General features: G+C 64.9%; 52 protein-coding genes and 1 tRNA gene. 21 read left to right on the top strand and 32 right to left on the bottom strand.

The genetic code is table 11. The features are described from left to right. Window positions 1-392: 392 nt before the first annotated feature. On the bottom strand, window positions 393-1,316 hold the full coding sequence (locus tag CHB69_RS18650) for a crotonase/enoyl-CoA hydratase family protein (protein WP_089217427.1): 924 nt from the start codon (window positions 1,314-1,316) through the stop codon (window positions 393-395). 444 nt (window positions 1,317-1,760) lie between these two features. Between CHB69_RS18650 and purC the strand changes: the two genes are divergently transcribed. Beyond that, a complete protein-coding gene (purC, locus tag CHB69_RS18645; RefSeq protein ID WP_089217426.1) occupies window positions 1,761-2,540 on the top strand; it encodes a phosphoribosylaminoimidazolesuccinocarboxamide synthase in 780 nt (259 codons plus the stop codon). Between the two features lie 411 nt (window positions 2,541-2,951). Further along, on the top strand, window positions 2,952-5,822 hold the full coding sequence (locus CHB69_RS18640; protein WP_089217425.1) for a M16 family metallopeptidase: 2,871 nt from the start codon (window positions 2,952-2,954) through the stop codon (window positions 5,820-5,822). Between the two features lie 16 nt (window positions 5,823-5,838). Here CHB69_RS18640 and CHB69_RS18635 read toward each other — a convergent pair whose 3' ends face one another. Further along, entirely contained in the window at window positions 5,839-6,918 is a 1,080-nt protein-coding gene (locus CHB69_RS18635) for a DUF2332 domain-containing protein (protein WP_089217424.1), read from the bottom strand. A gap of 39 nt (window positions 6,919-6,957) precedes the next feature. Between CHB69_RS18635 and hisG the strand changes: the two genes are divergently transcribed. The 5 genes from hisG (at window position 6,958) to CHB69_RS18610 (ending at window position 12,930) form a co-directional block, all read left to right on the top strand. Continuing rightward, window positions 6,958-7,620 carry an ATP phosphoribosyltransferase gene (gene hisG, locus CHB69_RS18630; RefSeq protein WP_089217423.1) on the top strand — a complete coding sequence of 221 codons (663 nt, stop codon included), beginning with the start codon at window positions 6,958-6,960 and terminating at the stop codon, window positions 7,618-7,620. Next, a complete protein-coding gene (gene hisD, locus CHB69_RS18625) occupies window positions 7,607-8,911 on the top strand; it encodes a histidinol dehydrogenase (RefSeq protein WP_089217422.1) in 1,305 nt (434 codons plus the stop codon). The genes hisG and hisD overlap by 14 nt, the downstream gene beginning before the upstream one ends. A gap of 110 nt (window positions 8,912-9,021) precedes the next feature. After that, the gene (nusB, locus tag CHB69_RS18620; protein WP_089217421.1) at window positions 9,022-9,468 is read left to right on the top strand and encodes a transcription antitermination factor NusB; all 447 of its coding nucleotides are present in this window, start codon (window positions 9,022-9,024) and stop codon (window positions 9,466-9,468) included. 156 nt (window positions 9,469-9,624) lie between these two features. Further along, on the top strand, window positions 9,625-10,557 hold the full coding sequence (gene thiL / locus CHB69_RS18615) for a thiamine-phosphate kinase (protein WP_089217420.1): 933 nt from the start codon (window positions 9,625-9,627) through the stop codon (window positions 10,555-10,557). Between the two features lie 249 nt (window positions 10,558-10,806). After that, window positions 10,807-12,930, top strand: a complete 2,124-nt coding sequence (locus tag CHB69_RS18610; protein ID WP_089217419.1) for a sodium-translocating pyrophosphatase — start codon at window positions 10,807-10,809, stop codon at window positions 12,928-12,930. A gap of 67 nt (window positions 12,931-12,997) precedes the next feature. Here the strand turns inward: CHB69_RS18610 and CHB69_RS18605 are convergent, their stop codons facing one another. From CHB69_RS18605 to CHB69_RS18595, 3 genes are all read right to left on the bottom strand, one after another. Beyond that, entirely contained in the window at window positions 12,998-13,417 is a 420-nt protein-coding gene (locus tag CHB69_RS18605; protein ID WP_089217418.1) for an addiction module antidote protein, read from the bottom strand. Window positions 13,418-13,740: 323 nt separating this feature from the next. Continuing rightward, a complete protein-coding gene (gene bfr / locus CHB69_RS18600; protein ID WP_089217417.1) occupies window positions 13,741-14,223 on the bottom strand; it encodes a bacterioferritin in 483 nt (160 codons plus the stop codon). A 101-nt stretch (window positions 14,224-14,324) separates the two neighbouring features. After that, on the bottom strand, window positions 14,325-14,498 hold the full coding sequence (locus CHB69_RS18595) for a (2Fe-2S)-binding protein (protein ID WP_089217416.1): 174 nt from the start codon (window positions 14,496-14,498) through the stop codon (window positions 14,325-14,327). A gap of 182 nt (window positions 14,499-14,680) precedes the next feature. On the opposite strand from CHB69_RS18595, the gene purS reads away from it, so the two are divergent. Both purS and purQ read left to right on the top strand, forming a co-directional pair. Beyond that, window positions 14,681-14,911 carry a phosphoribosylformylglycinamidine synthase subunit PurS gene (purS, locus tag CHB69_RS18590; RefSeq protein ID WP_089217415.1) on the top strand — a complete coding sequence of 77 codons (231 nt, stop codon included), beginning with the start codon at window positions 14,681-14,683 and terminating at the stop codon, window positions 14,909-14,911. A gap of 22 nt (window positions 14,912-14,933) precedes the next feature. Then, window positions 14,934-15,599, top strand: coding sequence for a phosphoribosylformylglycinamidine synthase subunit PurQ (gene purQ, locus CHB69_RS18585; RefSeq protein ID WP_089217414.1), 666 nt, complete (start codon window positions 14,934-14,936; stop codon window positions 15,597-15,599). On the opposite strand, the gene CHB69_RS18580 is transcribed toward purQ, so the two are convergent. Further along, window positions 15,561-15,947 (bottom strand): hypothetical protein, encoded by a 387-nt coding sequence (locus CHB69_RS18580; protein WP_089217413.1) that lies wholly within the window; start codon window positions 15,945-15,947, stop codon window positions 15,561-15,563. The two genes, purQ and CHB69_RS18580, sit on opposite strands and share 39 nt — an antisense overlap. Before the next feature lie 5 nt (window positions 15,948-15,952). Beyond that, window positions 15,953-16,711 (bottom strand): queuosine precursor transporter, encoded by a 759-nt coding sequence (locus tag CHB69_RS18575; RefSeq protein ID WP_089217412.1) that lies wholly within the window; start codon window positions 16,709-16,711, stop codon window positions 15,953-15,955. A gap of 72 nt (window positions 16,712-16,783) precedes the next feature. On the opposite strand from CHB69_RS18575, the gene CHB69_RS18570 reads away from it, so the two are divergent. Beyond that, window positions 16,784-16,860: transfer RNA gene (locus CHB69_RS18570), tRNA-Arg, on the top strand. On the opposite strand, the gene CHB69_RS18565 is transcribed toward CHB69_RS18570, so the two are convergent. The 13 genes from CHB69_RS18565 to CHB69_RS19910 all read right to left on the bottom strand — a co-directional run bounded on the left by CHB69_RS18565 (window position 16,819) and on the right by CHB69_RS19910 (window position 26,091). Next, window positions 16,819-18,492 (bottom strand): recombinase family protein, encoded by a 1,674-nt coding sequence (locus CHB69_RS18565; RefSeq protein ID WP_089217432.1) that lies wholly within the window; start codon window positions 18,490-18,492, stop codon window positions 16,819-16,821. The genes CHB69_RS18570 and CHB69_RS18565 overlap by 42 nt on opposite strands. Further along, on the bottom strand, window positions 18,489-18,887 hold the full coding sequence (locus tag CHB69_RS18560; RefSeq protein WP_089217411.1) for an HVO_A0114 family putative DNA-binding protein: 399 nt from the start codon (window positions 18,885-18,887) through the stop codon (window positions 18,489-18,491). The genes CHB69_RS18565 and CHB69_RS18560 overlap by 4 nt, the downstream gene beginning before the upstream one ends. After that, complete coding sequence (locus tag CHB69_RS18555) at window positions 18,884-19,237, bottom strand: toxin-antitoxin system TumE family protein (RefSeq protein ID WP_089217410.1); 354 nt, start codon at window positions 19,235-19,237, stop codon at window positions 18,884-18,886. Before CHB69_RS18555 ends, CHB69_RS18560 begins: the two co-directional genes overlap by 4 nt. After that, entirely contained in the window at window positions 19,234-19,365 is a 132-nt protein-coding gene (locus CHB69_RS20700; RefSeq protein ID WP_281252668.1) for a hypothetical protein, read from the bottom strand. The genes CHB69_RS18555 and CHB69_RS20700 overlap by 4 nt, the downstream gene beginning before the upstream one ends. Then, the gene (locus CHB69_RS18550; RefSeq protein ID WP_212541952.1) at window positions 19,307-19,651 is read right to left on the bottom strand and encodes a LysR family transcriptional regulator; all 345 of its coding nucleotides are present in this window, start codon (window positions 19,649-19,651) and stop codon (window positions 19,307-19,309) included. The genes CHB69_RS20700 and CHB69_RS18550 overlap by 59 nt, the downstream gene beginning before the upstream one ends. A gap of 67 nt (window positions 19,652-19,718) precedes the next feature. Beyond that, window positions 19,719-19,898, bottom strand: coding sequence for a glutathione S-transferase family protein (locus tag CHB69_RS19920; protein ID WP_212541951.1), 180 nt, complete (start codon window positions 19,896-19,898; stop codon window positions 19,719-19,721). A 287-nt stretch (window positions 19,899-20,185) separates the two neighbouring features. After that, complete coding sequence (locus CHB69_RS18540; RefSeq protein WP_089217408.1) at window positions 20,186-21,319, bottom strand: patatin-like phospholipase family protein; 1,134 nt, start codon at window positions 21,317-21,319, stop codon at window positions 20,186-20,188. Window positions 21,320-21,449: 130 nt separating this feature from the next. Further along, window positions 21,450-22,553: an aldo/keto reductase gene (locus tag CHB69_RS18535; protein ID WP_089217407.1), complete on the bottom strand. Its 1,104-nt coding sequence runs from the start codon at window positions 22,551-22,553 to the stop codon at window positions 21,450-21,452. A gap of 85 nt (window positions 22,554-22,638) precedes the next feature. Beyond that, window positions 22,639-23,022 carry a 4Fe-4S dicluster domain-containing protein gene (locus CHB69_RS18530; protein WP_170935638.1) on the bottom strand — a complete coding sequence of 128 codons (384 nt, stop codon included), beginning with the start codon at window positions 23,020-23,022 and terminating at the stop codon, window positions 22,639-22,641. Beyond that, window positions 23,019-23,939 carry an SDR family NAD(P)-dependent oxidoreductase gene (locus CHB69_RS18525; protein ID WP_089217406.1) on the bottom strand — a complete coding sequence of 307 codons (921 nt, stop codon included), beginning with the start codon at window positions 23,937-23,939 and terminating at the stop codon, window positions 23,019-23,021. The genes CHB69_RS18530 and CHB69_RS18525 overlap by 4 nt, the downstream gene beginning before the upstream one ends. Next, on the bottom strand, window positions 23,936-24,544 hold the full coding sequence (locus CHB69_RS18520; RefSeq protein ID WP_170935637.1) for a TetR/AcrR family transcriptional regulator: 609 nt from the start codon (window positions 24,542-24,544) through the stop codon (window positions 23,936-23,938). Before CHB69_RS18520 ends, CHB69_RS18525 begins: the two co-directional genes overlap by 4 nt. Before the next feature lie 90 nt (window positions 24,545-24,634). Next, window positions 24,635-25,654, bottom strand: coding sequence for an MBL fold metallo-hydrolase (locus CHB69_RS18515; protein WP_170935636.1), 1,020 nt, complete (start codon window positions 25,652-25,654; stop codon window positions 24,635-24,637). A gap of 152 nt (window positions 25,655-25,806) precedes the next feature. Beyond that, on the bottom strand, window positions 25,807-26,091 hold the full coding sequence (locus CHB69_RS19910; RefSeq protein ID WP_141134059.1) for a hypothetical protein: 285 nt from the start codon (window positions 26,089-26,091) through the stop codon (window positions 25,807-25,809). A 245-nt stretch (window positions 26,092-26,336) separates the two neighbouring features. On the opposite strand from CHB69_RS19910, the gene CHB69_RS18510 reads away from it, so the two are divergent. Genes CHB69_RS18510 through CHB69_RS20610 form a run of 3 tightly spaced genes read left to right on the top strand, consistent with a single transcriptional unit; the run spans window position 26,337 to window position 28,876 of the window. After that, window positions 26,337-27,308 carry an oxidoreductase gene (locus CHB69_RS18510; protein WP_245836953.1) on the top strand — a complete coding sequence of 324 codons (972 nt, stop codon included), beginning with the start codon at window positions 26,337-26,339 and terminating at the stop codon, window positions 27,306-27,308. A 55-nt stretch (window positions 27,309-27,363) separates the two neighbouring features. Further along, window positions 27,364-28,086: an SDR family NAD(P)-dependent oxidoreductase gene (locus CHB69_RS18505; RefSeq protein WP_089217403.1), complete on the top strand. Its 723-nt coding sequence runs from the start codon at window positions 27,364-27,366 to the stop codon at window positions 28,084-28,086. 28 nt (window positions 28,087-28,114) lie between these two features. After that, on the top strand, window positions 28,115-28,876 hold the full coding sequence (locus CHB69_RS20610) for a TIR domain-containing protein (protein ID WP_245836952.1): 762 nt from the start codon (window positions 28,115-28,117) through the stop codon (window positions 28,874-28,876). A 12-nt stretch (window positions 28,877-28,888) separates the two neighbouring features. Here the strand turns inward: CHB69_RS20610 and CHB69_RS18495 are convergent, their stop codons facing one another. Next, window positions 28,889-29,470, bottom strand: a complete 582-nt coding sequence (locus CHB69_RS18495; RefSeq protein WP_089217402.1) for a TIR domain-containing protein — start codon at window positions 29,468-29,470, stop codon at window positions 28,889-28,891. Window positions 29,471-29,604: 134 nt separating this feature from the next. Between CHB69_RS18495 and CHB69_RS18490 the strand changes: the two genes are divergently transcribed. The 3 genes from CHB69_RS18490 to CHB69_RS18480 are packed head-to-tail and all read left to right on the top strand — an operon-like array spanning window position 29,605 to window position 31,939. Next, window positions 29,605-30,102 (top strand): TIR domain-containing protein, encoded by a 498-nt coding sequence (locus tag CHB69_RS18490; protein ID WP_089217401.1) that lies wholly within the window; start codon window positions 29,605-29,607, stop codon window positions 30,100-30,102. Between the two features lie 29 nt (window positions 30,103-30,131). Further along, entirely contained in the window at window positions 30,132-31,298 is a 1,167-nt protein-coding gene (locus tag CHB69_RS18485; RefSeq protein ID WP_089217400.1) for a Thoeris type III anti-phage system protein ThcB4, read from the top strand. Beyond that, window positions 31,298-31,939, top strand: a complete 642-nt coding sequence (locus tag CHB69_RS18480; RefSeq protein WP_089217399.1) for a Thoeris type III anti-phage system protein ThcA — start codon at window positions 31,298-31,300, stop codon at window positions 31,937-31,939. The genes CHB69_RS18485 and CHB69_RS18480 overlap by 1 nt, the downstream gene beginning before the upstream one ends. 150 nt (window positions 31,940-32,089) lie before the next feature. Here CHB69_RS18480 and CHB69_RS18475 read toward each other — a convergent pair whose 3' ends face one another. The 4 genes from CHB69_RS18475 to CHB69_RS18460 all read right to left on the bottom strand — a co-directional run bounded on the left by CHB69_RS18475 (window position 32,090) and on the right by CHB69_RS18460 (window position 37,320). After that, window positions 32,090-33,433 (bottom strand): PepSY-associated TM helix domain-containing protein, encoded by a 1,344-nt coding sequence (locus tag CHB69_RS18475; protein WP_089217398.1) that lies wholly within the window; start codon window positions 33,431-33,433, stop codon window positions 32,090-32,092. After that, window positions 33,430-34,023 carry a hypothetical protein gene (locus tag CHB69_RS18470; protein WP_089217397.1) on the bottom strand — a complete coding sequence of 198 codons (594 nt, stop codon included), beginning with the start codon at window positions 34,021-34,023 and terminating at the stop codon, window positions 33,430-33,432. The genes CHB69_RS18475 and CHB69_RS18470 overlap by 4 nt, the downstream gene beginning before the upstream one ends. Then, a complete protein-coding gene (locus CHB69_RS18465; protein WP_089217396.1) occupies window positions 34,020-36,071 on the bottom strand; it encodes a TonB-dependent siderophore receptor in 2,052 nt (683 codons plus the stop codon). Before CHB69_RS18465 ends, CHB69_RS18470 begins: the two co-directional genes overlap by 4 nt. 568 nt (window positions 36,072-36,639) lie before the next feature. Next, window positions 36,640-37,320: a Crp/Fnr family transcriptional regulator gene (locus CHB69_RS18460; protein WP_089217395.1), complete on the bottom strand. Its 681-nt coding sequence runs from the start codon at window positions 37,318-37,320 to the stop codon at window positions 36,640-36,642. A 203-nt stretch (window positions 37,321-37,523) separates the two neighbouring features. Between CHB69_RS18460 and CHB69_RS18455 the strand changes: the two genes are divergently transcribed. Next, entirely contained in the window at window positions 37,524-38,792 is a 1,269-nt protein-coding gene (locus CHB69_RS18455) for an MgtC/SapB family protein (protein WP_089217394.1), read from the top strand. Window positions 38,793-38,795: 3 nt separating this feature from the next. Here CHB69_RS18455 and CHB69_RS18450 read toward each other — a convergent pair whose 3' ends face one another. From CHB69_RS18450 to CHB69_RS18425, 6 genes are all read right to left on the bottom strand, one after another. Beyond that, window positions 38,796-39,050: a response regulator transcription factor gene (locus CHB69_RS18450; RefSeq protein WP_089217393.1), complete on the bottom strand. Its 255-nt coding sequence runs from the start codon at window positions 39,048-39,050 to the stop codon at window positions 38,796-38,798. Between the two features lie 48 nt (window positions 39,051-39,098). Continuing rightward, window positions 39,099-39,713, bottom strand: coding sequence for a response regulator transcription factor (locus tag CHB69_RS18445; RefSeq protein WP_089217392.1), 615 nt, complete (start codon window positions 39,711-39,713; stop codon window positions 39,099-39,101). Further along, window positions 39,703-41,223: a PAS domain-containing sensor histidine kinase gene (locus tag CHB69_RS18440; RefSeq protein WP_089217391.1), complete on the bottom strand. Its 1,521-nt coding sequence runs from the start codon at window positions 41,221-41,223 to the stop codon at window positions 39,703-39,705. The genes CHB69_RS18445 and CHB69_RS18440 overlap by 11 nt, the downstream gene beginning before the upstream one ends. A 96-nt stretch (window positions 41,224-41,319) precedes the next feature. Beyond that, on the bottom strand, window positions 41,320-42,909 hold the full coding sequence (locus tag CHB69_RS18435) for a DHA2 family efflux MFS transporter permease subunit (protein ID WP_089217390.1): 1,590 nt from the start codon (window positions 42,907-42,909) through the stop codon (window positions 41,320-41,322). A 10-nt stretch (window positions 42,910-42,919) separates the two neighbouring features. Next, complete coding sequence (locus tag CHB69_RS18430) at window positions 42,920-44,047, bottom strand: HlyD family secretion protein (RefSeq protein ID WP_089217389.1); 1,128 nt, start codon at window positions 44,045-44,047, stop codon at window positions 42,920-42,922. Beyond that, complete coding sequence (locus CHB69_RS18425; protein ID WP_089217388.1) at window positions 44,047-44,505, bottom strand: MarR family winged helix-turn-helix transcriptional regulator; 459 nt, start codon at window positions 44,503-44,505, stop codon at window positions 44,047-44,049. Before CHB69_RS18425 ends, CHB69_RS18430 begins: the two co-directional genes overlap by 1 nt. 122 nt (window positions 44,506-44,627) lie before the next feature. On the opposite strand from CHB69_RS18425, the gene CHB69_RS18420 reads away from it, so the two are divergent. From CHB69_RS18420 to CHB69_RS18405, 4 genes are all read left to right on the top strand, one after another. Continuing rightward, window positions 44,628-45,275 carry a 2-hydroxychromene-2-carboxylate isomerase gene (locus CHB69_RS18420; RefSeq protein ID WP_089217428.1) on the top strand — a complete coding sequence of 216 codons (648 nt, stop codon included), beginning with the start codon at window positions 44,628-44,630 and terminating at the stop codon, window positions 45,273-45,275. Window positions 45,276-45,398: 123 nt separating this feature from the next. Further along, the gene (locus tag CHB69_RS18415; protein WP_089217387.1) at window positions 45,399-47,063 is read left to right on the top strand and encodes a M28 family metallopeptidase; all 1,665 of its coding nucleotides are present in this window, start codon (window positions 45,399-45,401) and stop codon (window positions 47,061-47,063) included. A 61-nt stretch (window positions 47,064-47,124) separates the two neighbouring features. Next, complete coding sequence (locus CHB69_RS18410; RefSeq protein WP_089217386.1) at window positions 47,125-47,877, top strand: alpha/beta fold hydrolase; 753 nt, start codon at window positions 47,125-47,127, stop codon at window positions 47,875-47,877. A gap of 76 nt (window positions 47,878-47,953) precedes the next feature. After that, the gene (locus tag CHB69_RS18405; RefSeq protein ID WP_089217385.1) at window positions 47,954-49,798 is read left to right on the top strand and encodes a M2 family metallopeptidase; all 1,845 of its coding nucleotides are present in this window, start codon (window positions 47,954-47,956) and stop codon (window positions 49,796-49,798) included. A gap of 143 nt (window positions 49,799-49,941) precedes the next feature. Here the strand turns inward: CHB69_RS18405 and CHB69_RS20425 are convergent. Beyond that, window positions 49,942-50,245 (bottom strand): hypothetical protein (locus tag CHB69_RS20425; RefSeq protein WP_212541950.1); only part of this gene is annotated, 304 nt, incomplete at its 5' end.

Here is a 50,245-nt window from a genome sequence, read left to right as displayed (position 1 = left end):
TCGAACAGCGCTCCTCAAGCGATAAATGACGGTATCTCGACATGGCACCACCTGCTTGAGGTGTTGCACTTCGTTTGTGAACTCAGGGGGGTCCATGGGCGCGGCGCTGGTAGAATGGAACCCCGGATCAAGTCCGGGATGACGAAGTGGATGGATGTCCGCTAACCACCACGAAGCGGTCGAGTATGAACGACCGCTTGCGGGCGGGAGCGGACGTTCTTAAGCCCCTCCTCTTCAGAGGAGGGGTTTGGGGTGGTGGCGCGCGACAGCGCGCAAGGCGCCCTTGCACCACCCCGCTGCGACTAGGGCGCGAAGCGCCCAAATCTCGCTGCCCCTCCTCTGAAGAGGAGGGGTTGGTCGAACGTCCGCTAACCACCCCAATGCCGCCGCTCTCAACTATAAGGCGGCGTATCCTCGAACTCGCCGAACCACGGATAGTCGTTCGCGACGCTCGCGGTGAAATGGGGTGCGCGCTTTTCGAGGAAGCTCGTCACCCCTTCGGCGGCGTCGGGGCTGCGTCCGCGGGCAAAGATCGCGCGGCTGTCCCAGCGGTGCGCGCTCATCGGGTGCGGCGCGCCGAGCATTCGCCACAGCATGTGGCGCGTCAGCGCGACCGATACCGGCGCGCTCTGCTCGGTCATTTCGCGCGCCTTGGCGATCGCGGCGTCGATCAGCGCGCCGGGGGCGTGGACCGACTGCACCAGTCCCATGTCCTGCGCTTCCCGCGCCGAAATCAGGCGCCCCGAATAGCAAAGGTCGACCGCATTCGCGATGCCGACAAGGCGCGGCAGGAACCAGCTCGACGCCGCTTCGGGCACGATGCCGCGGCGCGCGAAGACGAAGCCGTAGCGCGCGGTGTCGCTCGCGAGCCGCGCATCCATCGACAGCGTCATCGTCGCGCCGATGCCGACCGCGGCGCCGTTGATCGCGCCCAGCACCGGCTTCTTCGCGTCGAAAATGCGCATCGACACGCGGCCGCCCGAATCGCGGATCAGCGGGTGCGACCAGTCGATCGTCCCATCCTCGCCAACCGGGCTCGCCGACACGCCGTCGGGGAGCGCCGCCGCCTTGTCGGTGCGCTTGTCATAGTCGAAGGTCGCCGCGCCCCCGCCGAGGTCGGCGCCCGCGCAATAGGCGCGGTCGCCCGCGCCGGTGAAGATCACCGCGCGCACCGCGTCGTCGGCGTCGCACTCGTCGAGCGCGGCGACGATCTCGAGCATCATCTGGGTGGTGAAGGCGTTCATCCGGTCGGGCCGGTGCAGCGTCAGCAGCGCGATCCCTTCCTGCTTGTCGAGGCGAATCTGGTCGAAGCTCATCACACACTCTCCCGTCTATATTGCGGTTATCGTCGCAAGCGCGGCACGCGAGCGCAAGCATAAGTTGACGTGGACGTAAGCGTAAGCTGCGTCTCGGGCCATGGACCCTGAAACAAGTTGGCGATTATTCCCTTCGCATCCGTATTCCGGATTTCGTCATTGCGAGCGAAGCGAAGCAATCCAGAGCGGTTTACGCACACTCTGGATTGCTTCGCTTCGCTCGCAATGACGGGGCATATGGATGCAATAGGGATAATCGCCAGACAAGTCAGGGTGACGAGGATTGAAACGGGGCGGGGTCTCAGCTTCCCGCACCCGGCGAAGTGAAGGATGACGCGCCGTGGCTTTGCCGCTATAGGGCGCTCCTTCGCCCCGGCGCCGGCCGCTTCCTGAGTCGCCAGTCGCCGGGGTCATTCTTTTCGTTCCGGCAGAAAGTTGCACGCCATGGCCCGTCGCCGCCAGATCTACGAAGGCAAAGCCAAGATCCTCTACGAAGGCCCCGAACCGGGGACCCTGATCCAGTATTTCAAGGACGATGCGACGGCGTTCAATGCGCAGAAGCGCGGGACGATCAACGGCAAGGGCGTGCTCAACAACCGCATCTCGGAACATGTGTTCACGCTGCTCGGCCAGATCGGCGTGCCGCATCATTTCATCCGCCGCCTCAACATGCGCGAACAGCTGATCCGCCAGGTCGAGATCGTGCCGATCGAGGTCGTCGTGCGCAACGTCGCCGCGGGCTCGCTGTCGAAGCGGCTCGGGATCGAGGAGGGGACGCAGCTTCCCCGCACCCTCATCGAATATTGCTACAAGGACGACGCGCTCGGCGACCCGCTGATCGCCGAGGAGCATATCGCTTGCTTCAACTGGTGCAGCCAGGAAGAGCTGCACGATATTCAGGACATGGCGATCCGCATCAACGATTTCATGTGCGGCCTGTTCGCCGCGGTCGGTATCCGCCTGATCGACTTCAAGCTCGAGTTCGGGCGGCTTTGGGACGGCGATTACAGCCGCATCATCCTCGCCGACGAGATCAGCCCCGACGGCTGCCGCCTGTGGGACATGGTCACGAACGAAAAGCTCGACAAGGACCGTTTCCGCCGCGATCTGGGCGGCGAGGTCGAGGCCTATCAGGAAGTGGCGCGACGGCTGGGCCTGATGCCCGAGGGCGGCGACAATGCGGTGCTCGACCTCGAAACCCACCGCAAGAAAAAGGGCAGCTGAGCATATAAGCCCCTCCTCTTCGGAGGGGTCATATCCTTTGCAAGCACGACCGCTTTCGACAGGAAACGACACCCAAGGCCTTTCGTCGCTCTGAAACAGGTTGGCGATTGACCCGTTCGCATCGCTGATCTCGTCATTGCGAGCCCTTCGACTGCCTTGCAGGCGCTCAGGATAAACTGCGCGAAGCAATCCAGGGCGGTTTACGCCTACTCTGGATTGCTTCGCTTCGCTCGCAATGACGGAGTATGGGGCGTCCACGAATATCTGGGGGATAGTCACCTCTGAACAGGAGGGGGTTTTCCCCGATGTCGCCGGCCGCCGCGAAGCCCGCCGATCGGCTCGAAACGTCGTCCGTCGAAAGCATCGGCGGCGCAGCTTGACCCCCTTGGCGGGGGAAGCCAAACCGCTTGCATGACCATTTTCCCGTTCCGGCGCGTCGCGATCGCGCTGTCGCCGCTGCTTATCCTCGCCACAACCGCAGCAACCCAGCCCGCACCGTCGGCTCCCGTCAATCCGCAGACCCCGGCGGCGCGCGCGTGGAACTATGCCGACAGCGACGTGCCGGTCGATCCGAACATCGTCTTCGGCGTGCTGCCGAACGGCATGAAATATGCGCTGCTCCACAATGAAACGCCCAGGGACAGCGTGATTATCCGGATGCGTTTCGACGTCGGCAGCTTCGACGAGGCCGACGACCAGCGCGGGCTCGCGCATTTCCTGGAGCATATGGCGTTCAACGGCTCGACGCATGTGCCCGAAGGCGAGATGATCAAGCTGCTCGAGCGGAAGGGGCTCGCCTTCGGCGCCGACACCAATGCTTCGACCGGCTTCGACCAGACGCTGTACAAGCTCGACCTGCCCAGCGCGTCGGACGATCTGATCGACACCGGGCTGATGCTGATGCGCGAGACCGCGAGCGAGCTGACGCTCGATCCCGCCGCGATCGACCGCGAGCGCGGGGTGATCCTCTCCGAACGCCGTGCGCGCGATAGCTATCAACTGCGTAACCTTGCCGACCAGTTTGCTTTCGCGATGCCGGGCATGATCGTCGCCGATCGGCTGCCGATCGGCACCGAAGAGGTGATCCGCACCGCACCCGCATCGCGGCTGCGCGACCTCTATGATCGCTATTACCGTCCCGAGCGCGCGACCCTTGTGATGGTCGGCGACTTCGACACCGCGGCGGTCGAGGCGAAAATCAAGGCACGCTTTGCCGACTGGCAGGGGCGCGGCCCTGCGGGGCCGGAGCCCGGCCTCGGCTCGATCGACTATGATCGCGCGTCGGCCGCCGACGATTTCGTCGATCCCGCGATCAACGACGGGGTGACGATCGCGCGCTTCAAGCCGTGGGTCGACGAACCCGATACCAGGGCAAAGCGCATCCGCAACCTCGCCGAAGAAGTCGGCGAGGCGATCGTCGACCGGCGCCTTGCCAGGCTCGCGCTCGCCGAGGATTCGCCGATCCTGTCGGGCTATGTGAACGATCTGGAAGGGTGGAAGACCTTCGACCTTGTCACCGCGGGCGCGGTAGCGAAAGAGGGCGCGTGGAAGGATGCGCTCGCGCTGGTCGAGCAGGAATATCGCCGCGCGGTCGAGCATGGCTTTACCCAGTCCGAAGTCGACGAACAGCTCGCGCGGCGGCGCAATGCGATCAAGACCGCGGTGGCGGGGGCGGCGACGCGGCGCAGCGAGGCGCTCGCCGACGGGCTCGTCAATGCCGCCGATGGCGATTTCGTTTTCGTGCGCCCCGAAACGACCGCGGCGTTGTTCGCGGCGGCCGAACCGACGCTCGACGCCGCGACCGTATCCGACGCCTTCCGCCAGCGCGTTTCGGGGATGAGCCCGCCGCTCGCGCGCGTGACCAGCAAGACGCCGATCGACGGTGGCACCGGCGCGATCCTCGCCGAATTGAAGGCGTCGCAGGCGGTCGCGGTCGCGCCGCCCGCAGCGACTGAAAGTACCGCCTTCGCATACACCGGCTTTGGCACGCCGGGGCGCGTGGTGTCGGACGAGCGCGTCGAGGATCTGGGCATCCGCCGCATCCGCTTTGCCAATAATGTCATGCTCAACATCAAGCGGACCGATTTCCAGAAGGACAAGGTCTGGCTGTCGGTGCGCGTCGATGGCGGCACGCTGCTCGCGACGCGCGACGATCCGACGAAGGTCGCGCTGGCGGGCTCGCTCGGCGTCGGTGGGCTCGAGGCGCACAGCTATGACGATCTGCGAACGATCTTTGCGGGCAAGACCGTCGCGCCGAGCTTCGGGTCCGACATCGACGCCTTCGGGGGGCGGGTCGTGACCTCGCCCGAGGATTTCCGGCTGCAGGCCGATCTGATGGCGGCCTATGTCACCCATCCGGGCTATCGCGCCGACGGGCTCGCACTGATCCGCCGCGTGCTGCCGCAGCGCTATGCAGCGAACGATGCGACCCCCGCGGCGGTGATGGGGCGCGACGTCGGCGGCATCCTCGCCAATGACGATCCGCGGGCACAGACGCCGCCGCTCGCGACGCTGCTCACCCTCGACTGGAGCCAGCTCAAGCCGGTCATCGCCGACAGCCTGGCGCATGGCGCGATCGAGATCGGCGTCGTCGGCGACATCGACGAGGCTGCGGCGATCGACGCGATCGCGGCGACATTCGGCGCGCTGCCCGAACGCCGCGCCGCCTTCGACCCGCGCGCCGCATCGCGCGTGCGCGAATATCAGGCCGACACCAGCGAACGCACGCTGATCCACAAGGGACCGGCCGATCAGGCCGAGCTGCGCGTCTATTGGCCGGCGCGCGACGATAGCGACCTTGGCGAAGCGATGCGGCTCAACCTGCTCGCGCGCGTGATGCAGCTCAAGCTGACCGAGGAATTGCGCGAGCGGCTCGGCGAAAGCTACAGCCCCGGCGCCGCGGCGAGCCTGTCCGACGAGTTTCCGCATTTCGGCCATCTCTTCGCGGCGGCGAATGTCGACTATCAGGATATCGCGACGACGCGTGCGGCGATGTTCGGCATCGCGAAGGACCTGCGTGATCGTCAGGTCGATACCGACCTGCTCGACCGCGCGCGCCGCCCGTTCGTCGAGGCGCTCGTCAAGGCGCGGCGCGAGAACAGCTATTGGATGAACTATGTCGCCGAAGCCTCGACGCGCCCCGATCGCCTCGACCGCAGCCGCCACGCGATCGAGGAGGTCGAGGCCGCGACGCCCGCCGAGTTGCAGGCGCTCGCGGTGCGCTACCTGGTCGACGACAAGGCGCTGGTCATCAAGGCGATCAGCGACAAGGCGGGCGGATAGTGGGGAATCCGCCGCTCTAAACCGTCCACTCCACCCACGCGCCGTGCGGGTGCGAGCGGCCGAGCATCTTCGGTTCGGCGCCGCCGGGCCAGTGACGCACGACCAGTTCGTGAAGATGCAGCGTGCGATTGGCTTCGAGCGCGATCCACGCGAGCGGGCGGTCGGGCGTGGCCCGTGCGCCGACGGCTTCCATTGCCGCGGTGATGCGCGCCTGCTGGTCGGCGGGGACATATTGCCAGACGATCGAGTGCATCAGCACGCGCGTCGTCCCAGCGGCCTGCGGTTTTGCCAGCTCGGCCTCGACGAAATCGGCGGCGCTCATGCGGACGAGGTCGGGCGGGTCGGCCTCGGCGGCGGCAATCGCCGCCTCGATGCGGCCGAAGCGGACATGATGCTCGGGCCAGATATAGGCCTTGAGGCGCAGCGCCTGCGCGGGATCGGTGAGGTCGACCGGCGCGACGTCGCAGCCCTTGACGCCCACGAAGTCGATCTTGTGCTGCGGCGGGTGGCGGCCGCGCCATTCGGGAGCGAAGCCCATCACGCCAGGCTGCGGTCCGACCTGCACGCCGGCGAGGTCATAGTGATAGCGATCGAGCATCAAATTGATCCCCGCACTCGACCCGATTTCGAGGCATTCGAAATGCGGCGGCAAGCCCTGATCGACGAGCCAGAGCATCGCGGCGATGAAATTCGCCGAGCGGCCCGCCTCATTGGTTTGCGGCGGGCCGTCGAGCCATGGCAGCAACGCCGCGTCGTGCCGCCGCACCACGCCGGCGACCACCGCGGCGTCGTTGATGTCTTCGCTGTCGGCATAGATGGGCGCGAGCTCGGGCGCTCCGCCCGACAGGTGCAGCGCGTGGAGCCCGCCAGCGGCGCGCAGCGGCAGCGCGTCGGCGAGCGGCGCGCCCTCCCACGCCGCGATGCGGCGCGCGAATTCGCTGTCGGGGTGCTTCAGCAGCGTGGCGAGAGCGGCGACGATCCGCGCGGTCACGGGGGCCTCGGCGCTGCGGCAATAGGCGACCTGGTTGGCGAAGGCGGTATCGACCGCCGCGCGTCCGGTTTCGGCCATGTCCACAAACTGATACCGGTCGCTCATTGCCCTTTCTCCCGCTGGCGCTTATGTGCGCGCGTGCTTATGCCCGAACCGATCATCTTTGCCATCCCCAAGGGACGCATACTCGACGAGGCGTTGCCGCTGCTCGCGGCGGCCGGGATCGAGCCCGCGGCGGATTTCTTCGACAAAAAGAGCCGCGCGCTGGTGTTCGGGACGAACCAGCCGCATATTTCGCTGATCCGCGTGCGCGCCTTCGACGTCGCCACCTTCGTCGCGCATGGCGCGGCGCAGCTCGGTATCGTCGGATCGGACGTCGTCGACGAGTTCGGCTATTCGGAGCTTTATGCGCCGGTCGACCTCGGCATCGGGCATTGCCGCCTGTCGCTCGCGGGACCGGCGGGCAGCGCGCCGCCGGGGCTCGGTGAAAGCCATATCCGCGTCGCGACCAAATATCCCGCGACGACGCGCCGCTGGTTCGAGGGGCAGGGCATTCAGGCCGAATGCATTAAATTGAACGGCGCGATGGAGATTGCGCCGAAGCTGGGTCTCGCCTCGCACATCGTCGACCTGGTTTCGACCGGGCGCACGCTGATCGAAAATGCGCTCGAAGAGCAGAAAATCATCAGCGAGGTGTCGGCGCGGCTGATCGTCAACCGCGCGGCGTTCAAGCTGCGCTCGGCCGAAGTGCCGGCGCTCGTCGAGCGGTTCCGCGAGATCGTGGGGCAGGGCGATGCGGCGGCTTGACACTTCGGCGCCCGGCTTCGCGGCCGATTTCGACGCGCTGGTGAACGACCGGCGCGAGAGCGCGTCCGACGTGTCGGCCGACGTTGCCGCGATCGTCGCGCGCGTGAAGGCCGAGGGCGACGCGGCGCTTGCCGATTATACTCGGAAGTTCGACCGCTTCGACCTCGATGCGCGCGGCTGGACGATTTCGAAGGCGGAATGCGCCGCGGCCCATGAGGCGCTCGCGCCCGAGCTGCGCGACGCGCTGACCCTCGCTGCGGAGCGTATCCGCGCCTATCATGCCGCGCAATTGCCGGAGGACCGCGACTATCGCGACGCCGCCGGCGCGCGGCTCGGCGCGCGCTGGCGGGCGGTCGATGCGGCGGGCGTCTATGTCCCCGGCGGGCGCGCCGCCTATCCCTCGTCGGTGCTGATGAACATCCTGCCCGCGAAGGTTGCCGGGGTCGAGCGGATCGTGATGGTCACCCCGACGCCGGGCGGTGAGGTCAATCCGGTCGTCATGGCCGCGGCGCATATCGGCGGGGTCGACGAGATCTGGCGCGTCGGCGGCGCGCAGGCGATCGCCGCGCTCGCCCATGGCACCGACAGGATCGCGCCGGTCGACGTCGTCACCGGCCCCGGCAATGCGTGGGTCGCCGAAGCGAAGCGCCAGCTTTATGGCGTCGTCGGTATCGACATGGTTGCCGGGCCGAGCGAGATCGTCGTCGTTGCGGACGCCAGGAACGAACCGCATGTCATCGCAGCCGACCTGTTGAGCCAGGCCGAGCACGACCCGACGAGCCAGTCGATCCTCTTCACCGACGATAGCGACTTCGCCGATGCCGTCGCCGCGGCGGTCGCGCATGTCATCCCGACGCTCGCCACCGCGCCGACGATGCAGGCGAGCTGGGCCGATAATGGCGCGATCATCGTCGTGCCGAAGTTGGCCGACGCGATTCCCCTGTGCGACCGGCTCGCGCCCGAGCATCTCGAATTCGCGGTCGACCCGGTGGAGGCCGACGCGCTGTTCGCGCTGGTCCGCCACGCGGGTTCGGTCTTCCTCGGCCGCCAGACCCCCGAGGCGATCGGCGATTATGTCGCCGGTCCCAACCATGTCCTCCCCACCGGACGCCGCGCGCGCTTTTCGAGCGGCCTGTCGGTCACCGACTTCATGAAGCGCACCAGCTTCCTCGCGCTCGACGAAGCGAGCCTCGCCGCGATCGGACCCGCCGCGGTGGCGCTCGCGGGAGCCGAGGGGCTTCCCGCCCATGCGCTCAGCGTCCGGAACAGATTGAAGCCAAACCATCCTTGATCCCCATGTTCGTCATTCCGGCGCAGGCCGGAATCTCGCCGGTGCCTCATGACGCGAGGTCGAGATCCCGGCCTTCGCCGGGATGACGATTTGAGATAAAAGCAGAAACCATGAACAAACGCGCCCAATCCCGCTCCGCCGCCCGCCTCGCCGCCGTGCAGGCGCTCTATCAGCACGAGATGGAGGGCACGCCGGTCGCGCAGCTGATTCACGAGTTCCACCAGCACCGCATCGGGGCGATCATCGAGGACGCCGAATATGCCGAGGCCGACGTCCCCTTCTTCGACGATATCGTCAAGGGCACGCTCGCGCGGGCGGGCGAGCTCGACGCCGCGATCACCGCGCGGCTCGCAAGCGGCTGGACGATGGACCGGCTCGACCGCACGATGAAGGCGATATTGCGCGCCGGCGCCTATGAACTGATCGCGCGCGGCGACGTGCCGGTGGGCGCGGTGGTGAGCGAATATGTCGATGTGGCCAAGGCCTTCTTCGACGGGCGCGAAGCGGGCTTCGCCAATGGCCTGCTCGACGCGATCGGCAAGGATGTCCGAAAGTAGCGGCCATGAAGAATAAAGCCGTGTGCTCCCGCGCAGGCGGGAGCCCAGAGCGGATGAGCCGGACGGTGGCGCAAATGCGCTCTGGGTCCCCGCCTTCGCCGGGACACGCCGCTACGGCATCTTTCATACCATAGCGCTATCCATTACGATTTCCCAATGAACGAAGCCGATTTCATCGCCCGCCTGCGCGACATCGCGACCGACCCCGCGGCGCGCGGGCTCGCTGACGATGCGGCGCTGTTCGAAGGGCTGGTGCTCACGCACGACATGATCGTCGAGGGCGTCCATTTCCTGCCCGACGAGGCCCCGCAGGACGTCGCGTGGAAGCTCGTCGCGGTGAACCTGTCCGATCTCGCGGCGAAGGGCGCGGCGCCGCTCGGCGTATTGCTCGGCTACAGCCTGACCGGCGACGCGGCGTGGGACGAGGCGTTCGCGTCGGGGCTCGCGGTGGCGCTGCGGCGTTTCGGCGTGCCGCTGCTCGGCGGCGACACGGTGCGCGTGCCGGCGGGTGCGCCGCGCAGCTTCGGGCTGACCGCGATCGGCCGCGCGCCCGATGGCGACGTCCCCTCGCGCGGCGGCGCGCGACCCGGCGACCGGATATGGGTCAGCGGAACGATCGGTGACGCCGGGGTCGGGCTCGCGATGCGGCTCGGCGAGCTCGAGCCTAACGAGACCTGCCTCGCCGCCTATCGCCGCCCGCAGCCGCAGCTGACGCTCGGGCAGGCGCTCGTGCCGCACGTCCACGCGATGATGGACATCTCCGACGGCCTGCTGATCGACGCCGAACGGATGGCGGCGGCGAGCGGCTGCCGGATCGCGCTGGCGATGGAGGTGCTGCCGCTGTCGGCCGCGCTGCTCGCGGTGCGGCCCGACGTGCTCGACACGCGCCTCGCCGCCGCGACCGCGGGCGACGACTATCAACTGCTTTTTGCAGCCGATGCGGGCGAGGCGGACCATATCCGCGAAATCGCCGAAGGGCTGAACGTCGCGATCACGCCGGTCGGCCATGCGGCGGTCGGCGAAGGGATCGTGCTGACCGACCATGCGCGGCGCGTCGCGCTGCCCGACCGGCTCGGTTTCATGCATTGATCGGCCTTGTCGTCACCCCGGCGAAGGCCGGGGTCTCGCCGATGCGCCATGACGGAACGTCGAGATCCCGGCTTTCGCCGGGATGACGGCCATTGCGGGCTTGCCCTCGAAAGCCTTTCTTCCCATAACCCGGCGGTCCAAATTTGGGGCGGTCGCATCAGGGGAGAGGGCGAACCGGCAACAATAGGTCGGACGTGCTCGACTGCTAAGCTGTGGCCATCCCGTTCAATGGGGAAGGAACAGACACGCATGAACGATCCGGTTCTGATCGCGATAGCGTGCGGCCTTTTGGCCGTGCTCTATGGCTTCATTACCTCGCGGCAAGTGCTCGGCGCACCGGCGGGGAATGAGAAGATGCAGGAAATCGCCGCCGCCATCCAGGAAGGGGCGCAGGCCTATCTGAAGCGTCAATATTCGACCATCGCCGTCGTCGGTGTCGTGGTCGCCATCATCATCGCGGCGACGCTCAGCGGCGTGTCCGCGACCGGTTTCGTCATCGGCGCAATTCTTTCCGGCGTCGCCGGGTTCATCGGCATGAATATTTCGGTGCGCTCGAACGTGCGCACCGCCGCGGCCGCGCAAAAGGGGCTGCAATCGGGGCTGACGCTGGCGTTCCGCGCCGGCGCGATCACCGGGCTGCTCGTTGCGGGGCTCGCGCTGCTCGCCATCTCGGTCTTTTACTGGGTGCTGACGACGCAGATGGGCAAGAGCGTCGGCGGCGAGGATCGCACCGTGGTCGACGGGCTCGTCGCACTGGCGTTCGGCGCCTCGCTGATCTCGATCTTCGCGCGTCTCGGCGGCGGCATCTTCACCAAGGCCGCCGACGTCGGCGCCGACCTGGTCGGCAAGGTCGAGGCGGGCATCCCCGAGGACGATCCGCGCAACCCCGCGGTGATCGCCGACAATGTCGGCGACAATGTCGGCGACTGTGCGGGCATGGCCGCCGACCTCTTCGAAACCTATGTCGTCACCGTCGGTGCGACGATGGTGCTGACCGCGCTGCTCCTGAAGGGCGCGGGCGAAATGCTCGGCGTGCTGATGGCGCTGCCGCTGCTGATCGGCGGCGTGTGCATCATCACCTCGATCATCGGCACCTATTTCGTCCGCCTCGGCGGATCGAACAATGTGATGGGCGCGATGTACAAGGGCTTCCTCGTCACCGCGATCACCTCGGTGATCGGCATCTATGGCGCGCTGCACTGGGGGCTTGGGGGCAACCTCGATGCCGCGATCGGCGGCGACGGCGCCAATGGCGGTTTCACCGGCATGGACCTGTTCTGGTGCTCGTTGCTCGGGCTCATCATCACGGGCCTCATCATCTGGATCACCGAATATTATACCGGCACCGGCTTCCGCCCGGTGCGCTCGATCGCCAAGGCGTCGGAAACGGGTCATGGCACCAATGTGATCCAGGGTCTCGCGGTCAGCCTCGAGGCGACCGCGCTGCCGACGCTGGTGATCGTCGCGGGCATCATCATCGCCTATCAGCTCGCGGGGCTGATCGGCATCGCCTATGCGGCGACCGCGATGCTCGCGCTTGCGGGCATGGTCGTCGCGCTCGACGCCTATGGTCCAGTGACCGACAATGCCGGCGGCATCGCCGAAATGGCGGGGCTCGACGACAGCGTGCGCGAAAAGACCGACCTGCTCGACGCCGTGGGCAATACGACCAAGGCGGTGACCAAGGGCTATGCGATCGGTTCGGCGGGGCTCGCCGCGCTGGTGCTCTTTGCGGCCTATACGACCGACCTCAGGGAATTCTTCCCCGACCTGTCGGTCGATTTCAGCCTCGAAAATCCCTATGTCATCGTCGGGTTGCTGCTCGGCGCCCTGCTGCCCTATCTCTTCGGGGCGCTGGGGATGACCGCGGTCGGCCGCGCGGCGGGCGACGTGGTGAAAGACGTGCGCGAGCAGTTCGCGAACGACGCGGGCATCATGGCGGGCACCTCGAAGCCCGACTATGCGCGCACCGTCGACCTGGTGACCAAGGCGGCGATCAAGGAGATGATCGTCCCCTCGCTGCTGCCGGTGCTGGCGCCGATCGTCGTCTATTTCGCGATCAGCTGGGTCGCGGGCGACCGCGCGGCGGGCTTTGCGGCATTGGGCGCGCTGCTGCTCGGCGTGATCGTCGGCGGGCTGTTCGTCGCGCTCTCGATGACCTCGGGCGGCGGCGCGTGGGATAACGCGAAAAAATATATCGAGGACGGCAATCACGGCGGCAAGGGCAGCGAAGCCCACAAGGCCGCGGTCACGGGTGACACCGTCGGCGATCCCTATAAGGATACCGCCGGTCCGGCGGTCAATCCGATGATCAAGATCACCAACATCGTCGCGCTGCTGCTGCTCGCGGCGCTCGCGGGACATGCGATGTAGGCATCGCGGTTCTGGTGGCAAACAAGGCCCCGTCGGAGCGATCCGGCGGGGCTTTTGCTTGGGCGGGTCAGACGCGTCCCGATATCCGCGCGCGCAGGAAATTGCCGAGCGCAACGAACAGCATCTCGCGCGCGTCGCCGCCCAGCATTTCGGCGAGCAGCCAGTCGAAATGCACCCGATCGCCGTGCGCCGCGGCGCCGACCATCGCGGCGAGCAGCGCCTCGTCGTGGCTGACCCGCGGGCAACAGGGCGGCGCGACCGCGAAGGCTTCGGGCCAGACGTGCGCGATCGCCTCGACGACGACACGGTAGCGGCGCGCGGCAAGGATGTTACCCCAGCGCCGTTCGAGTTCGGGCATCGGGTCGCGGCTGGCGCGGCGGCAGAGGATGCAATAGCGCAGCGCGAGCACCGCTTGTGCCGCGTCGACCGGCAACTCGCGGACGAGCGGCTGGCGGGTCAACTCGCGGATCAGGGTGCTGCTCTCCAACGTCGATCCTCCCGCGTGCCCGGCTCGATACGCAGTCCTGCCGGGCCTCTTGCTTCGAAAAAGATGCCGGCCGCCGCATCGAGCAGCAGCCGGCAGGAGGGGACTGCTCGACCGTGCTATTGAGAATTAATCGCAAATACAAGCAAAAAAGAGAGGCACCCGAAAGTGCCTCTGAATATGCCGGAAAACCGTGCTTCGCCAGTCTGCGTCATCCCGGCGAAGGCCGGGATCTCGCCGGTGCATCGTAAAGCCAGGTCGAGATCCCGGCCTTCGCCGGGATGACGAAGGAAAGGCCGTGATTCGTCCCCGGCCGCACCTTGGTATCAGTCGTCGCCGACCGGCCTGGATTGCAACTGGATATAATTCTGGAGGCCCATGCGTTCGATCAGGTCGAACTGCTTTTCCAGCTCGTCGACATGATGTTCCTCGCTTTCCAGGATGTCGGCGAACAGGTCGCGGCTGACATAGTCGCGCACCTTCTCGCAATGTTCGATCGCGTCCTTGAGCAGCGGGATCGCCTCTTCCTCGAGCGCGAGATCCGCCTTCAATATCTCCTCGACCGTCTCGCCGACGCGCAGCCGGCCGAGCAGCTGGAAATTGGGCAGGCCTTCGAGGAAGAGGATGCGGTCCGCCAGCTTGTCGGCGTGCTTCATCTCGTCGATCGATTCCTCGCGCTCGAAATGCGCGAGCCGCGCGACGCCCCAATTGTCGAGCATACGGTAATGCAGCCAATATTGGTTGATCGCGGTCAGCTCGTTCTTGAGCGCTTCGTTGAGGAAGTCGATGACCTTTTCGTCGCCCTTCATGTCTCTTGTCCTGTCTGTTCTCGGGTAGGGAAGCCGGGCGGCATTATACCGCCCCGGACCCGTTCAGGCCAAGGGTGAAAATGGCGGATTTCTGCGAAAAATCAGGCGGCCTCAACGGCCTCGCTGATGATATTGCGAGCGAATGACAGGCACTGGCCGCATTTGGGTTTGCGACCCAGTTGCGCATAGGCGGCCTTGGCGCAGCGCAATTGGCCGTTCCGCGCGACATCGCGCAGCTGGCTTTCCCTTATTGCGTTGCAGACACAGACGACCATATGCGAATCCCTCTCAACAAGCATGATCTAGGGATAGTGCGAGCGATTCGCAACAGGAAAGTTGCGAACGCCTCGCACGGTCGAACGCGGGAAAAAAGGCGACGTGCGCCCCTTGCCCGGCGCGCGATTCGCGGGCATAGGCGCCCGCATCTTCCCCCGCCCATCCGCAAAGGTCCGCAGCCATGAAAGTGAATGTCTATGTGACGCTCAAGCCGGGGGTTCTCGACCCGCAGGGCAAGGCGATCCATCATGCGCTCGAAGGGCTGGGCTTTGCCGGGGTCGACGATGTCCGCGCGGGGCGCTTCATCGAGCTCGAGGTTGCCGACGACGTCAGCGACGCCGATCTCGATGCGATGTGCGCGAAGCTGCTCGCCAACACCGTCATCGAAAACTACCGCATCGAACGCGCCTGACGCGACCGAAGGGAGCCCCCCCATGAAGACCGCCGTCATCGTCTTTCCCGGCTCCAACTGCGACCGCGACATGGCCGTCGCGCTCGAGACGGTCACCGGCCGCGCCCCCGCGATGGTGTGGCACCGCGACAGCGCGCTGCCGGGCGGCACCGACTTCATCGCGCTGCCCGGCGGTTTTTCCTATGGCGACTATCTGCGCTCGGGCGCGATGGCGGCGCGCTCGCCGATCCTGCGCGCGGTGGTCGAGGCGGCGGGGCGCGGCGTTCCGGTGCTCGGCGTGTGCAACGGCTTTCAGGTGCTCGCCGAGGCGCAGCTGCTCCCCGGCGCGCTGATGCGCAACGCCGGGCTCAACTTCGTCTGCCGCACCGTGCCGCTGACGGTCGAGAACAGCCAGTCGCTGTTCACCGCAAGCTATGCGAAGGGCGAGACGATCCGCATTCCCGTCGCGCATCACGACGGCAATTATTTCGCGGATAGCGCGACGCTTGACCGCATCGAGGGCGAGGGGCGCGTCGCCTTCCGCTACGCCGAACCGGTCAACGGCTCGGCGCGCGACATCGCGGGTGTTCTCAACGACGCGGGCAATGTCCTCGGCATGATGCCGCACCCCGAGCGCGCGATCGACCCCGCGCACGGCGGCACCGACGGGCTACGCCTGTTCGAAGCGGCGCTCGGCGCCCTCGCCTGACGTCAGCGCAGGCACCTCGCGCCGCGCCGGCTGCAACCAGCGGCTGAGGAGCAGGATCACGGTCGGCCAGAAGCAGGTGTTCCAGATGTCATGCCAATGCGCGGCGTCGGGCTGGATCGCGGCGTGTCTCGCCTCGGCGGTGAGGTCGAGCCATTCGCCGCCGCACGCCATCGCGATCACCGCGAGCCAGGCGACCAGCCAGCCGCGCGGCCCGCGCCACACGAGCCGCACCGCGAGAAACAGCGCCATGCCGAAATAGATGTGCAGCGCGTCCTTATCGAGGCCGCTCGCTGTGACGATCCACAGCTTGCGCTCCTCGAACAGCGAGGCGAGTTCGATCAGGGTCATGGGGGTCAAACCTTGGCGCGGAAGGGAGAGAAGTCGGTGTCTTCGTCGAACACGTCGACGCCTTCGCGCCGCTTGAGCAGCCCGACGACGGCATAGGTTACCGGGGTCAGCGCGGCCTCCCACGCGGTCTTGATCGCCCATTGCGACAGCACGACCTGCACCAGCTGCTCGGGCGGCCAGCCGGCGAGGCCATAGAAGGCGAGCGGATAGAAGATCAGGCTGTCGAGCCCCTGGCCGACGATCGTCGATCCGATCGTGCGCATCCACAGAAAGCGCCCGCCGGTCGCCAGCTTCATCCGCGCCAGTACATAGGAATTGGCGAATTCGCCGGCCCAGAAAGCGGTCATCGACGCCAGCACGATGCGCCAGCTGTTGCCGAACACGAATTCATAGCTCGCCTGTCCCGGCCAGCCGTCGGCGGGCGGCAACGCGACGACCACCGCCGCCATGAACGCCATGAAGATCAGCGCCGCAAAGCCCGTCCAGATCACGCGCCGCGCCCGCGCATAGCCATACACTTCGGTCAACACATCGCCGATGATGTAGCTGATCGGGAAGAAGAGCACCCCGGCGCCGAACGCCCACTGGCCGCCGTCCGGCATCGGGATATAGGAGGGCTTCGACGCGCCGATGATGTTGCTGAGGAGCAGGATCGCGACGAACGCCGCCATGACGAGGTCGTAATAGCGAAAATGCCGCACGCTTGCGGCGTTGACATGCGCAGGGGCGGGCGCGCGGAACGCGGCGGAAGCGGGCTCGGTCATGGCGTGCTGCTTAACGCGCTTTGCGGCGCGCGCAAACCACGCTATTCGCGCGGGGCGCACCGGTGGTGCCGCGCGCCCGTAGCTCAGCTGGATAGAGCACCCGCCTTCTAAGCGGGTGGTCGCAGGTTCGAATCCTGCCGGGCGCGCCATTTCAGAACAGAACTCTGAACGCCGAACGCCGCCGTTTCTACGCTAGAAGCGGCGACCAGCGTTCGCAGCAATTCTGACTTCGATCCCATGATGCGAACTTCGTCGTCGGCAACCTCGACGCGCTGCGCCAGGGCGCGCAGATGGTCGCGGCGGTAGCCACCATCATCAAGCCGCATCCGTTCACGCGCCATGCGGGCGAACGCCTTTAGCATGTCGGGGCTGACGGCCTGATTGCCGGAGCTATCGAGTGCGAGCTGCGTGCGCTCCGCGTCGGCGGTGGCCTGGTCCCGGATCGCCTTGAGACTGGCAATACGCTCCTTCAAGGCACCGTCGTTCAAATCGGCCACGCCGGATTCGATGGCGTCGTAGAGGCGGCCGAGCCGCTGGTCCGTCTCGGTGATTCGCCTGTGAAGCTCGGCAAGGTGCTCGCGGCGGCGTTCAGTGCGTTCCTGCCGCCGGTCGACGACGCTGGCAAGGACGGTTTCCAACCGCTTCGGCTGGAGCAAGCGGTCCTCAATGTGGTCGGCAACGAGATGGTCGAGCTTGTCCATCGGGATCGTGCGCCCCTTGCAGCCGGTCTTGCCCTGCCGCGCCTTGGTCGAGCAGGTATAGTAGCGGTATGTCCCCCCTGCGCTTCCCCTGCCGGTGCGGAGCGTCATCGCGCCCCCGCACTTGGCGCAAAAGCAAATGCCGGTCAGTAGCGTCGGGCCACTCGAAACACGCGCTGGCGTCACCATGGGATTGCGGGATTTGAGGCGGGCTTGCACCGCATCGAAAATCTCACGCTCGATCAGAGGCGGCACCGCCATGATGGCGATCTCGCTTTCCGGCTTCTTCTCCCGGTCTTTGTGGGAGCGCGTGTTGAACCTGTGCTCGCCAATATAGGTGGTGCGGGTGAGGATGGCGTGGATTTGCGCCAGCCCCCAACGCCCACCGTCGCGAGTGAAGAAACGGCGCTCATTGAGATAAGTGGCGATGGCCTTGACGCCCATCGCGCCGGACGTGCCGTCACCTTCGAGGAACAAGCGATAGATCAGCCGCACGGTGTCGGCGTGCAGCGGGTCGATCTCCAGCTTCTTCTTGATCTTCGATCCGCGCTGCTCGGCGGCAACGATGCGATAGCCGATCGGTGGCCGTGCGCCGTTCCAGAAGCCTTGCCTGGCGTTCTCGTTCATGGCGCGCAGGACGTGCTTGGCGTTCTCCTTCGACTGATATTCGTCGAACAGCGCCATGATCTGCCGCATCATGACGTGCATGGGATCGTCGCCCATCTCCTGCGTGATCGAGACAAGACGCACGCCGTTCTTCGCCAGCTTGCGGACATAGAACTCCAGCTCGAAGTGATCGCGGAAGAAGCGCGAGAAGCTGTGAACCACTACCACGTCAAACGGCGCGGGCTTGCTAGTGCCGGCCTCGATCATTCGTTGGAACTCGGGACGCTTGTCGTTGGTGGCAGAAGCGCCGGCCTCAACAAAGGTTTCGACAAGCTGGTAGCCGCGCGTCGCGCAATAGGCTTCGCCCTGCTTGCGTTGGTCGGGGATCGACACGTCATGCTCAGCCTGCCGGGCGGTCGAGACGCGCAGGTAGAGCGCGGCGCGGGTGGTGGTGACGCAGGGGGTATGAATGTTCATGCGCGACCTCCCATCACCTTCTTCGGCTTTGCGCGGTCGATCAGGGGCAACGCCAGTTCCACACGATCATGCACCACCTTGGGCGCGAGCTTGCGGCCTTGACCCTTCTCCAAGCGGACAAGCCCATAGCTCTCCATCGTCTTCATGGTGCGTGACAGGTTGGATATGGCCCGGCCGGTGATCTCGGACAGTTCTTCCAGCGATGCCGGTGTCTTCTCGGCGATGACGCGCAGCAGTTCACGATTACCCGCCGACAGCACCTTGGCAAAGGATTCGGTCGAGGTGAACCACACCTTCGGATCGCCTGGCGCAGGCTTTTCCTCGCCACGCGCGATCCGCATGGTGCGGGCCTTCATTTCTTCGTAGTCGGCAATCCCGACTTTCAATGTGGTCATAGCACGCCTCGCTCCTTCAACACCGCGTCCACCGCCTGCCAGAAGTCGGCCAGCAGCGTGGCCGCATCCTCCCAGGCGTAGGGCTTCACGGTCTGGAGGCGATGCCGATGGTCCAGCGGCTCGCCGCGCCTGCCTCGGCCGACCGGATGGGCGTTGTCGAAGCCGACCAGCCGTTCGCCCGAAGGCCCGTGAAGCGTGAGCGAGTAATCGAGGCCGTGCGGTTTTTCCGGCGACGCCGGAACGCGGGTGACAACAAACTTGACCCAATGACCGCCTTCGGGATCGACAACGAGCACCTGCCCGTCCAGGTCGAGAAGCGTGTCGAGGTTCGGATCGCGATCCTCGCTCATGGCTTTTCCTTATCAGATTGTGATAAGAAAGACAAGCCGTCCTGTGTTCCTCTCGGGTTCAGAAGATCGTCAAAGACATCGCCGAACCAACGCTCGAACACGTCGATCTCGGCCCCGGTGACGGGCATGAACGCCGATCCGAAGCTCACCTTCTTCACCGTGCGCCTGCATCCCGGCCGTCTTGATCGCACGGTCGAGAATGCCCATGGCGTCATGGACCTGATCGACGAAACGGCGTCCGGCTTCGGTCAGGCGGACGCCGCGCGTGTTGCGGTCGAAGAGGATGACGCCAAGGTCTGCCTCCAGCGCCTTGATCCGGGCGCTGACGCTCGACTGGCTGGTGCCGAGGGCCAGCGCCGCACGATGGAAGCTGAGATATTCCGCGACGGCGAGCGTCTGCACCAGAGCGACCATCGGGATACGGTGACGTGGCAGAGGCGTATGATCTAACCTTGGGCGCTTTGAGGGTTGCCGCCGCATTTCATTCGACAGGCGGTATTTCTGCCTCGCGCGCATGGGCCGAGGCGACAGATGGGCGGTTTGCGACGAGCTGGGTATATGCCTCGGTATTGGGCCAGCGGTTGAGATCAATGGAAAAGCCGGGCATCCAACCAAGCACCGTGAAGAGATAGGCATCCGCCACCATGAAGTCGTCTCCCATCAGATACCAGAAGCAAATCCGCCTGCATGACGCGCGCCGACGCCTCATCACGGTGCACTCGGAAGCAGCGACCGTGGCCTACGCGGTCGGCTACGAGAGCGTAGGCTACGCGGCCCAAGGCCGGAGCATGATATGCCCTCTTGCTGCACGGGCGCCAGCGACCCCACCGCGATTGATCCGTGGCGATGGATAGTCGCGGCGCGGCGAGGACGGCGGCGTATCTTGTAAACAGCGGTAGGTTGGCGAACGCCCCACTGATGCGCGTCCGGTTCGGTGAAGTCATCCTGTTACCGCCATGTCGCTAGGGCCGTGCCAAAGCGTCGTAATCCGATCTCACGACCTGCCTCGAACAGACCACGCATCTCTTCCGGCTTGAATTCGAAGGGACTGGCAGCTTCGGGGATCGTGTCGGGGAGTGGGATCAAATGGAAACGTGCGCCTGCTTGCCGGGTCCTCGCTTCGGCATCGCGAACCGAGATGTAGAGCAACTGCCGGAGAAGCTGTGTAACACCGCGCTGCGCGAGGGGGATTGTCGAACTCGCATCGCTACGCACCGCTGCGCTGCGGCTGACATGCCCGTTGGCAATGACCCATACATGCGTAAGTCCTGGCCTGCTTTCTTCGAGCATGAAGGATTCCAGCGGAACTGGTGCTTTGACGCCGCCGTCGCTGTGCACGCTCAACGCACCGCTTTGCAGGTTTCGCACGTAAACGGACTCGATCAGGCCGGGGGCGGCCGCGGATGCAACCAGTATGTCTATGTAGCGGTTTTTCCTGTTCCCGCCCCCAGCGGCGATCGCGCCCATATCCCAGATCACGGTCTTACCGGCGGTCATGTCGGTCGTCGCGACATAGAGGCGCCGTCCTTCATTGTGTTCCGCCGCCACGGCGTCGAGCATGCTTTCCGTGATGTGTTCCGCAAGCTGACGGCGTAGCGGCATCGGGTCGTAACGGCCCGTCCTGAAAAGCGTCTTCAGTCCGTTGGAGCGCAGGATGTCACGTGTGCGCGTGGTCGTGTAGAGCTTTTCCAGCAGGCTGTCGAATTCGCTGCCGAGAAAGGCCGCCGTCGCTTGCAGCGCCCCGGTCGACGTGCCGGTCACGATGTCGAATTGCGGTCGGGTTCCGCTGGCCGACCATCCCGAGAGGACACCTGCGCCAAAGGCTCCGTCCGCTCCTCCGCTTGTCAGCACGAGGATGTTGCGCGGTTCCGACCTTAGTTTCGCCACGTTCCGACCGGCCACGATTATCGATGCTCGGCCCCCGGACGCGATCACCGAATCTCCTGCGTCGATGACGATATCGCCATGCTGACAGGCAGCTAATGCAAGGGCGAGGCAGGAAACGATTAACATGGCCTTGCCGCTTGGAGCGATGCCAATTCGTTTCATGTCCCCTGCTTCGTAGGAACTGTTTTCCCACATTGGTGATCCCTAAAACCACAGTGCTGAACAGACGGACGGCAATCCATACTTGGCACACCGCGCGATGAGAGCCCCAAGTGGGTCCATTGAGAATGTTTCCCAAATATCCATCGACGTTATGCCCCCCCTCTTATGCCGGAATATCTTCTTTCAACGCTGGGACGCGATATCCCTCTCGCCGCAGCCGGACATTTGTCTGGCCGAAGATGAACGCCTTGCGGAGCGGACTGGCGAGCATGTCGTGGGGGAAACCCATCTCTATCCGGCTGGCGGCATCGAGGGCGGCAAGCTGCGCTTCGGTGAACGTCACGTTCAATGCGCCGATATTGCTTTCGTACTGCGCCAGGGTACGCATGCCGAGGATGGGGGAGGTCACGGCCGGATTTGTAAGAAGCCATGCGATCGCCACCTGCGCGGGCTCGGCGCCGATCTCCCTGGCAATCTCGATCACTGTCTCGGCGACCGAGATCTTCTTCTCGGTGACCATCCCTGCAGCCACCAGTGGGCCCTTGCGGCCATCGCCATGCGAGGCGGCTGGTTCAAGATCGGCTCGGCTGTAGCGTCCGGTCAAAATGCCCATGGCGACCGGCGAGAAGGGCATGACGCCGATCCCGAGTTCCGCCGCCATCGGCACCAGCTCACGCTCGACCGTGCGCTCAACGAGGCTGTATTCGATCTGAAGCGCCACGGGCCTCGACCAACCGCGCAGGTCCGCCACCGTCGCCATGCGTGCGACCTGCCAGGCTGGTGTGTCGGATATGCCGACATAGTTGATCTTCCCCTGGGCGACAAGATCGTCCAGCCCGCGCAGCACCTCGTCGACGGGCGTGGTCTTGTCCCACATATGCAGGTAGAAAAGGTCGATGTAATCGGTGCGCAGGCGCTTCAGGCTGGCCTCAACCGAGCGCATCATGCTCTTGCGATGATTCCCACCGCCGTTCGGGTCCGTAGGGTCGAGGTTCAGCGTGTATTTGCTGGCGATGACGAGGCGATCCCGCCGCCCCTGTGCAAATTCGCCGATGAGTTCTTCCGCCTTGCCCTGCGAGTAGAAGTTCGCCGTGTCGATGAAGTTGCCGCCGGCGCCGACATAGGCGTCGAATACGCTCTGTGCGGTTTCGCGGTCCATGCCCCAATCGGGCTGGGCAAAGGTCATCGTGCCCAGGCAGAGGGGGGAGACGCGAAGGCCGGACGAGCCGAGCAAGCGATAACTGGCAAGTGTGAGTGGCGATGTCATAGGACGTTCCTTTCCAACGAAATTCGGACGGGTCGCGGAGGACGGAAGTCCGGCGACAATTCGCGCCTGATGGGCGGGTTAGGCGCTACCCTTTGCCTGCTTCGGGGGTGATCTCGACAAGTCGGATCGCATTTTCCGGGCAAGCAACGACGCACAAGCCGCAGGCGAGACAGCGGTCGGCGTTCGGCGTATATGCGGTGCGCATGCCGTGCACGCGCACCCGTAGACGTCCGACCCAGCCAAGGGCGCGATAGTCCTTCTCGTCGATCGGCCCGACCTCGAAGACATCGTAGGGACAGACCTCGATGCAATCGCCTTTGGCCTCGCACTTCCCGCGGTTCACGATCGGGACGAATGCGCCGGCCGGCGCCTTGCATTCGGCGCCGGGGCGGCGTGAGTCGGCTGCCGCTCGCCGCACCTTGGCGGCATTGGTCCTCTTGCTCGGGGCGCCGTCCGTCAAATCGGTCATGTCGATGGCCTTTCCCCATTATTGGCTGCAAGTCTCTCCAGACCGACCATCTGAGCGCTATCGCGCCAGAGCTTGCTCATCACGTCGTCGCGCTGCGCCAAGTCCGACGTTTCGGGCCAGGTGAGGCGTCGCTTGACAAGCGATGCATAGAGCCGCCCGGCCGGCGGCTCGATCCGGCCGAGAGCCAGATCGGCAAGCACCTGTCCGGCTTGAGCGGGCTTGTTGATGCGGAACAGCGGCACGACGATGGGCCGCAACATCCCAATGAGCAGCCATAAGATAAGCGGAGCGCTGCGTTGCAGGCCGGTTCCCAGGGTGAAGCCCGGATTGTAGGCGATGATGCGGAGGTGCTTGACCTCGGCGGCCTGCGAACGGCTGAGCGCGCGGGCGGTTAACAGGTTGCATAGCTTGGACGCCGAATAGGCCCGAAACCCGTCCCGAAGCGGACTGGACCGAACGCCAGGTTTTCGCACCGGATGCGCGAGCCGTTCAGCATCGGCATGCTCGGGTGGCGCAATCGGATTGAGCGCCGGCTCATGCGTATCGCTGGTGGTGATCACGACCGTCGCGGCTTCGGCAAGGCGCGGCAGCAGCAGCAGCAAGAGATAGTGGGCCAGGTGTTTTACGGCGAAGGTCGTTTCGAATCCGTCTTCGGTGCGCCCGTTGTCACTTGGAAATTGCGTTCCCGCGTTGAGCACAAGGGCATCAATCGGGATCTCGCCGAGCCTTTCGCCCACCGCCTTGGCGAACGCACGAACGCTTGCCAGCCGCGCCAAGTCTAGTGGAAAACCATGGGCGCCAGGCGGAGGCGCACCACGCGCACCCAACCAGAGCTGAACATCCGGCATCTGGAGCATATGCTCGGCCGCAACCCTGCCGATGCCCGATGTCGCTCCAGTCATGACGATCGTCCTCATGGTGCTCTCCCCGAACGCGAATTGGCTTCGGGGAGAGCACCCCAGCAAACGATCCTGACGGCGATACGCATGCGATCGAGGTACTCTCCCAAGGTCTTCGCGCTGAACTTGATGCCCTCGGACGTTGCCGCAAGGTGCTGGGCGAGTTCCATTGAGGAGACCCCCGCCTTTGTCCAACGCGCGGCGACGCCTGCGGCATCCAGAGCTTGCGCCATGTCACGGACCACTGCCTCCTCCATCTCTCGGAAGACGGGACCGGTAAGCGTTGCCGTCGTCGCGATCAGTTCGCCAAGATGCTCGACGCCGACCGCTTTGCTATGCAGCGCTTCGAAGGCGCCGAGCACGCGCTCTTCGATATCGTGATCCTGATGCGCGAGCGCCGCCCGGGCCTCCGCGCGCATGGCCGCGAGGCTGCGCGAGATCACAGCCTTGAACACGGCCTCCTTGGTCGGAAAGTAGAGATAGAGGGCCTGGCGCGAGATCCCCACCGCCCGCGCGATATCCTCCATCGCCGTCTTCTTGAAGCCATAACGCAGGAAGATGCCGGTCGCCGCTTCGACGATCTCGACCTGTCGCGCTGCTTCAGGGTCGTTGGCCACGTTCATGCCCATCTCACGCCCCGCGCATCGTCAGGTTTCTTCAGCAGGCTCGTCTTCCAGAAAATGAACGGCATGGTCACGTCTCTTCCATTCGGTTTATGGGATTTCCAGCATTCCACCATGTGTCAGGATCTGAAACGCGTCGTGCGGGATTTTCTTTTCGTCCAGAGCGGCGGCAAGATCCTTTGGCGGCTGCGTGAGGTCCTCATCGGTGAGAACGAATGTGCCCCAGTGAATTCCGATGGAAAGCTTCGACTGGATATCCCCATGGATCAGCACGGCCTCTTCAGGATTCACATGCTGATCTTTCATGAACCAGCGCGGTTCGTACGCGCCTATGGGAATCGCCGCCAGATCAAAGGGGCCATAGCGACGCCCAATCTCGGCGAAGTGCGACTTGTCGTAGCCGGTATCGCCGATGAACACAAAACGATGGCTCTCCCCCGCGACGATCCAACCGCTCCATAATCTGACGTTTGTGTCGAGAGGTGATCGGCGGCCCCAGTGTTGCAAGGGAGTCGCGACGACCTTCATGTTTTGGAACGCGGCTTCATCCCACCAGTCCAGCTCCGCGACATTCTTCGCACTCACCCCCTCTTGAATCAGCCATCGGCCAATCCCGAGCGGCGCATAATATTGTATCTGCGGCTGCTTTTCCAAAAGAAGGTGAATGGTTTCTCGGTCAAGGTGGTCGTAATGGTCGTGAGAAATCAAAACCAGATCAATTTTCGGCAGTTGTTCCACGGAAAGGGCCGGCCGAACCGTCCGTTTCGGGCCCATCCATGAAAAGGGCGAAGCCCGTTCCGTAAAATGGGGATCCGTGAGGATATTTAGACCTTCCATTTGTACAAGCAATGTGGCTTGGCCGATCCAGGTCGCCTGAATCCCGGCCTGAGGATCCCGGATTTTTTTCTGATCCGGCGCCAATAGAGGGAAATCGTAGGCGTCGGCATTTCTGATCTCTTTAAAAAGAGCCTGCCATTTCCACTGTGCCACGCGGGAAAACGAATTTTCCAGCTTGCCATTGATATTCTGGAAGCCAGTCGGTGTGTGGTGCGCCTTATCAGGATTGTAGTACAGGTTTTTATCGGTGCAGCTTGAGACTGCGACGGCCATAAGAATAGAAATCACATTTCTAATGAACTTAAACTGCATTCTGCTTGTGGTCTTGAAGGGGATTAGGACATCATCGCTCACGGCGACGTTTGGGGCCAAGGTAGCACCACTGCCTCCTCCACCTGGCGGAAAACGGAAGCGGCAAGTGCTGCTCATCCCGCAGCCCGCGCATCGTCAGGTTTTTTCAGCAGGCTCGTCAGCGCCGCCTCGATCGCACGCCGTTCCAATTCGTGTGCGCCTCTCCCTATAGGTTTGCGGGCTCGAAGGTAGAAATAGAGAGCGCCGAAAGGATCACCTTGGATTCGATGCACATGCGCATGCACCCAGGCGCACACGCGCGAACTGTCGTCCCGGACTAACTTGTGGCCGCCTTCCACGTCATCGGCGGCAATCAAGGCGAGCGCCTGCAATGCCCGCCGCAAACTGTCCTCAGTCATTCTCAGCTCCCACGCGCCTGTTCCGGCGGATCCAACCAAGTCCCGCCAGCTTTGCCAGATCACGACGGCGACAAGCCGGCCCGATCAGTGACCACGGTCCAATCGTGCATGGCGCCTCAAAGACGTGACGGGGCGCCAGACACAATTGACAACTTGACACAATATCACTAAATGTCAAGTACGTCGGCAAGCGATACTACGACCGTGACCCTCCGCTTCGAGAGTGACTGAACGAGTTCTGCGTAGTGTTCAGGATCGGCGGACTAGAAGCGCGCGTTCAGAACAAGGAGATATTCGTGCCATCCAGAGCGGGATTTACGGCGGCCGATGTGCCGGACCAGTCGGGCAAATGCCTCATCGTCACAGGTGCCAACTCGGGCGTCGGCTTCGAAGTGGCGAGCGCCCTGGCGGCGCGGCGGGCGCGGGTGCTGCTTGCTTGCCGTGACGAATCAAAGGCGAGGGCCGCCATGGACAAAATTCGGCAGAGGAGCAGCGGCGCTGATCTCGCTTTCCTGCCGCTCGACCTGGCGGATCTGGCGAGTGTGCGCAAAGCGGCTGAAGTTGCCGCCAAGGAGCCGCGCATCGACGTGCTGATCAACAATGCCGGCGTAACGGTGCCGACGCGCCAGACCACAAGGCAGGGGTTCGAACTCCTGTTCGGCGTCAACCATCTCGGCAGCTTCGCCTTGACCGCCCTGATGCTGCCCAAGCTGCGCGAAACGCCGGGATCGCGGATCGTCATCACCAGCAGCGGGCAACACAAGGGCGCGAAGATCGAATGGGACGATCTCAATGCCGAGAAGAACTATAACTGGTTATCACGCTATGGCGCCAGCAAGCTTGCAAACCTGCTCTTCATGCTCGAATTGAACCGGCGGCTGCAGGCGGCTGAGATGCCCGTTACCACCGTCGGCTGCCATCCCGGCTTCGCTCGAACCAATTTCGGGAGAGCGAGCCTGGCGGGCAGGCTCGCTGTTGGCGTGGGCGGTTTGCTCTTCAATACGCCCGCCATGGGCGCCTGGCCCACCTTGCAGGCGGCAACCGGCAATGTGAAGCCCGGCGGATATTACGGCCCCACAGCCTTTGCCGAACTGCGCGGCCCCTCTTTCGAGTGCACCCCGTCCGATGACGCGCGCAACCCTCAACTCGCCCGTCGGCTATGGGACGTCTCTATCGAAATGACCGGCATCGACCCTGACTTGGCGCCCGCAAGCTGAAACCGGAGCGGCGCCTCGTCATCCCATCAAAACATACAACCCTTGGAGCGCAATTATGACTGACAAGAAGACAATCGCAATTTTCGGCGCCGGCAGCGGTCTCGGAGCTTCCCTCGCCAATCGGTTCGGGCGCGAAGGATATCGCATAGCGCTCGTCGCGCGCCGTGCCGGTCCGCTCGAAGAGCGCGTCGCCGAACTCGCAAACGCCGGTATCGAAGCCGTCGCGTTCACGGCCGATCTCACCGACCTTGGTGCTATCCCCGCGCTGGTGCGGGCGATCGAGGAGCGGTTCGGCGCGATCGACGTCGCGATCCATCAGCCCCTCGGCGGTGTCGGGTTCGTCCCCGCAGTTGAACTCGATGCGGCGACGTTCCGGCCGCTGGCTGACTACTTCGCATTCTCGCCGATCGAGCTTTCGCATGCGGTGCTGCCCGACATGCTGGCGCGCGGCGATGGGGCCATCGTGGTGGTCAACGGCCTGACGGCATCGGTAACCATGCCGGGGATGAGCGGCGTTGGTCCGGCGATGGCAGCAGCGCGCAACTACATCTTCACGCTGAACGCGGAAGTCGCGCAAAAGGGTGTCTATGCCGGGACGATGTCCATCGGAGCGTTCCTCGACCGTTCGGCCGGCATGCGCGCCGCGACGGCAGGTGGCCATGAGCTTGACCCGAGGGCGCCGGTGATCGATCCCGATGTGGTGGCCGAGGAGATCTGGTCGCTCGTCACCAAGCGCGACCGGGTTGAGGCGATCCTTCCGCAAATGCCTGCACACTGACGATTTGCCAACAGGGAAACAACACCCGATGCAACTCAAGCGGATTTACTGGATCGCCACGGCCCTGCTTGCCCTCATGTATCTTGCAGGCGGTGCGTATTATCTCTCCGACATGGCGGGCGTGCAGGCCATCTACCCAACGCTCGGATACCCGCCCTATCTCGTGCCGATCCTGGCCGTTCTGAAGCCGCTGGCTGCCGTCACGATTCTCTGGCGGTTCAGTGTCGCCCTGTCCGACCTCGCCTATATTACCAGAGGGGAGCTGCGCGGCTACGCTTCTGATATTTCTTTTGCGGACCAGGCGAGCATCCGTAAGCGCGCTGCGTCCAATGATCCGAATGGGGCGACGTTCCTTTCCCATTCCAGCAAGGATCAGGATCTTGTTGTTGGTGCCGTCAGGGTTCTCGAAGGCCACGGAGCAAAAGTCTATATCGACGAGGTCGACCCCGAGATGCCGCCCTACACGACCGATGAGACCGCAAGCCTCCTCAAAAAGCGGATCGGGCAAACAAAGCGTTTCGTTCTCCTCGCTAGTCCCAACAGTAAAGAGAGCCGTTGGGTGCCGTGGGAACTGGGGATTGCAGATGGGAACAAAGGGATCGAGAAGATTGCCCTTTTTCCGGCGGCTGATACCAGTCACGAGAAGGCATGGGCTTCGTGGGAATACCTCGGATTGTATCGCCGAATTGTCTGGGGTGATCTCCAAGGATACCAGAAGAAGGTGTGGATGGTGATCGACGAGAAGCGGAACGTAGCTACGGAATTGAGCAAATGGCTGGCAGGGGCATGAATCCATCACCAATCATGCAGGTCTAAGCTTGTCGCTTCCGCTGCGCCAATCGTCGAACGTTTTAAAATCCCCATACCCAGCCGACTTTGACCGGTTCACGAATATGGCTGGCTTGTGGGATATGCTGGTGAAATCGACTTTCGGGTAGATTTGAAGGTATTCCTCGTTCTCGAACTCCAGCGTACCGCCGTCAGGGAAGATTGGCAGAATAGCGACGTTACCGCTGACACCGTCGAAATAGCCCAGCTCCCACGGCATCCAACGCGACCGTTGAGAGCTTTGCGAATAGACATAAAAGAGAGAACCGCATTGTCTCATCCGGACACGAAGTTTCTCTGCGGTTTTCCCACTGACGCTCTCCCGATTAAGGTCGGGATCGTCCAACCAATCAATATAAACTGTCTTTCCGGATGACTCCAAAATCTGCTTTATGCCTAATATTATCCCTGCATCACGCATTGCATGGGAAAGGAAAATATCGAAAGAGTCCTTCAGTGCCGATATGGCTGAATGGATAGCAAGATGGAGATTATAATGCTCCGGCGGTATGTTTTTTACTTTGTCGCGAACTTGCGATTCGGTGAGGTAGGCCATCTGCCCGCAGACTTCCTAATATAACGATTGGGTGTTACGATAATTGTAACAGGAATCGAATCGTCGCAACGGGGTCAGGCAGCTAAGCCATCCAACCTTTTGCGATCTCTTGGTCGACGCTTTTGGGAGGGGTTATGGCGCGGAAAGTCTTTTTCAGTTTTCATTTCGCCAATGACTTTTGGCGCACCCAGCAAATACGGAATATCAATGCGCTGGAAGGGCAGTCTCTGTATTCTGCCAACGATTGGGAGCAGGTCAAGCGCAACGGTGACGCCGCGATCGAGAAGTGGATCGCTGACCAAATGCACGGCAAATCCTGTGTCGTGGTGTTGGTGGGCGCCGAGACGGCCAGCAGGCCTTGGATCATTCATGAAATCTCCAAGGGCTGGAACGACAAGCGAGGCATCCTTGGCATCAGGATCGACAAGCTACTCGACAATAGCGGTCGGCCATCCGCTCAGGGGGCCAACCCGTTCAGCAAAGTTACGTTCACTGGAACCAATCGTACATTGGCTGAGGTTGCACCATTGAAAACCCCCGCTGGGGCAGACAGCAAATCGGCATACGCGTCCATTACCAACAACATCGAGAACTGGATCGAAGAAGCCATAAATATTCGAAACAACAACTGATCTGGGCAAGATCGTTCCGAGAGGCGTTAATGAGCGTATATGAGATTGGTCTGCTTGGCCGCCCCGATCCCGATGTCGAGACGCCTCTTGTTGCCACTATCTCCAAGGCCATCGAGGAATTCGGCCTCCAGATTGGCAGGGACGTTATCATCCGGTCAGGAGAGGATTTCAACGATCGTGATCGGCATGCTGCGTGTGCCGTCGCCTACTTGGGATCGCCCGATCAGCATCACACCGACATAGCTGCCCGAGCGCTTCGAGATAGCGTTCCTGTAATTCCCACGATTCCCTCCGATGGCGATTTTGGTGTCCTGATACCGAAGGCCATTCAAGGAGCAAACGGACTTCGCAGACGGGCAGACGACGCCGAAATGCGAGAACTGGCGTCCTGCCTCCTGGAATGCGTTGGACTCCTGCGTCAGCAGCGTCGCGTGTTCGTGAGTTACCGCCGCGTCGAGTCTCGGAGCGCGGCAATCCAGCTTCACGACCTTCTTGGGAGCCGTGGCTTCGACGTGTTCCTGGATACGCACGACATTCGGCCCGGAGAGCCGTTTCAGGAGGTCCTCTGGCATCGGCTCTGCGATTCCGACGTCATGGTCATGCTGGATACGCCGACCTACTTCGACAGCAAATGGACACGCCAGGAAATTGGCCGTGCCCGAGCGAAAGAGATCCATGTTCTACGGGTGGTTTGGCCCGAGCACACGCCGAACAGACAGACGGATTTTTCGGAGACCATTTATCTCGACCGCTCGGAACTCAGTGGCGGAGACGGCCCTATCATCGATCAAGTCGCAGATCAGATCGTTCTTGCCGTCGAGGGGTTGCGAAGCCGCAGCATCGCGTCCCGTTTCATGTCGATTACCGGCCGCCTCCGTGCGGAGGTGGAAAGGATAGGCGGCACCGTCGAAGGTGTCGGCGCACACCGTTCTATCGCCCTGCGTCTACCCGACGATACAAAGCTTTGGGCCTATCCCATCGTTGGAATCCCGACGGCCGAACTCCTCAACGACATCGCTGAAAAAGCACGTCTGGCCGATCAGGGAGGCATGCCGATACTCGTATATGATCACGTCGGCATTCGAGAAAAGTGGATAGCGCACCTGAACTGGTTGGATGAACACATAAAGACCGTCCGCGCAGTGAAGATTGCCGAAGCTGCATGGGCTCTTTCAGGGTGGGAGGCGGCTGCGTAATGACGGACGCGATTTTCCTCTCCGCCGGCGTTCCCGATCCGCGCAGGGGACCGGAATACGCCAAGACTGCGGATACCGTGGCGATTGCGGCTGCGGTCTCCGCCCTCGTCCATGTAACCTTGGGGCGACGTCTACTCGTCTGGGGCGGACAACCCGCAATTACTCCGATGATATGGTTTGTTGCCGAAGGTTTGGGTGTCGACTATGGCCGCTGGGTCAGGCTTTACCAGAGCAAACATTTCAAAGATGAGTTCCCAGAGGACAACAAACGGTTCTCCAATGTGGAATATACTGAAGATCTTGGTGATCGAGAACGAAGCTTGCTGCTGATGCGCGAGCGCATGTTCAGCGATTACAACTTTACAGCCGCCGTATTTATTGGCGGAATGAAGGGTATAATTGATGAATTTGACCTATTGGAAAAGATGCACCCTGCCGCCATCAAGATCCCGGTCATCTCTGCGGGAGGGGCAACTCTCGATTTGGCCCAGCGTATAGGGACCGTTTCCACGGACCTAGCCACCAACATGGATTACATCGCGCTCTTCCACCGACATCTCGGCATTTCGGTTAAGGAAAACCGGTACCAGACGCCCGAAGCTCAGCCAGCTTCGATTGCCGATAGGCTATGGCGGCAATAGCTGCTTCTGCCTATCTCCGATACTTATTCTAGAGGGCTATAGCGTAGACGTAGTTCTCATCTTCACCCGGCGCGGCGCACCATTTCCTTCTCATCCGCAGTCTTGCGGGCACCCCGGCCGGGCAGCACCGCGGTTCGGGGGAGGCTGGCGCTATCGCAGCAGCACGGTCAGCAGGCAGGCGATCAGCGCGGCGCCGAGCGCGGCCTTGAGATAGGGCTTGGGGCGCGGAAGGGGTCGGATTGCGGCGGCGAGCGGGATCAGGGCGGCGAGCGTCCAGAACAGCGCCGCCAGCGGCGCGCCGTTGCCCGCGAACAGGCGCACGAGGAAGGTGAGCGCGAGCGCGAGGGGCACGCCCCACAGCACCGCGTCCCACAGGCTGCGCAGCCGCGGTTCGCGAAGGCCGCGCCGTTCGCGCTTGCCGAGCCAGATCGAGGTGCCGGTCGCGACGACGACGGTGAGCGCGAGGCCGAAGACGATATAGGCGAGCTTGACCGGCAGGCCGCCATAATTGCCGAAGTGGAGATTATAGGTCGAGGCCGCGAGCTGCTGCCCGAGGTGGCCGTCGGAAAGGCCGGTGCTGCCTTCGAACCGGCCGTCGGCGGCGAAATTATAGGTTTCGCCATAGATCAGCCGCTGCGGATGTTCGGCGATGATCTGGACGTGCTGGCCGCGCGTTTGCGGATCGTGGACGATGACATAGGTCGGGCGAACCGCAGGATGCTCCGCGGCGATCCAGGCGAGCGGCCCGGCGATGTCGGCGAGCGGCGCGGGCGCCGCGTCGGGGGGGGGCTCATCGCCGAAGATAGGGGCATAGGCCGCCTCGACGTCGCCCTTATAGAAGACGGTGGCGAGGCCGTAGGCGCCGACCGAGCCGAGGCCGATCATCGCGCCGGTGAGCGCGATCGCGAGCGCGAAGGGCAGGCTCCAGACGCTCAGCCGGTTGTGCCAGTCGGCAAGGCCGACGCCCTGATTGTCGCGGGCACGGAGGCGAAAGGCGTCGCGAAAGATGCGCGGGTGCGCGATCACGCCCGACAACGACAGCGCGACGATCATCACGCCCAGAATGCCGACGATCGTCATGCCGACGAGCCCCGGAATGTTGAGCGCATAATGGGCGGCGAGCAGGAATTCGGACCAGGCGTTTTCCTCGGGGCCGGCGATCGTGCCGTCGGCGTTCGCATGGACCGCCTGGCTGTCGGTGGTGATCGTCGTGCGCGGCAGGCCGGGGACCGGCATATGGACATAGAGGTGCGTCGTGCCGGGCTTGCCCTTTTCGCTCGCGAGCACCGCGGCGGCGGCTTTTTGCACCGCGTCGGGCGCGATCGTCAGCATTTCGGGTGCGTCCGGCTGCTCGATGCGCTGCCATTCCTGATAGAGAACGACGACCGTGCCGGTCAGGCAGACGAGATAGAGGAGCGCCGAGGCGATGAGGCCGATCGCGGCGTGCGCGTGGAGCGCGCGCTGGACGGTGGTCTTGGCGATGGGCTGGGTCATGCTGCGCCTCCGATCCAGATCAGGCCCCAGATCAGGCCGAGGCTCGCCGCCGCGGGAAGCGCGAGCCAGACGAATTGCGCGCGGCGGCTTGGCAGCATCAGCAGCACGAAGGCGAGCATTCCCCAGACGAGCGGCAGCAACAGCAGCGCGAGGGCGTTGCTGTCGGCGTCGGCCCAGCCGGCGAGCGCCGCCAGCGCCCGCGCGCCGAGCGCGACGAGCAGCGACGCGATCAGCGCGAGCGGCACGGTGATCGCGAAAGTGGCGAGGCGGCGGCCGATGCGGCGCGGCTCGCCCGCTTCGGGAAGGATATGCGCCTTGCGGTCGGAGGCGCGCGCCTTGCCCGCGCGCGCGGTCGCCGCGGCGTGCGCGAGGAACAGCGCCGCGGTGCCCATCGCGAAGAGCGACACGATCGCGGCGCCCCACGCGCCATTGCCGGCGATACCGAGCGCGGCCGCGACGAGCAGCAGCGCCCACGCCGCGCCATTCTGCGCCGCCGACCGCCTCGGCAGGCCCCAGGCGCGGCGGAGCAGCAGGATCGCCGCGACCGCCGCCGCCGACCCGAACCAGACGAGGGGCGAGGCGGTGCTCACCGGAAGCGGTAGCCGACGGTCGCCATCACGTTGCGCGGCGCGCCCATGAAGCAGTCGCCGCGCGCGAGGCAGGAGGCGTAATAGTCGTTGCCGAAGAGGTTGGTCGCGTTGACGGCGAAGCGCCAGTCGTCCCAGCTGATCTCGGCGAGTGCGTCGACCGTTGTGTTGCTCGGCGTCGTGATGTTCCACGCCGGACCGTCCGACCGGCGCTTGCCGTTATACACAACGCCGGCGCCGAGGCGCAGCTGTGCCTCACCCGGCAGGCCGAAACTTTTGGTCGACCAGATCGAGGCGATGTGGCGCGGCAGATAGTCGAGATCGGTGTTCGTCTCCGACTTGAGCTTGTTATAGCCATAGTTGACCAGCAGCTCGAAATTGCCGGGCAGCGTGTGGCTCGCCTCGAACTCGATGCCCTTGGTCGTGAGCTCGCCCGACTGGGTGGTCGAGCTGCCCTCGCCATAGAGAACGCGGTTGCGTTCCTTGATGTGGAAGGCGGTGATCGTGACCAGCGTGCCCGGATCGGGCTGCCACTTGATGCCCGCTTCGAACTGCTTGCCGGTCTGCGGCTTGAAGGGGTCGCCAATGGTGCCGTCGACATCGGTCAGCGAGCCGGCGATCGGCAGGAAGCTTTCGGTGTAGCTGAAGAAGGGCGACAGCCCCGCGCCGATCTCGCCGATGATGCCGGCGCGGAAGGTGGTCGCATTGTCCTTCTGTCCCGACGAGCCCGTGACCCGGTCGCGCCGCGCGCCGAGCACGACCGAGACGCGGTCGAAGAAGCGGATCTGGTCCTGGACATAGATGCCGAGCTGCTTTTGCGACTCTTCGTCGAAGGGGCCCGACGGATCATAGGTCAGCAGCGCGTCATAGTCGATGTCGTAGAGGTCGATGGTCTCCAGTCCGCCATCATAGCGCTTGCCGACCTTGTTCCAGCTATAGTCGAGGCCGACGAGCAGCTTGTGCTCGATATTGGCGCCGGTGTTGAAGTTGAACTGCAGATTATTGTCGGTCGAAAAGACGTTCATCCGCGCGTCGCTGGCGTCGGCATAGAGGCCGATCGTGCGATGGTCGGGGCCATAGGGATCGGTCGGATTGCTGTAGCTGTTCGTATAATGGGTGAAATATTCGAGGTCGCTGTCGATATAGCGCGCCTTGAGACTGAGCCGCACCGCGTCCGAAAAGTCGTGGGTGACGCTGCCCATCCCTTGCAGCGAACGGCCCGCATAGCGATCCCAGCCGGGCTTGCCGACGAAGGTGAAGCGGTCGAGCGGCCCCGGCGCGCCGGGGTTGGGCTTGAAGGTGCCGACGATCGGCAGGAATTGCGAGGTCGAGCCGCCGTCGTCCTCCTGATAGAGACCGGTCAGCACGACGTCGGTGTCGGGGGTCGGCTGCCAGCGGATCGACGGCGCGAACATCACGCGATCGTCGGGAACATGGTCGACATAGGTGTCGGCGTCGCGCAGCCGGCCGACCCCGCGCACTGCCAGCGTATCCGACACGGCATAGTTGACGTCGGCCAGCAATTCCTTGCGGTCGTAGCTGCCATAGACGGCGCTGACCTCGCCGTGCGTGACGAAATCGGGGGTCTTGGAGACGAGGTTGACGATGCCGCCGATCGAGCCCTGGCCGAAGAGCACCGAGGCGGGGCCGCGGACGATTTCGACGCGCGAGAAATTATAGGGGTCCGACGTGATGCTGGCGTAATAGGAAAAGATGTCGCGCATCCCGTCGCGGAATTGCAGCGCGTCGATGCCGCGCACGTTGAAGCCGTCGACGCGCGTGTCGCGGCCATAGGGGTTGGCGAGGACGCCGGCGGCATATTTCACGGTGTCGCTGATGCTGATCGCGCCCTGCGCCTCATATTGTTCGGCGGTGATGACCTTGACCGGCTGCGGCAGTTCGGTGAGCGCGGTGTCGGTCTTGGTCCCGGCATAGCCGGTGACGACGATCTGGTCCTGAGCCAGTTCGTCGGCCGATGCAGCCTCTTCGGCCAGCGCCTGGCCGCTCGCGAGCGCCGTGCAGAGGAACAAGGTGAAACGCGCGACTCTCATGAAAGACCCCCAATTCGGATAAGCAATGGAGAGGGGCAACTAATGAGAGTCAATCGCATTAGCAACATACTTCCTCGAATTTTTTTCGGTGCGGTCCGCCGGTCGGTTTCCGTGCCCGCCGGCGCCGAGGGCGGTTGCATCGTTCTCGCCGGATATGACTTCGCCGGACCCTCGAAGCGCTCCGCCGCGGCTGCTTCGGGTTTTGGCACGGCCGCGGGAAAGCGCGGCATCGGCGCGGTCGACGATCCGGCCGACGCCTGGGCGCGGCGGTGTCGCCCGCTATGCGCGAAGCGCCCGGGCCGGGCAGGCGGTGCCGCGGAAAGCGGGTCGCAGGCGCCCCGCGGCACCGCCGCCCCCCCGATCGTTCCGGCCGAGGTCCGGATCGCGCTCGAGGAGCTGGCGGCGGCTGCGATCGCGAACCGATCGACGGCGCACAAAGCCCCTCCAAAGGTTCGAAAACGCAATGACCTCCGGCCAGGCGCCTGCTGTCTGAACCCTTTGCAGCGGCATCGCCTATCCGCATTTTCCCGTAGGCGGCGGACGGCGCGATGCTTCGCCGCGGGGCCGGTCAGCCCGCCATCCGCTCCATCGCGTCGCGGTCGTGGATGACGACCGCGCGGCGCGACGGGAGGTCGACGATGCCGTCGGCGCGCAGGCGCGTCAGCTGGCGGCTCGTCGTCTCGATCGTCAGGCCCAGAATGTCGGCGATCTGTTGCCGGCCGAAGGGGAGTTCGAAGCCCGCTTCCTTGCGGTCGAGCCGGGCAAGCCGATCCGACATTTCGAGGAGAAAGGAGGCGACCTTCTGCGAGGCCGATTTGCGCCCCAGCAGCAGCATCCAATAACGGGCGCGATCGAGCTCATCGAGCGTGCGGCGGAGCAGCTTGTGCTGCAGATGCGGGTGCGCCGCGGCAAAGGCGTCGAAGCTGTTGCGGTTATAGATGCATACTTCGGCATCGGTCAGTGCGGTCACCCGATAGGGGCTTTCCTTGCCGAACGGCCGGCCGATGAAATCAGACGGAAAGACCAGCCCGACGATCTGTTCGCGCCCGTCGGCGGCGGCGACGACGAGCTTGAGCACGCCGCCGATCACATTGGCGATCAGCGGGACGTCTTCGCCCTCCCAGATCAGCGTATGGCCCGCCGGCACGCGCTGATGGCGCGCCATCCGGCTGAACGCGGCGAGTTCGTCGCCGTCGAGACTCGCGCAAATCGCGCGGCCGCGCACCGGACAGGACTGGCAATTGCTCATCGGCGTACCCCGGATTGGACAAATATCTGTGGCCTGCTTTTATGCGAGCCGGGCGCCGATGGGAGTAGGGAAGAGTACGTAGCCGGCGCAGCGAGCGGGTCTCCGCCGCGGCTGCCCGCGTGTAAGGAAAATTGCGTAACGACCGCGACGCCGATTGGACGCACGAAAAGGCCGTTGGTCTGCGGCGAGCGAGAGGAGAAAGGATGAGCGCGATCGGCGATGTGCCGCTGCTCGCGGAGCTCGCGCTGTCGCTCGGCCTCGGGCTGCTGATCGGCGTCCAGCGCGGCTGGACGCTGCGCCACGAAGCGGCGGGCAGCCGCTTTGCCGGCATCCGCACCTATGGGCTGCTCGGACTGACCGGCGGCATCGCCGGGGTGATCGAGCCGATCGACCGCCCCGTCGCCGTCCTGCTCCTCGGCGGTGCCGCGCTGCTCATCCTCTTCGGCTATGCGCGCACCGCGCGGACGCGCGGCAGCGTCAGCGGGACGGCGGGCATCGCGGCGCTGATCGCGCTCGCCTGCGGCTATCTTGCGACGCGCGGCGAAGCGCGGATCGCGTCGATCGCCGCGGTGACGACGACGCTGCTCCTCACGCTGCGGCCGCAACTGCATCGCTGGGTCGGCACGCTGACCGAAGCCGAGGTCGGGGCGATCGCGCGCTTCGCCCTGATCGCCGCGGTGATCCTGCCGCTGCTGCCCGACCGCGCGCTCGGCCCCTATGATGCGTGGAATCCCCGGCAGCTCTGGCTCGTCGTCGTGTTCGTTTCGGGCTTTTCCTTCGCCGGCTATATCGCCGGCAAGCGTTTCGGTGCGACGCGCGGAACGCTGGCGATGGCGGCGACCGGTGCGATGGTATCATCGACCGCGGTGACGACCGCGCTCGCGACCCGCCTGCGCGACGAAGCCGAAAATGCGCCCATCCTGATCGCCGGCATCGCGGCCGCGTCGGTCGTGATGCAGCTGCGCGTGATGCTGCTCGTTGCCTTGATCGCGCCGCGCGCGCTCGAGTCGCTGGCGCTGATTGTCGTGCCGGCCCTGCTGGTCAGCCTCGCCGCGACCGGCTGGGCGCTGCTCGCGGCGCGGCGCGGCGACGGCGCGACGGCGGCGCCGGTGGAATTGCGCAATCCGCTCAACTTCGGACCGGCGCTCGGTCTGATCGCGCTGGTGATGGTCATGGCGCTGCTCGTGCGCTGGTTGATGGAGCGCGTCGGCGATACGGCCATCGCGGCGCTGCTCGCGCTGTCGGGAATTGCCGACGTCGATGCGGCGATCATCACGATCGGCGGTCTGCCGGCAGGGGTGCTGGGTGCGCGCGCCGCGGGGATGGCGATCGCCGCGTCGGTACTGGCGAACACCTTGCTCAAGGCGATCATTCCGCCGGCGCTTGCGCGCACGCGCCGCGGCTGGACCGCCGCGCTGCCGCTGATCGCCAGCGCCGCCGCGGGGACATTGGCGGCGGCGCTGCTGCTTTGACGCTCAGCGGTCCGACAGCTTGTTTCGCTGGGGCAGTACGGCAGTCAACAGCGCGGCGAGCGTCGGCGTGCCGAGCTTGCGCATGACGTGCGCGCGATGCACTTCGACGGTGCGGTGGCTGATCCCCAGTTCTTCCCCGATCCGCTTGTTGGTCAGGCCGCGCAGCAGCCCCGCGACGACGTCGCGCTCGCGTTCGGTCAGCGCGTCGATCGAAGGATGAGAGGCGCGGGGGCTCACGGGCGGGCGTTCGACTGACATGCCGTCCTTATTACCGCGCGCGGCGACAGGGTCGCTACGTATTGCTCCCTATGCGCCGAGCCCGGCGGCGAAGGCGAGGCGCAGCGCGTCCGACAGGCTGCGCACCTCGAGCTTCGCCATCAGATTGGCGCGATGCACCTCGACGGTGCGCGGCGAGATGCCGAGGTCATAGGCGATCGTCTTGTTCGGCAGGCCCTGCGCCAGCCCTTCGAGCACTTCGCGCTCGCGCGGGGTGAGCACGCCGAGCACGACATTGGCTTCGGCGGCGCGCCGGGCGGCGCTGCCGGCGGCGCTCATCCGCTCGAAAGCCGCCTCGATCGCACCGAGCAGCACCGCCTTTTCAAAGGGCTTTTCGAGGAAATCGACCGCCCCCGCCTTCATCGCGCGCACTGCGATCGACACGTCGGCGTGGCCGGTGAGGACGATCACGGGCATCGTCACGCCGCGGTCGAGCAGCGCCTGCTGCACTTCGAGCCCGTCCATCTCGGGCATTCGCACGTCGAGCAGGATGCAGCCGTCGGGGGCGTGGCGAACCTCCTTCAGAAAGGCCGCGCCGTGCGGCCAGGTCTGAACGTCATAGCCCGAGGTCTTGAGCATGAACCCCGCCGACCGGCGAATGGCGTCCTCGTCGTCGACGATGTGAACCAGCTTCCTATCCGTCATCGCGCTCTTCCCCGTTCGCGCTCATCAGCGTGAAATGAAATTGGGTGCCGCCGTCGTCGCCCGCCTCCATCCAGATGCGGCCGCCGTTCGCTTCGACGATCGTGCGGCAGATCGACAGGCCCAGCCCCATGCCCCCCGCCTTGGTGCTGACGAAGGCGGTGAACAATCGTCCGGCAAGGTCGGCGGGCACGCCGGCACCGGTATCGGCGACGACCACCCGGACGAAACCCGGCTGGTCGGGGCGGCTCGATACGGTCAGCCGGCGCACCGGGCAATCGCTCATCGCCTCGACCGCATTGCGGATGAGGTTGATCAGCACCTGCTGGATCTGAACCTTGTCGACGAGCACGGGGGAGGCATAGGGGTCGAGGTCGAAGCGCGGCTCGACGCCCTTTTCGCGCGCGCCGATCAGGCCGAGCACCGCCGCCTCGTTGATCAGGACCGGCAGATTCTCGATCGTCTTCTCGACCTCGCCGCGCGCGACGAAATCGCGCAGCCGGCGCACGATATGCCCGGCGCGCAGCGCTTCCCTGGCCGTGTCGTCCAGCGCTTCGCGGATCATCGGCATGTCGTCGGGGTCGGGGTCGGCGAGCATGTCGCGGATCGCCTCGACATAGTTGGCGACCGCGGTGAGCGGCTGGTTGAGCTCGTGCGCGAGCGTCGATGCCATCGTCCCCATCGCGCTGAGACGCGACACATGGATGAGTTCGGATTGCAACGATTCGAGCCGCGCTTCGGTCTGTTGCCTTTCGGTGAGGTCGCGGATGAAGCCCGTGAACAGCGGATGCGCATCGTTCGCCGCCTCGCCGATCGACAATTCCATCGGAAAGGTCGATCCGTCCTTGCGCTGGCCGAACACGACGCGGCCGATCCCGATGATCCGCTTTTCGCCCGTCCGCAGATAGCGCTGGATATAGCCGTCGTGGCGCTCGCGGTCGGGCGAGGGCATCAGGATGCTGACATTGGCGCCGAGCAATTCGGCTTCGTCATAACCGAACAGCCGCTCGGCGGCGGCGCTGAACGACAGGATCAGCCCGCGGTCGTCGATGACGACCATCGCGTCGGGGACGGTCGACAGGATCGAGCGCAAATGGCTTTCCTGCGCGCGCAGCGCATCCTCGGTCGCACGCCGGGCGGTGATGTCGGACACGACCGTCGCAAAGCCGCGCAGCCTGCCGTCGGCGTGGCGCAGCGCGGTGATCGAAACCTCGGCGAGAAATTCGGCCCCATCCTTGCGAACGCGCCAATCCTCGGTAGTGAATTTCCCGCTCTGGCCGGCCTCGGCCAGATCTTTGCCGGGCCGTCCCGCCTCGACGGCATCGGCGGGATAGAAGATCGCGGCGTCGCGCCCGATGACCTGATCCTCGGTCCAGCCGAGCAGCCGCTGCGCACCGCGGTTCCAGATCGACACCCGGCCCGCCGCATCGAGGAGATAGAGCGCATAGCCCTGCGCGCCGTCGATCAGCAGCGCGAGTTCCTCGCTGGCCCCGTCGCCCGCGCCGGGTGCCATGTCGATACGGGCTTTGCCATCGTGCCGGCGCAATCTGCTCTCCCTTGAATGCCGTTCGCATAGCACGGGCGGCGGCACGCCGCTCAAGGGTTTTGGCTAATGCCCCATGTCGGCGGCCGATGCCGTTGCCGCACTCGCTCCGGGCGGGCGGAGCAGGATGACGAGCGGCACCGAAATCAGCGTCACCCACATCATCGCCCAGAAATCGTCGATATAGGCGACCATCGCCGCCTGCTTGTTGATCTCGGCATTGACGATCGCGAGCGCGCCCCCGCCGAGCGTGCCGAACCGGTCGGCAGTCGACGGGTCGATCAGCGGCACCGAACCGCTGGTGATATGCGCGGCGAGGTCGGCGTGGCTGACCTGCGTGTTGGTTCCGAGCAGCGTCGTCACCACCGAAATGCCGACCGACCCGCCGACGCTGCGCAGCAGGTTGAGCAGGCTTGCGCCATCGGTGCGCCACGTCGGGCCGAGCGTTGCAAAGGCCATGGTATTGAGCGGAATGAAGATCAGACCCATGCCGAGCCCCTGGACGAGCCCGCTGACGACCACCGGCCACGCCCCCATCATCAGCGACCAGTGGCTCATCTGCCACAGCGAATAGGCGGCGATGACGAGGCCGCTGCCGACGAGCCAGCGCGCGTCGATCTTGCCGAGCAGCCGCCCCGCGATCGCCATGCTGATGAAAATGCCGATGCCGCGCACCGCGAGCACCCAGCCGGTGTCGATCACCGGCCAGTCGAACAGCCGCTGAAGCATCGGGGGAAGCAGCGCCATCGACGAGAACATGACCACGCCGATCACCACCATGAATCCGAGCGCGGTCAGCAGGTTGCGGTCGGCGAGCATCTTTCGATCGAACAGCGTGTTGCGCCCGGTAAGCAGGTGGATGACGAACATCCACAAACAAGCGACCGACACGCCGCACTCGATCCAGATTTCGATGCTGTCGAACCAGTCCTCCTGTGCGCCGCGGTCGAGCATCAATTGCAGCGAGGCGAGGCCGAGCGCGAGCATCGAAAAGCCGAACAGGTCGAACTTGCGGCTCTTGCGCCCCGTCGCGGGCAGCAGCGCCCACATCAAGGCAAAGGTCGCCGCGCCGACGGGCAGGTTGACGTAAAAGACCCAGCGCCAGTTCGCGCTCTCGGTCAGCCAGCCGCCGATGATCGGCCCCAGGATCGGCCCGACCATGATGCCCATGCCCCAGATCGACATGGCGCGCGCGTGGCGCTCGGGCGGATTGATGTCGAGCATCACCGACTGCGATAATGGGCCGATGAACGCTGCGCTGATTCCCTGGAGGAAGCGGAACAGGACCATTTCCTCGAGATTCTGCGCCGCACCGCACGCCATCGAGGCCAGGATGAAGCCGAACACCGCGCCGAGGAACAGCCTGCGCCGCCCGACGCGGTCGGCGAGCCAGCCAGTGATCGGCATCGCGACCGCGGTCGCGATGATATAGCTGGTCAGCACCCAGTTCACCGTCTCGCTCGTCGCGCCGAGGCTCGACTGCATGTGCGGGATCGCGACGTTGGCGATCGTCGTGTCGAGGATCTGCATCACCGACGCGCCCATCACCGCGACGGTGAGCAGCCCGCGAAACTGGACCTGCTCGTGGAGCGGCCGGTCGTCGCTGACCTGCGTCGCCGCCGGCGCGGCACGGCGGGGGAAGGCGCGGCTCGCCATGACCGCTCCGTTACTTGCAGCCGCCCGAAGTGATCACCTTCACGTCGGTCGACAGCCCCGCGATCATCGCGCGCGAGGGCACTTCGTCGAAGGCGATGCGGACGGGCACGCGCTGCGTGACCTTGACCCAGTTGCCGGTCGCATTCTGTGCCGGCAGGACCGAAAACTCGCTGCCGGTGCCCGCGCCGATCGTCTCGACATGGCCGCGAACCTTCAGCCCCGGATAGGCGTCGAAGGTCATTTCGGCGGGCTGGCCGACGCACATGTCGGCAAGGTCGGTTTCCTTGAAATTGGCCTCGACGCGCGGATGCTCGGTATCGACGAGCGTCACCGCGGGCAGCCCCGCGACCATCATCTGGCCGATCTGGAGCCGGTCCGATTCGGCGACGCGGCCGCCGCTGGGCGCGCGCACTTCGGTGCGGCCGAGATTGACCTCGGCCTGCGCGCGCTGGACCCGCGCGGCTTCGACCTCGGGGTTGGTGCCGCTGCCGCCGGTCGCCAGCCTGGCGCGCGCTTCGGCGGCGTCCGCGCGGGCTTGGCCCAGCCGCGCACGCGCCTGTTCGACCGCATGTTTCGCCGCATCATAATCGGCCTTGGTCGTGAAGCCCTTGGCCATCAGCGCCGCCTGCCGCTCGAAGCGCGACTGAGCGAAGGCGATGTCCTCCTCGGCCGCCTTGATGTCGACGTTGGTCGCCGCAAGGCTGGCGTTCAGATTGCCGACATCGACCCGGGCCGAAGCGATCGCCGCGCTCGCCTGCGCGACGGTCAGCGCATAGGGCTGCGGGTCGATACGAAAGAGCAGCTGACCCTTCTTGACGAGCTCGCCTTCGTCGACCGCGACCTCGGTGATCAGTCCGCCGACTTCGGCCGCGACCGACACCTTGTCCATCTGGACATAGGCGTTGTCGGTCGACACCGATCCGCCGCTGAGCAGCCACCAGGCACCACCCGCGAGCGCCAGCGCCAGCGGCATGCCGAACATCAGCGCGCGGGTGCGCCAGTTCGGCCTGGCTTCGGTTTCGGCGGCCGCGGGCGGTGCCGGCGCGGGCACCGGATCGGCCTTCGGCGCCGCCTTGGGCGGTTTCACCTCTTCGGCGCGCGTCGCGGCACCGGGGCGGGCGGGGGAGAGCTGGTCCATTATATGGCCTCTTTTTCTCGTTCGGATTCGGGGATCGCATCGCGGCGCGACAGGTTGCAGCGGACGCGGCCGACAAGCGCGATCAGCTGGGCGCGCTCGGCATCGCTCAGCCCCTCGGTCGCTTCCTCGGCGAGCGCGTCGGTGGTGCGGCGCATCCCGTCGAGCAGCGCGTCGGCGCGCGGCGTCAGATAGAGCAGCCAGGCGCGGCGGTCGGTCGGATCGGCGCGGCGCTCGACGAGTCCCGCCTCCGCAAGCCGGTCGACCATGCGCGACAGGGTGATCGGCTCGACCTCGATCAGATCGGCGAGCGGACCCTGCCTGATGCCTTGGTGGCGCCTGAGATAGACGAGCAGCCGCCATTGCAGCGCGGTGATCCCGCTGTCGCGGGTGCGCGCGTTGAAGGCGCGGCGGAACAGCCGCGCGGTGTCGTTCAAGAGGAAGCCGATCGTCTCGCTCATGGCGCTGCATATAATAGCAATTGCTACTATAAACAATGCTGCGTCGCAGCAAAATATCCATTGCGGTGGCGATTGCAGCGCGGGTGCTTGAATTGCGGCGCGTTTTCGGCAGGATGGCGCCAATGACCCTGTCCGCCGATCTGTTCTGGTCCTTTCGCTCGCCCTACAGCTATCTGGCGATCGGCCGCTATCGCGCGCTCAGCGCGAGCCACGACATCGCGATCAACCTGCGCCCCGTCTATCCGCTCGCGATCCGCCAGCCCGACTTTTTCGAGCGCAACCATCCCAACTGGCTCAGCTATACGATGCGCGACATGATCCGCGTCGCGCAATTCCACGGCATCCCCTTCGGCCCGCCGCGTCCCGACCCGATCGTGCAGAATGTCATGACGCGCGAGATCGCGGCCGACCAGCCCTATATCTATCGGCTGACCCGGCTCGGCCAGGCGGCGTCGCGCCGCGGCAAGAGCCTCGCCTTTTGCGACGAGGTCGCGCAGCTGATCTGGGGCGGGGCGGAAAACTGGCACCTCGGCGACCATCTCGCGGGCGCCGCGCGGCGGGCTGGGCTCGACCTTGCCGAACTCGATGCCGAAGTCGAGCGCGAGGCCGAGGCGCTCGACACCGAAATCGCATCGAACCAGGTCGCGCTCGAAATCGCCGGCCATTGGGGCGTGCCGACGCTCGTCTTCGACGGCGAGCCTTTCTTCGGTCAGGACCGGATCGAGATGGCGAAGTGGCGCATGGCGCAAAAGGGGCTCAAGCCGCGCTGAGCACGGCGGCTCGGCAGCAATCGGGCACGCCGACCGCCTGTTTTCGGGCAACCGCCTTCAATCGCGGGACAAATGTCTCTAGGCTAGGCCGGTCAACAACCGGGAAATCCTTGCTTCATGTCCATGCGCTTTGCTTTCGCTGCCCTGCTTGCCACTTTCGCCGCGCCTGCCGCGGCGCAATCGACGCCCGATGCCGCGGGCGGGATCGACGCGGATAATCTCGTCCAGACGGTCCGCACGCTCGCCTCCGACCAGTTTCAGGGGCGCGCGCCCGGCACCGCCGGCGAGGATCGCACGATCGGCTATCTGATCGGCCGCCTTCAAGCGCTCGGGCTCGAACCCGGCGGCACCGGCGGCGGCTGGACGCAGGCGGTGCCTTTGCTTCACACGCGGCTCGGCGCGCCCGACACGCTCGCCTTCGAGCGCGGAGGCGCGAAAATGCCGCTGACTTTCGGCACCGACATCTATCTCTCGACGCTTCGCCCGAGCGACCGCGCGGTCGTCGACAAGGCGCCGCTGGTGTTCGTCGGCTATGGCGTGAGCGCGCCCGAACGCGACTGGGACGATTTCAAGGGCGAGGACCTGAAGGGCAAGGTCGCGGTCTTTCTGGTCAACGATCCCGATTTCGCGGCGCAGCCGGGCGAAGCCGTCGCGGGCCGCTTCGGCGGGCGGGCGATGACCTATTATGGCCGCTGGACCTACAAGTTCGAGGAGGCCGCCCGCCGCGGCGCGGTCGCCGCGCTGATCGTTCACGAGACCGAGGCGGCGGGCTATGGCTGGAACGTCGTCGAAAGCCCGGGCGGCGAAAATTACGACATCGTCCGCGCGCCCGGTCAGCTCACCAGCCTGGCATTGCAGGGCTGGATTTCGGGCGCGACGGCCGAAAAGCTCTTCGCGGGCGCAGGGCAGGACCTTGCCCGGCTGCGCGCGGCAGCACGGCGCGCCGATTTCAAACCGGTCGACCTTGGCACGACCTTCGTTGCGGCTATCCCGGTTCGCCACGAAGTCTTGCCGAGCCAGAATGTCCTCGCGAAAATCCCGGGCGCCAAGCGGCCGGACGAAGTGGTGATATATGGCGCGCATTGGGATGCCTATGGCGAAGGGCCGCCCGACGCGCAGGGCCGCATCTATCGCGCCGGCGCGAACGACGACGCGCTCGGCGTTGCCGGATTGCTGGAGATTGCGCGCAATTTCAAGGCGGCGCCGCCGCCCGATCGCAGCATCGTCTTTGCTTTCTGGACCGCCGAGGAACGCGGGCTTCTCGGCTCCGAAGCCTATGCCGCCGCCCCCGTCTATCCGGTCGAAAAGACCGTCGCCAACCTCGACCTCGACATTCTCCAGACCGCGGGGCCGGCGAAGGACGTCATCCTCGTCGGCAAGGGGCAGGGGACGCTCGAGGACGATCTCGCGCGGCTCGCCGCGAAGCAGGGGCGTAGCGTGTCGGAGGAAAGCCTGCCCGAGCGCGGCCTCTTCTTTCGCGCCGACCATTTCAGCCTCGCCAAGCGCGGCGTTCCCGTCCTGCTGATGATGGGAATCGCCGGCGCGTCGGACCTTGTCGAGGGCGGCCGCGAAGCGGGACAGGCGTGGGTCGATGCCTATACCGGCCAATGCTATCATCAGGCGTGCGACGCCTGGAGCCCCGACTGGAACCTGGGCGGCGCGGTGCAGGACATCGCCCTCTTCTACCAGATCGGCGACGAACTCGCGCGCTCGTCGCGCTGGCCCGAATGGAAAGCGGGAAGCGAGTTCAAGGCGATCCGCGACCGGAGCGCTGCGGCGCGAAAATAAGCGCGCTCGCGCTGCGCCGGTCATTGCGCCGGGCGCCGCCGCGCGCGTAAGGAATCAGGCCATGAGCATCGAACCCGATTATTTCGAGGCGCGCGACGGCGTGCGGCTGGCGTGGCGCGAAATGGGCGAGGGGGCGCCGCTGGTGCTGCTTCATGGCCTGTTTTCGAGCGCCGAGGTCAACTGGATCAAGTTCGGGACGGCGGCGCGGATCGCCGAAGCGGGCTACCGCGTCATCATGCCCGACCTGCGCGTCCACGGGTCGAGCGACGCGCCGCACGGGGCGGAGCATTACCCGCCCGATGTGCTCGTCGACGACCTGCAGGACCTGGTCGCGCATCTGGACCTTGCCGATTTCGACCTCGGCGGTTTCTCGCTCGGCGCGCGCACCAGCGTCCGCGCGGTCGTCGCCGGAATGCGGCCGCGGCGGCTGATCCTCGGCGGCATGGGGCTCGCGGGGCTCGCCGGCTGGCAGCGGCGCGGCCGCTTCTTCAAGCGCGCCATCGCCGAATATGACAGCGCGAAGCGCGGCGACGACACCTGGCTGTCGATCCAGTTCATGAAGACGATGAAGGTCGACCGCATCGCGGCCGGCCTTCTGCTCGACAGCTTCACCGACACGCCGCCCGAGGCGCTGGCGGCGCTGACGATGCCGGTGCTCGTCGTGTGCGGCGACAAGGATCAGGACAATGGGTCGGCCGAGGAACTGGTCGCGGCGCTGCCCGATGCGCGGCTCAGGACGATCCCCGGCACGCATATGTCGAGCGTGACCGAGCCCGAGCTCGGCGAGGCGATCGCGGCCTTCCTCACCGCTTGACCCTGTGGCGCGCTCGCGCCAAGCTGGGGTCATCGCGCCGCCGAGAGCGCACCCCACACCCAGAGGACAGCACCCCATGAAAGCCATGATATCGACCGTGTCGCTTGCGATGTCGCTTGCGCTCGCCGCCCCCGCCTTCGCGCAGGACGCACCCGCCGCCGCCAGCCAGCCCGCGGCCGCGCCGACCGCCGCCGATGCCGATGCCTTCGTCGCCGCCGTCGAAAAGGATCTGTTCGACTATAGCGTCGAGGCGAGCCAGGTGAACTGGGTCAACGCGACCTATATCACCGACGACACCGACGCGATGGCGGCGCGGATCAACGCCGTCGGCACCGAAAAATCGGTGCAATATGCGCTCGAAGCCGCGAAATATATGAATGTGCCGGGGCTCAGCGCCGACACGAAGCGCAAGCTCGACATTTTGCGCACCGGCCTCGTCCTTCCCGCACCGACGACGCCGGGCGCGGCGACCGAACTCAACACGATCGCGACCGATCTTCAGTCGCAATATGGCAAGGGCAAGGGCACGCTGGACGGCAAGCCGATCTCGGGCTCGGACATCGAGGCCGAAATGGGCAATCTCGACCATACGCCCGCCGAATATGCCGAAATGTGGGCGAGCTGGCACGACAATGTCGGCGCGCCGATGAAGGATGATTATGCGCGCATGGTCGGCATCGCCAACGAAGGCGCGAAGGAGCTGGGCTTCAGCGATGTCGGCGCGATGTGGCGATCGGGCTATGACATGCCGCCCGAGGAATTCGCCAAGACCACCGAACGGCTGTGGCAGGAAGTGAAGCCGCTCTACATGGCGCTCCACACCTATGTCCGCTGGAAGCTGAACGAGAAATATGGCGATGCGGTGCAGCCGAAGACCGGTCCGATCCGCGCCGACCTGCTCGGCAATATGTGGGCGCAGGAATGGGGCAATATCTATCCGCTCGTCGCGCCCGCGGGATCGGGCGACCTCGGCTATGACATCGGCGACCTTTTGAAGGCGAAGGGCAAGGGGCCGCTCGACATGGTCAGGGCGGGCGAGAATTTCTATTCGTCGCTCGGCTTCGCGCCGCTTCCCGACAGCTTCTGGAAGCGCAGCCTGTTCCTGAAGCCCGCCGACCGCGAGGTCGTGTGCCACGCCTCGGCGTGGGACGTTGACAACAAGGACGACATCCGCATCAAGATGTGCATCAAGGTGAACAGCGACGATTTCGTCACGATTCACCACGAACTCGGCCACAATTATTACCAGCGCGCCTATAACAAGCAGCCCTATCTCTACCTCAACGGCGCCAACGACGGCTTCCACGAGGCGATCGGCGACTTCATCGCGCTCTCGATCACGCCGCAATATCTGGTCGACATCGGGCTGCTCGACAAATCGCAGGTGCCGGGCGCCGACAAGGATATCGGGCTGCTGCTCAGGCAGGCGATGGACAAGGTCGCCTTCCTGCCCTTCGGCCTGCTCGTCGACCGCTGGCGCTGGGGCGTGTTCGACGGCACGATCCAGCCCGCGGACTATAACAAGGCGTGGACCGACCTGCGCCGCCAGTATCAGGGCATCACGCCGCCGGTCGAGCGCCCCGCCGACGCCTTCGATCCGGGCGCCAAATATCATATCCCCGGCAACACGCCCTATTCGCGCTATTTCCTCGCGCGCATCCTGCAGTTCCAATTCTATCAGGCGGCGTGCAAGCAGGCGGGGTGGAAGGGGCCGCTCCACCGCTGTTCCTTCTATGGCAACAAGAAGGTCGGCGCCAATCTGAACGCGATGCTCGAAATGGGGGCGTCGAAACCGTGGCCCGATGCGCTCCAGGCCTTCACCGGCACGCGCGAAATGTCGGGCAAGGCGATGATGGAGTATTTCGCGCCGCTCAAGACATGGCTCGACGAACAGAATAAGGGGCATCCGTCGGGGTGGTAAGCCGCCTTGGGTTTTGACGAAGGGGCCGGGATGTGTTCCCGGCCCCTTTTTTATGGAGCGGCAGCTTCGGGGTGGCCGGTTGCCATCGCCGTCTTTGGTAATCGCGGGCCGGTCCGCCTCGTCGTTTCAAAGTTCAGCAAAGGTCAGCCTTGTGCAGCCGCCGATGGGTGGCGTTCGCCGAACATGCCGCGCCGGCTCCCGCCCGCATCCGCAACCGGGCCGTGACCGTTTTTATCCACACGTCGAAAGAGCCGAGACGAAGGCTGGCACAGCCGGACAATGTAGGACAGCTGTTTTTTGCGAAGGCGGCTTTGGGGTGGGGAACTGACGTTCGCCTGCTCTTTTTCGTCATCCCGGACTTGATCCGGGTGTGGATTCACATTTGAAGTGCAACGGTATGAAGACTTCGGCTGGGGTTTGGAAGCCGAGGCATTTTCTGGGAGTATT

The organism is Sphingopyxis indica (assembly GCF_900188185.1).
In the GTDB taxonomy this organism is placed as follows: domain Bacteria; phylum Pseudomonadota; class Alphaproteobacteria; order Sphingomonadales; family Sphingomonadaceae; genus Sphingopyxis; species Sphingopyxis indica.
Note: the sequence above shows the minus strand (reverse complement) of the source record. Positions and strands in the feature narration are given on the sequence as shown.

Excerpts from the sequence above, each read along its gene's own strand:
- CHB69_RS18505 (WP_089217403.1), top strand. The coding sequence starts at position 27,364 with ATGACTGACAAGAAGACAATCGCAATTTTCGGCGCCGGCAGCGGTCTC.
- thiL (WP_089217420.1), top strand. The coding sequence starts at position 9,625 with ATGAACGAAGCCGATTTCATCGCCCGCCTGCGCGACATCGCGACCGAC.
- CHB69_RS19920 (WP_212541951.1), bottom strand. The coding sequence starts at position 19,898 with ATGGGAGACGACTTCATGGTGGCGGATGCCTATCTCTTCACGGTGCTT.
- hisD (WP_089217422.1), top strand. The coding sequence starts at position 7,607 with ATGCGGCGGCTTGACACTTCGGCGCCCGGCTTCGCGGCCGATTTCGAC.
- CHB69_RS18575 (WP_089217412.1), bottom strand. The coding sequence starts at position 16,711 with ATGACCGAGCCCGCTTCCGCCGCGTTCCGCGCGCCCGCCCCTGCGCAT.
- CHB69_RS18635 (WP_089217424.1), bottom strand. The coding sequence starts at position 6,918 with ATGAGCGACCGGTATCAGTTTGTGGACATGGCCGAAACCGGACGCGCG.
- CHB69_RS18650 (WP_089217427.1), bottom strand. The coding sequence starts at position 1,316 with ATGAGCTTCGACCAGATTCGCCTCGACAAGCAGGAAGGGATCGCGCTG.
- CHB69_RS20700 (WP_281252668.1), bottom strand. The coding sequence starts at position 19,365 with ATGCCCGTCACCGGGGCCGAGATCGACGTGTTCGAGCGTTGGTTCGGC.
- CHB69_RS18435 (WP_089217390.1), bottom strand. The coding sequence starts at position 42,909 with ATGGCGAGCCGCGCCTTCCCCCGCCGTGCCGCGCCGGCGGCGACGCAG.
- CHB69_RS18445 (WP_089217392.1), bottom strand. The coding sequence starts at position 39,713 with ATGACGGATAGGAAGCTGGTTCACATCGTCGACGACGAGGACGCCATT.
- CHB69_RS20610 (WP_245836952.1), top strand. The coding sequence starts at position 28,115 with ATGCAACTCAAGCGGATTTACTGGATCGCCACGGCCCTGCTTGCCCTC.
- CHB69_RS18565 (WP_089217432.1), bottom strand. The coding sequence starts at position 18,492 with ATGAACATTCATACCCCCTGCGTCACCACCACCCGCGCCGCGCTCTAC.
- CHB69_RS18530 (WP_170935638.1), bottom strand. The coding sequence starts at position 23,022 with ATGACCGATTTGACGGACGGCGCCCCGAGCAAGAGGACCAATGCCGCC.
- CHB69_RS18420 (WP_089217428.1), top strand. The coding sequence starts at position 44,628 with ATGACCCTGTCCGCCGATCTGTTCTGGTCCTTTCGCTCGCCCTACAGC.
- CHB69_RS18475 (WP_089217398.1), bottom strand. The coding sequence starts at position 33,433 with ATGACCCAGCCCATCGCCAAGACCACCGTCCAGCGCGCGCTCCACGCG.
- purC (WP_089217426.1), top strand. The coding sequence starts at position 1,761 with ATGGCCCGTCGCCGCCAGATCTACGAAGGCAAAGCCAAGATCCTCTAC.
- CHB69_RS18555 (WP_089217410.1), bottom strand. The coding sequence starts at position 19,237 with ATGAGCGAGGATCGCGATCCGAACCTCGACACGCTTCTCGACCTGGAC.
- CHB69_RS18550 (WP_212541952.1), bottom strand. The coding sequence starts at position 19,651 with ATGGTCGCTCTGGTGCAGACGCTCGCCGTCGCGGAATATCTCAGCTTC.
- CHB69_RS18610 (WP_089217419.1), top strand. The coding sequence starts at position 10,807 with ATGAACGATCCGGTTCTGATCGCGATAGCGTGCGGCCTTTTGGCCGTG.
- CHB69_RS18405 (WP_089217385.1), top strand. The coding sequence starts at position 47,954 with ATGAAAGCCATGATATCGACCGTGTCGCTTGCGATGTCGCTTGCGCTC.
- purS (WP_089217415.1), top strand. The coding sequence starts at position 14,681 with ATGAAAGTGAATGTCTATGTGACGCTCAAGCCGGGGGTTCTCGACCCG.
- CHB69_RS18525 (WP_089217406.1), bottom strand. The coding sequence starts at position 23,939 with ATGAGGACGATCGTCATGACTGGAGCGACATCGGGCATCGGCAGGGTT.
- CHB69_RS18490 (WP_089217401.1), top strand. The coding sequence starts at position 29,605 with ATGGCGCGGAAAGTCTTTTTCAGTTTTCATTTCGCCAATGACTTTTGG.
- CHB69_RS18515 (WP_170935636.1), bottom strand. The coding sequence starts at position 25,654 with ATGGCCGTCGCAGTCTCAAGCTGCACCGATAAAAACCTGTACTACAAT.
- purQ (WP_089217414.1), top strand. The coding sequence starts at position 14,934 with ATGAAGACCGCCGTCATCGTCTTTCCCGGCTCCAACTGCGACCGCGAC.
- nusB (WP_089217421.1), top strand. The coding sequence starts at position 9,022 with ATGAACAAACGCGCCCAATCCCGCTCCGCCGCCCGCCTCGCCGCCGTG.
- CHB69_RS18540 (WP_089217408.1), bottom strand. The coding sequence starts at position 21,319 with ATGTGGGAAAACAGTTCCTACGAAGCAGGGGACATGAAACGAATTGGC.
- CHB69_RS18465 (WP_089217396.1), bottom strand. The coding sequence starts at position 36,071 with ATGAGAGTCGCGCGTTTCACCTTGTTCCTCTGCACGGCGCTCGCGAGC.
- CHB69_RS18640 (WP_089217425.1), top strand. The coding sequence starts at position 2,952 with ATGACCATTTTCCCGTTCCGGCGCGTCGCGATCGCGCTGTCGCCGCTG.
- CHB69_RS18415 (WP_089217387.1), top strand. The coding sequence starts at position 45,399 with ATGCGCTTTGCTTTCGCTGCCCTGCTTGCCACTTTCGCCGCGCCTGCC.
- CHB69_RS18440 (WP_089217391.1), bottom strand. The coding sequence starts at position 41,223 with ATGGCACCCGGCGCGGGCGACGGGGCCAGCGAGGAACTCGCGCTGCTG.
- bfr (WP_089217417.1), bottom strand. The coding sequence starts at position 14,223 with ATGAAGGGCGACGAAAAGGTCATCGACTTCCTCAACGAAGCGCTCAAG.
- CHB69_RS18460 (WP_089217395.1), bottom strand. The coding sequence starts at position 37,320 with ATGAGCAATTGCCAGTCCTGTCCGGTGCGCGGCCGCGCGATTTGCGCG.
- CHB69_RS19910 (WP_141134059.1), bottom strand. The coding sequence starts at position 26,091 with ATGACTGAGGACAGTTTGCGGCGGGCATTGCAGGCGCTCGCCTTGATT.
- hisG (WP_089217423.1), top strand. The coding sequence starts at position 6,958 with ATGCCCGAACCGATCATCTTTGCCATCCCCAAGGGACGCATACTCGAC.
- CHB69_RS18480 (WP_089217399.1), top strand. The coding sequence starts at position 31,298 with ATGACGGACGCGATTTTCCTCTCCGCCGGCGTTCCCGATCCGCGCAGG.
- CHB69_RS18430 (WP_089217389.1), bottom strand. The coding sequence starts at position 44,047 with ATGGACCAGCTCTCCCCCGCCCGCCCCGGTGCCGCGACGCGCGCCGAA.
- CHB69_RS18520 (WP_170935637.1), bottom strand. The coding sequence starts at position 24,544 with ATGAACGTGGCCAACGACCCTGAAGCAGCGCGACAGGTCGAGATCGTC.
- CHB69_RS18535 (WP_089217407.1), bottom strand. The coding sequence starts at position 22,553 with ATGACATCGCCACTCACACTTGCCAGTTATCGCTTGCTCGGCTCGTCC.
- CHB69_RS18425 (WP_089217388.1), bottom strand. The coding sequence starts at position 44,505 with ATGAGCGAGACGATCGGCTTCCTCTTGAACGACACCGCGCGGCTGTTC.
- CHB69_RS18580 (WP_089217413.1), bottom strand. The coding sequence starts at position 15,947 with ATGACCCTGATCGAACTCGCCTCGCTGTTCGAGGAGCGCAAGCTGTGG.
- CHB69_RS18450 (WP_089217393.1), bottom strand. The coding sequence starts at position 39,050 with ATGTCAGTCGAACGCCCGCCCGTGAGCCCCCGCGCCTCTCATCCTTCG.
- CHB69_RS18560 (WP_089217411.1), bottom strand. The coding sequence starts at position 18,887 with ATGACCACATTGAAAGTCGGGATTGCCGACTACGAAGAAATGAAGGCC.
- CHB69_RS18495 (WP_089217402.1), bottom strand. The coding sequence starts at position 29,470 with ATGGCCTACCTCACCGAATCGCAAGTTCGCGACAAAGTAAAAAACATA.
- CHB69_RS18455 (WP_089217394.1), top strand. The coding sequence starts at position 37,524 with ATGAGCGCGATCGGCGATGTGCCGCTGCTCGCGGAGCTCGCGCTGTCG.
- CHB69_RS18485 (WP_089217400.1), top strand. The coding sequence starts at position 30,132 with ATGAGCGTATATGAGATTGGTCTGCTTGGCCGCCCCGATCCCGATGTC.
- CHB69_RS18595 (WP_089217416.1), bottom strand. The coding sequence starts at position 14,498 with ATGGTCGTCTGTGTCTGCAACGCAATAAGGGAAAGCCAGCTGCGCGAT.
- CHB69_RS18410 (WP_089217386.1), top strand. The coding sequence starts at position 47,125 with ATGAGCATCGAACCCGATTATTTCGAGGCGCGCGACGGCGTGCGGCTG.